General features: G+C 69.9%; 42 protein-coding genes (1 of these 42 running past the window's edge). 22 read left to right on the forward strand and 20 right to left on the reverse strand.

The features are described from left to right. Positions 1 to 14 precede the first annotated feature (14 nt). Complete coding sequence (locus FMP39_RS13735) at positions 15 to 4499, forward strand: PilC/PilY family type IV pilus protein (protein ID WP_141590336.1); 4485 nt, start codon at positions 15 to 17, stop codon at positions 4497 to 4499. Between the two features lie 61 nt (positions 4500 to 4560). Beyond that, the gene (locus FMP39_RS13740) at positions 4561 to 4983 is read left to right on the forward strand and encodes an HD domain-containing protein (RefSeq protein ID WP_140788353.1); all 423 of its coding nucleotides are present in this window, start codon (positions 4561 to 4563) and stop codon (positions 4981 to 4983) included. A gap of 98 nt (positions 4984 to 5081) precedes the next feature. Here FMP39_RS13740 and acnA read toward each other — a convergent pair whose 3' ends face one another. From acnA to FMP39_RS13765, 5 genes are all read right to left on the reverse strand, one after another. Next, positions 5082 to 7808, reverse strand: a complete 2727-nt coding sequence (gene acnA, locus FMP39_RS13745; protein WP_141590337.1) for an aconitate hydratase AcnA — start codon at positions 7806 to 7808, stop codon at positions 5082 to 5084. 167 nt (positions 7809 to 7975) lie between these two features. Then, positions 7976 to 9238 (reverse strand): cardiolipin synthase ClsB, encoded by a 1263-nt coding sequence (gene clsB, locus FMP39_RS13750; protein WP_141590338.1) that lies wholly within the window; start codon positions 9236 to 9238, stop codon positions 7976 to 7978. A gap of 139 nt (positions 9239 to 9377) precedes the next feature. Further along, positions 9378 to 10949 carry an FHA domain-containing protein gene (locus FMP39_RS13755; protein ID WP_141590339.1) on the reverse strand — a complete coding sequence of 524 codons (1572 nt, stop codon included), beginning with the start codon at positions 10947 to 10949 and terminating at the stop codon, positions 9378 to 9380. Positions 10950 to 10955: 6 nt separating this feature from the next. Then, positions 10956 to 11885, reverse strand: a complete 930-nt coding sequence (locus FMP39_RS13760) for a YafY family protein (RefSeq protein ID WP_141590340.1) — start codon at positions 11883 to 11885, stop codon at positions 10956 to 10958. Continuing rightward, entirely contained in the window at positions 11882 to 12904 is a 1023-nt protein-coding gene (locus FMP39_RS13765) for a YafY family protein (RefSeq protein ID WP_141590341.1), read from the reverse strand. The genes FMP39_RS13760 and FMP39_RS13765 overlap by 4 nt, the downstream gene beginning before the upstream one ends. A gap of 312 nt (positions 12905 to 13216) precedes the next feature. On the opposite strand from FMP39_RS13765, the gene FMP39_RS13770 reads away from it, so the two are divergent. Further along, complete coding sequence (locus FMP39_RS13770) at positions 13217 to 13687, forward strand: hypothetical protein (RefSeq protein WP_228557963.1); 471 nt, start codon at positions 13217 to 13219, stop codon at positions 13685 to 13687. Between the two features lie 4 nt (positions 13688 to 13691). On the opposite strand, the gene proB is transcribed toward FMP39_RS13770, so the two are convergent. Further along, positions 13692 to 14825, reverse strand: coding sequence for a glutamate 5-kinase (gene proB / locus FMP39_RS13775; RefSeq protein ID WP_141590343.1), 1134 nt, complete (start codon positions 14823 to 14825; stop codon positions 13692 to 13694). Between the two features lie 122 nt (positions 14826 to 14947). Between proB and hflX the strand changes: the two genes are divergently transcribed. Beyond that, positions 14948 to 16600 carry a GTPase HflX gene (gene hflX, locus FMP39_RS13780; RefSeq protein WP_194858388.1) on the forward strand — a complete coding sequence of 551 codons (1653 nt, stop codon included), beginning with the start codon at positions 14948 to 14950 and terminating at the stop codon, positions 16598 to 16600. Between the two features lie 47 nt (positions 16601 to 16647). Then, the gene (locus FMP39_RS13785; RefSeq protein WP_011551472.1) at positions 16648 to 17073 is read left to right on the forward strand and encodes a hypothetical protein; all 426 of its coding nucleotides are present in this window, start codon (positions 16648 to 16650) and stop codon (positions 17071 to 17073) included. A 7-nt stretch (positions 17074 to 17080) separates the two neighbouring features. On the opposite strand, the gene FMP39_RS13790 is transcribed toward FMP39_RS13785, so the two are convergent. Both FMP39_RS13790 and FMP39_RS13795 read right to left on the reverse strand, forming a co-directional pair. Further along, entirely contained in the window at positions 17081 to 18088 is a 1008-nt protein-coding gene (locus FMP39_RS13790) for an NAD(P)H-dependent glycerol-3-phosphate dehydrogenase (RefSeq protein WP_141590345.1), read from the reverse strand. Positions 18089 to 18099: 11 nt separating this feature from the next. Continuing rightward, positions 18100 to 19008 carry a hypothetical protein gene (locus FMP39_RS13795; protein WP_141590346.1) on the reverse strand — a complete coding sequence of 303 codons (909 nt, stop codon included), beginning with the start codon at positions 19006 to 19008 and terminating at the stop codon, positions 18100 to 18102. Between the two features lie 401 nt (positions 19009 to 19409). Here FMP39_RS13795 and FMP39_RS13800 point away from each other — a divergent pair, with 401 nt between their 5' ends. Next, a complete protein-coding gene (locus tag FMP39_RS13800) occupies positions 19410 to 19994 on the forward strand; it encodes a hypothetical protein (RefSeq protein ID WP_141590347.1) in 585 nt (194 codons plus the stop codon). 23 nt (positions 19995 to 20017) lie between these two features. Here FMP39_RS13800 and FMP39_RS13805 read toward each other — a convergent pair whose 3' ends face one another. After that, entirely contained in the window at positions 20018 to 22027 is a 2010-nt protein-coding gene (locus tag FMP39_RS13805) for a c-type cytochrome (RefSeq protein ID WP_141590348.1), read from the reverse strand. Positions 22028 to 22276: 249 nt separating this feature from the next. Here FMP39_RS13805 and FMP39_RS13810 point away from each other — a divergent pair, with 249 nt between their 5' ends. Both FMP39_RS13810 and FMP39_RS13815 read left to right on the forward strand, forming a co-directional pair. Next, positions 22277 to 23806 carry a cell wall metabolism sensor histidine kinase WalK gene (locus FMP39_RS13810; protein WP_141590349.1) on the forward strand — a complete coding sequence of 510 codons (1530 nt, stop codon included), beginning with the start codon at positions 22277 to 22279 and terminating at the stop codon, positions 23804 to 23806. Then, complete coding sequence (locus tag FMP39_RS13815) at positions 23803 to 24501, forward strand: response regulator transcription factor (RefSeq protein WP_011551466.1); 699 nt, start codon at positions 23803 to 23805, stop codon at positions 24499 to 24501. Before FMP39_RS13810 ends, FMP39_RS13815 begins: the two co-directional genes overlap by 4 nt. Before the next feature lie 7 nt (positions 24502 to 24508). Here FMP39_RS13815 and FMP39_RS13820 read toward each other — a convergent pair whose 3' ends face one another. After that, positions 24509 to 25207, reverse strand: coding sequence for a bifunctional 2-polyprenyl-6-hydroxyphenol methylase/3-demethylubiquinol 3-O-methyltransferase UbiG (locus FMP39_RS13820; RefSeq protein ID WP_194858389.1), 699 nt, complete (start codon positions 25205 to 25207; stop codon positions 24509 to 24511). A 152-nt stretch (positions 25208 to 25359) separates the two neighbouring features. On the opposite strand from FMP39_RS13820, the gene FMP39_RS13825 reads away from it, so the two are divergent. Further along, complete coding sequence (locus tag FMP39_RS13825; protein ID WP_141590351.1) at positions 25360 to 27057, forward strand: hypothetical protein; 1698 nt, start codon at positions 25360 to 25362, stop codon at positions 27055 to 27057. Between the two features lie 78 nt (positions 27058 to 27135). On the opposite strand, the gene FMP39_RS13830 is transcribed toward FMP39_RS13825, so the two are convergent. Beyond that, entirely contained in the window at positions 27136 to 27717 is a 582-nt protein-coding gene (locus FMP39_RS13830; RefSeq protein ID WP_141590352.1) for a hypothetical protein, read from the reverse strand. A gap of 302 nt (positions 27718 to 28019) precedes the next feature. Here FMP39_RS13830 and FMP39_RS13835 point away from each other — a divergent pair, with 302 nt between their 5' ends. Further along, complete coding sequence (locus FMP39_RS13835) at positions 28020 to 29384, forward strand: sigma 54-interacting transcriptional regulator (RefSeq protein WP_011551462.1); 1365 nt, start codon at positions 28020 to 28022, stop codon at positions 29382 to 29384. Positions 29385 to 29522: 138 nt separating this feature from the next. After that, positions 29523 to 30167 (forward strand): DUF3332 domain-containing protein, encoded by a 645-nt coding sequence (locus FMP39_RS13840; protein WP_090484655.1) that lies wholly within the window; start codon positions 29523 to 29525, stop codon positions 30165 to 30167. 106 nt (positions 30168 to 30273) lie between these two features. Here the strand turns inward: FMP39_RS13840 and FMP39_RS13845 are convergent, their stop codons facing one another. Further along, positions 30274 to 30846, reverse strand: coding sequence for a hypothetical protein (locus FMP39_RS13845; RefSeq protein WP_141590353.1), 573 nt, complete (start codon positions 30844 to 30846; stop codon positions 30274 to 30276). Continuing rightward, positions 30843 to 32189, reverse strand: coding sequence for a hypothetical protein (locus FMP39_RS13850; protein ID WP_141590354.1), 1347 nt, complete (start codon positions 32187 to 32189; stop codon positions 30843 to 30845). The genes FMP39_RS13845 and FMP39_RS13850 overlap by 4 nt, the downstream gene beginning before the upstream one ends. 134 nt (positions 32190 to 32323) lie before the next feature. On the opposite strand from FMP39_RS13850, the gene FMP39_RS13855 reads away from it, so the two are divergent. Both FMP39_RS13855 and FMP39_RS13860 read left to right on the forward strand, forming a co-directional pair. Continuing rightward, positions 32324 to 32980, forward strand: coding sequence for a gluconate 2-dehydrogenase subunit 3 family protein (locus FMP39_RS13855; RefSeq protein ID WP_011551458.1), 657 nt, complete (start codon positions 32324 to 32326; stop codon positions 32978 to 32980). Beyond that, positions 32977 to 34635, forward strand: a complete 1659-nt coding sequence (locus tag FMP39_RS13860; RefSeq protein WP_141590355.1) for a GMC family oxidoreductase — start codon at positions 32977 to 32979, stop codon at positions 34633 to 34635. Before FMP39_RS13855 ends, FMP39_RS13860 begins: the two co-directional genes overlap by 4 nt. On the opposite strand, the gene FMP39_RS13865 is transcribed toward FMP39_RS13860, so the two are convergent. Beyond that, the gene (locus FMP39_RS13865) at positions 34632 to 35138 is read right to left on the reverse strand and encodes a hypothetical protein (protein WP_225909778.1); all 507 of its coding nucleotides are present in this window, start codon (positions 35136 to 35138) and stop codon (positions 34632 to 34634) included. The two genes, FMP39_RS13860 and FMP39_RS13865, sit on opposite strands and share 4 nt — an antisense overlap. A gap of 31 nt (positions 35139 to 35169) precedes the next feature. Between FMP39_RS13865 and FMP39_RS13870 the strand changes: the two genes are divergently transcribed. Continuing rightward, the gene (locus tag FMP39_RS13870) at positions 35170 to 35601 is read left to right on the forward strand and encodes a hypothetical protein (RefSeq protein ID WP_228557965.1); all 432 of its coding nucleotides are present in this window, start codon (positions 35170 to 35172) and stop codon (positions 35599 to 35601) included. A gap of 62 nt (positions 35602 to 35663) precedes the next feature. Here FMP39_RS13870 and FMP39_RS13875 read toward each other — a convergent pair whose 3' ends face one another. From FMP39_RS13875 to FMP39_RS13900, 6 genes are all read right to left on the reverse strand, one after another. Continuing rightward, on the reverse strand, positions 35664 to 38057 hold the full coding sequence (locus FMP39_RS13875) for a hypothetical protein (RefSeq protein WP_194858390.1): 2394 nt from the start codon (positions 38055 to 38057) through the stop codon (positions 35664 to 35666). Between the two features lie 11 nt (positions 38058 to 38068). Further along, positions 38069 to 39817: a vWA domain-containing protein gene (locus tag FMP39_RS13880; protein WP_141590358.1), complete on the reverse strand. Its 1749-nt coding sequence runs from the start codon at positions 39815 to 39817 to the stop codon at positions 38069 to 38071. Next, positions 39814 to 41793, reverse strand: a complete 1980-nt coding sequence (locus FMP39_RS13885; RefSeq protein ID WP_141590359.1) for a vWA domain-containing protein — start codon at positions 41791 to 41793, stop codon at positions 39814 to 39816. The genes FMP39_RS13880 and FMP39_RS13885 overlap by 4 nt, the downstream gene beginning before the upstream one ends. A 33-nt stretch (positions 41794 to 41826) precedes the next feature. Next, on the reverse strand, positions 41827 to 43158 hold the full coding sequence (locus FMP39_RS13890) for a thrombospondin type 3 repeat-containing protein (RefSeq protein WP_194858391.1): 1332 nt from the start codon (positions 43156 to 43158) through the stop codon (positions 41827 to 41829). A 170-nt stretch (positions 43159 to 43328) separates the two neighbouring features. Further along, complete coding sequence (locus tag FMP39_RS13895; protein WP_194858392.1) at positions 43329 to 44918, reverse strand: thrombospondin type 3 repeat-containing protein; 1590 nt, start codon at positions 44916 to 44918, stop codon at positions 43329 to 43331. A 182-nt stretch (positions 44919 to 45100) separates the two neighbouring features. Beyond that, the gene (locus tag FMP39_RS13900) at positions 45101 to 47398 is read right to left on the reverse strand and encodes an MtsA protein (protein ID WP_228557966.1); all 2298 of its coding nucleotides are present in this window, start codon (positions 47396 to 47398) and stop codon (positions 45101 to 45103) included. 223 nt (positions 47399 to 47621) lie between these two features. Here FMP39_RS13900 and FMP39_RS13905 point away from each other — a divergent pair, with 223 nt between their 5' ends. The 8 genes in view from FMP39_RS13905 to FMP39_RS13940 are tightly spaced (at most 52 nt apart) and all read left to right on the forward strand, a layout consistent with a single transcriptional unit that may run on beyond the window. Beyond that, positions 47622 to 48026 carry a hypothetical protein gene (locus tag FMP39_RS13905; RefSeq protein ID WP_228557967.1) on the forward strand — a complete coding sequence of 135 codons (405 nt, stop codon included), beginning with the start codon at positions 47622 to 47624 and terminating at the stop codon, positions 48024 to 48026. A 39-nt stretch (positions 48027 to 48065) separates the two neighbouring features. Further along, the gene (locus tag FMP39_RS13910) at positions 48066 to 50336 is read left to right on the forward strand and encodes an AgmX/PglI C-terminal domain-containing protein (RefSeq protein ID WP_141590362.1); all 2271 of its coding nucleotides are present in this window, start codon (positions 48066 to 48068) and stop codon (positions 50334 to 50336) included. A gap of 52 nt (positions 50337 to 50388) precedes the next feature. Continuing rightward, positions 50389 to 51024, forward strand: coding sequence for an outer membrane beta-barrel domain-containing protein (locus FMP39_RS13915; RefSeq protein WP_141590363.1), 636 nt, complete (start codon positions 50389 to 50391; stop codon positions 51022 to 51024). Beyond that, positions 51021 to 52637 (forward strand): hypothetical protein, encoded by a 1617-nt coding sequence (locus FMP39_RS13920; protein WP_141590364.1) that lies wholly within the window; start codon positions 51021 to 51023, stop codon positions 52635 to 52637. The genes FMP39_RS13915 and FMP39_RS13920 overlap by 4 nt, the downstream gene beginning before the upstream one ends. Beyond that, positions 52634 to 55903 (forward strand): tetratricopeptide repeat protein, encoded by a 3270-nt coding sequence (locus FMP39_RS13925; RefSeq protein WP_141590365.1) that lies wholly within the window; start codon positions 52634 to 52636, stop codon positions 55901 to 55903. Before FMP39_RS13920 ends, FMP39_RS13925 begins: the two co-directional genes overlap by 4 nt. Beyond that, positions 55885 to 56394: a hypothetical protein gene (locus FMP39_RS13930; RefSeq protein WP_141590366.1), complete on the forward strand. Its 510-nt coding sequence runs from the start codon at positions 55885 to 55887 to the stop codon at positions 56392 to 56394. The genes FMP39_RS13925 and FMP39_RS13930 overlap by 19 nt, the downstream gene beginning before the upstream one ends. Further along, on the forward strand, positions 56391 to 57026 hold the full coding sequence (locus FMP39_RS13935; RefSeq protein WP_141590367.1) for a hypothetical protein: 636 nt from the start codon (positions 56391 to 56393) through the stop codon (positions 57024 to 57026). The genes FMP39_RS13930 and FMP39_RS13935 overlap by 4 nt, the downstream gene beginning before the upstream one ends. Continuing rightward, positions 57026 to 57671, forward strand: partial view of a tetratricopeptide repeat protein gene (locus FMP39_RS13940; RefSeq protein ID WP_141590368.1) — the beginning only. 1274 nt of this gene lie beyond the right edge of the window; the window shows 646 of its 1920 coding nt (coding positions 1-646); its start codon is at positions 57026 to 57028; the stop codon falls past the right edge of the window. The genes FMP39_RS13935 and FMP39_RS13940 overlap by 1 nt, the downstream gene beginning before the upstream one ends.

A 57671-nucleotide genomic window follows, 5' to 3' on the forward strand; every position in this document is an offset into this window, starting at 1 on the left:
TCCCCGAGCCCCCCATGAAGGCACTCTTCTCCACCCTGACGGCCCTGTCCGTGCTGCTGGCCGCCCCTGGCGCGCTCGCGCAGGACCCGGCGTCTTGCAGCCTGCAGTCCACCTCTCGCCTGGACGCGCTGCTCAACCCCGCGCGCGGCAGCGACGAGCGCTTCTTCACCAGCCCCAGCGGCCCGCCCAACATCCTGCTCATCCTGGATACGTCGGGCTCCATGGCGTACTGGCCCATCGCCTGGAGCAACAACGACTACCAGAGCTATTCCAAAAACAGCTCCGGCACCTTCCCCGGCTGCCGTCAGGCCAACATCGACGAGCTGAACTACGACGCCAACGTCGAGTACCCGCGGATGTGGCTGTCGCTGACCAACCAGGACTCGCCCTGGTTCGTGCCCACCAACTACTACCGCTTCGATGGCAACGGCAGCACCACGCAGTCCAGCTTCGGGATGACCCGCAACCCGGTGAAATTCAACGAGCCGCCGCCCAACACGGTCATCAGTGGCACCGCGGCAGAGGCGTGCGCCCAGGTGGTGGACTCCGGCAACAACACCACCCAGGCCGCCGCGCGCGCCGCGTGCGCGCAGTGCCTCGCGACGAAGGGCTACTTCCAATACACGCAAGAGAAGCGCGTGGCTTCCGGCAACTTCCTCAACTTCTATTCGCCGCGCGGCCACTCCGCCGTCAACGTCATCAGCCAGGTGCTCAAGGACTCGGAGCGCACGCGCTTCGGCGTGGTGACGTTCTCCGCGAGCAGCGAAGCCACCGACACGGCGAAGTGGAGCGGCCAGGACGTGGTGCGCTTCGAGCGCTTCGGTCCCAGCTGCGGCGACTCGCTCAGCGGCGCGAAGCGTGAAGATCACCGCAACAACCTGCTCATCAAGATGCGGAACGGGCTGCGCTTCAACACGGGCACGCCCCTGACACAGGCCATGTGGGGGGCCAGCACCTACTTCCGCTCCGCCGGCAGCGACCCGTTCCCCGGCTGGTTCGGCAGCGGATACCTGCTCGACTCGGGCTTCAACGACGAGGCTGCGCCCGGACGAGCCGCCACCTGCTTCACCTGCGGCTTCAACGCCATGATTCTGCTCACGGACGGGGAGCCCAACGAGCCCGGCGGTGACTCCGCCCAGGTCCCGGCCAAGGTGCGCAACCTGGAAGTCCCCTGCACCAACTGCGCCGCGGCCGGCCAGGGCAGCAACAGCGGCGGCTCCAGCAGCCACATCCACCGCATCGCCAAGTGGATGTGGACGAACGACCTGCGGCCGGAACTGGATGGGACGCAGCAGGTGGCCACCTACACCGTGGGCTTCGCGCTGACGAACACGCAGGCCATCAACCTGCTGCGCGTCACCGCGGACGCGGGCGGCGGGCGCTTCTACGCGGCCACCAACTCCAGCCAGCTGAAGACGGCGCTCCAGGCCATCGTCGACGACGTGCAGAACCGGAACATCGCGTTCGCCGCCGCGGCCATCTCCTCGTTCCAGACGGGCAGCTCCACGCTCAGCGCGCTGATGCCGCGCATGTCGCCCGCCTCCGGTGACAGCGCCTGGCGCGGCGACTTGTGGCGCTTCAACCAGTTCAACGAGTTCGTGGAAGGTGTCGACAAGAACGGCGACGGCGACATGGACGACATCTTCGTCGTGGACCGGGACGGGGACATCGTCGTCGAGGACACATCCGGCAACTTCATCAAGGACGGAGGCAGCACCCCGGCCAACCAGTTCTGGGAGGCGCGCCGCGCGCTGCTGGCCCGGGCGCTGAACAGCCGGAAGATCTACACGGTGACGGACAGCAACCAGGACGGGCGCATCACCGCCGCGGACAACACGGCGACGCCCATCGAGTTCACCGTGGAGAACCGCGAGGTGCTGAAGAGCTACTTCGGCATCCTCGGCACCCCGGTCTGCCCGAAGGTGCTGTCGCTCAGCCCCCTGGAGATCGACCCGGGCACGTTGATGACGGGCCTCCGGCTGACGCCCCAGCAGGCCGCCGCGGCCATGAGCGTCGCGGTACCCGGCTTCGGCAACCTGACGCAGGCGCAGACCTGGGTGAACGACATCTGCGTGCGCACGCTCATCCAATACGTGCGCGGCCAGGACCTGGCGGACGAGGACGGCAACGGCAACCGCACCGAGGTGCGCCGCTCCGTGCTGGGCGACATCTTCCACTCCGCGCCGGTGCTGGTGGACCCGCCCATGGACAAGTTCCTGTGCAACCTGGGCATGAGCAACCAGTGCACGCGCACCCTCTACAGCCAGCAACTGGGCGTGTCGCCCACACCGCTCGCCACGGAGAGCATCAGCCGCTGCGGCAACACCGTGGAGGTGGACGCGTATGACGCGTACCTGCACCGCTACCGCCGCCGCGACAAGCTGGTGCTGGTGGGCGCCAACGACGGCATGCTGCACGCCTTCCGCGACAGCACCGCGAGCAACGACAACTGCGAGGGCGGCCTGCCCATGATTGAGTACTCGCCCAGCAACGGCGAGGAGGAGTGGGCCTTCATCCCGCCCGACCTGCTGTCGCGCCTGCACGAGATGGCGGGCGGCCACCAGTACTACGTGGACGGCGACATCATGGTGCGCGACGTGTGGGCGGACGGCTCGGACGGCTCGCAGCCGGACGGCATCAAGCAGTCCACCGAGTACCACACGATGGCGGTGATTTCGGAGGGACGCGGCGGCGTGCACTACCTGGCGCTGGAGCTGCGCGCGGACTCGGGCACCGGCCGCTTCGGCGCGCCCCGGATGCAGTGGATGTACCCGCAGCCGGACTCCCCGGAGGCCGCCCTCTTCGGCAAGACGCTCTTCTCGCTCAGCCCCAAGCCGCCGCCCATTGGCCCCGTGCTGGTGGAGGCGGGCACCTCGGCCGGTCCCGTGTCCCGCTACAACGTGGAGACCCAGGAGCGGTGGATGGTGGCCCTGTCGGGCGGCTGGTCCCCCGGCCAGGAGAAGGGCCGCGGCATCTACATGGTGGACGCGTGGTCCCCCGAGGTGAATGGCCGCACCGACAACCTGTGGTGGAAGTTCGAATACGACCCGAACGCCACCGGCGAACAGCACGGGCCCGCGCGGCACCTCACGCACAGCGTGGCGGCGCCCGTGGCGCTGGTGGACTACGGCGTGGCGGGCAACGTGCAACAGGACGGCTTCTTCGACACGGCCGTCTTCGGTGACATGCGCGGCCAGCTGTGGGTGGCGCGCATGTCCGTGCCCGGTGCGCTGGACCCGAGCACCCGGCTCATCCGCAACTGGAGCGCCGCGCGCGCCTTCCAGATGGACCGGGACGCAGTGGGTCCGTCGGGCGGCCAGGGCGACAGCCTCACGCGCACGTGGCCCTTCTATTACGTGCCCTCCATTGGCATCCAGCCGGGCACGGGCGCCATGCGCGCGCTCGTCGGCACGGGTGACCGCTACGCGCTGCTGGATGACCAGGCCGGCATCTGCCGCTTCGACAACCCGCAGGCCTGCGCGCGCTACGGGTGCGGCAACGTGGAGGTGGACTACCGCGTGGACCGCATCGGCGAGAACGTCACCCAGTCGCGGCACCAGTGGACGCAGCGGGGACTGGCACAGTCCACGCTGACGCGTGGGACGGCCTCGCAGCCCGCCTGTGGCGACCCGGGCCAGACGGTGGTGTCGGCCCGGTTCACCCGGCACGAGGCCCGCTCCTGCCCGGGAGCGCCCCAGGACTACACCTCCATGAGCCCCGCGCGCGTGGAGTGCGGCAAGGACGCCGACGGCCACTTCCGCTGCCTCGACGTGAGCAACGTGGCGCCCAACTTCGCGGACCTGGAGCTGACCCGCACCGTCAACGCCATTGGGAAGAATCGCTTCTACGGCGTGCGCGTATACGGCGTGGCCGGGCAGACGTTCGCCGAGGATGCCACCGCTGTTTCCGCGGAGGGCCCCATGACGGCGAGCCAGTTCGACGCGAAACGCCTGAGCGACCGCACCAGCGACAACGACACCAGCGGTGACCTGGTGGACGTGACGAACATCACCTGCGACGCGTCCGGGGCCTGCTCCGCGACGGGCGCCACGCCCGAAGGCAATGGGTGGATGCTGGAGTACACGGACAACCACACCCACAAGACGGCGGGCGGCGCGGCCACGGTGGCCAGCTGCACGCTGTGGAACGTCATCTACCCGTCGCAGGACGGCGAGGTGTGCAGCAGCACCGCCGCCCGGGCCCGCTTCTACCAGGCGGACTTCCTCAGCGGTCTGCCCAACTGCGCCGCGTCCTTCGAGAACGCGCGCTACCAGGAGCGCGCGGTGCTGTCACCGCCGCCCGAGCCCGCCACCGCGGTGATGATTTCGCCCACGGGCAGCGTGAAATACAGCGCCGTCATGCAGGAGCCCGGACAGCGCCAGGCCACCTCGGTGGACGTGTCGGAGAACAGCGAGGTGCTCCAGAACGTGTACGAGCTGCCCCTCACCCAGGAACAGCACGCCTGCCGCCACGAGAACGCGGCCAGCTGCCAGCCGTGACGGCGTGAAGGCCCGCCCTCCCCGCTCGCCTGGGGAGGGCGTCTGGCGTTAGAAGACGGGCATGCCCGCACTCGAAGACGCCATCGCGCTCGCGGTGGCCGCGCATCACGGCCAGCGAGACAAGGCCGGCCAGACGTACATCCTCCACCCGCTGCGGGTGATGATGCGGCTGGACACGGATGAAGAGCGCACCGTGGCCATCCTCCACGACGTGGTGGAGGACACGCCCTACACGCTCGAGCGACTGCGCGAGCTGGGCTACCCGGAAAACGTCCTGGGCGCGCTGGACGCCCTCACCCGCCGCCAGGACGAAACATACGAGGCCTTCATCGAACGGCTGCGCCCGCTGGCGCTCGCCCGCCGCGTGAAGCTGGCGGACCTGGAAGACAACATGGACGTGCGGCGGCTGGCCGCGGTGACGCCCAAGGACGCCGAGCGCCTGGCCCGCTACCGCGCCGCCTGGGCCCGCCTGCGCGAACCCTAGAAGACACGACGGCCCGGAGCGCCACGGGGGCGACTCCGGGCCGTAGTGCTACCAGCGCCCGCCGAGGAAAGCAGGGCGCCGGTTCCTTCCTCTCCGCGCTAGCCCTTGGCGAGCTGGCGGAGCACGTACTGCAAGATGCCGCCGTGACGGTAGTAGTCGAGCTCGTTCGGCGTGTCGATGCGGCACACCACCGTGAACTCCTTGGTGCCGCTCTCGCCCGTGGCCTTCACGGTGAGCTTCTTCTGCGGCGCCAGGTCCTGCGCCACGCCGGTGATGTCGAACTTCTCGTGGCCGGTGAGGCCCAGCGACTGCGCGTCCTGGCCCGCCTCGAACTGGAGCGGCAGCACGCCCATGCCCACCAGGTTGGAGCGGTGGATGCGCTCGAAGCTCTTGGCGATGACGGCCTTCACGCCCAGCAGCATGGTGCCCTTGGCCGCCCAGTCACGGCTGGAGCCGGTGCCGTACTCCGCACCCGCCAGCACCACCAGCGGCGTGCCCTCCGCCTGGTACTTCATGGACGCGTCGTAGATGCTCATCCGCTCGCGCGTGGGGATGTGGACGGTGACGCCGCCCTCCACGCCCGGGACCAGCAGGTTCTTCAGGCGGATGTTGGCGAAGGTGCCGCGCACCATCACCTCGTGGTTGCCGCGGCGCGCGCCGTAGGAGTTGAAGTCCTTGGGCTCCACGCCGTTGGCCATGAGGTACTTGGCCGCCGGGCTCGTCTTGGCGATGTTGCCCGCGGGGGAGATGTGGTCCGTGGTGACGGAGTCACCCAGCAGCGCCATCACGTGCGCGCCATGGATGTCCTGCGTCGCCTTGGGCTCCTTCGGCAGGTTGTCGAAGAAGGGCGGCTTGCGCACGTAGGTGGACGCGTCGTCCCACTGGAACGTGGAGCCCTTGCCCACCGGCAGCTGCTGCCAGAGCGCGTCGCCGTCCATGGCGTTGGCGTACTGGCTGCGGAACTGCTCCGGCTTCACGGAGGTGCGGATGACCTCCTGAATCTCCTCGTTGGTGGGCCAGATGTCCTTGAGGAACACGGGACGCCCGTTGGGGTCGTTGCCCAGCGGCTCGTTGTCCAGGTCCATGCCCACTTCACCCGCCAGCGCGTAGGCCACCACCAACGGCGGGCTGGCCAGGTAGTTCATGCGCACGTGCGGGTTGATGCGGCCTTCGAAGTTGCGGTTGCCGGACAGCACCGCGGCGACAACCAAGTCACCCTCGGTGACGGCGTTGGCCACGGGCTCCGTCAGCGGACCGGAGTTGCCGATGCACGTCGTGCAGCCGTAGCCCACGATGTGGAAGCCCACGGCCTCCAGGTACGGCAGCAGGCCGGCGTCGCGCAGGTACTCGCTGACGACGCGGCTGCCCGGGGCCAGGGACGTCTTCACCCACGGCTTCGGGTTGAGGCCGCGCTCCACGGCCTTCTTGGCCAGGATGCCCGCGCCCACCAGAACCGCCGGGTTGGAGGTGTTGGTGCAGGACGTAATCGACGCAATCACCACCGCGCCGTGGCCCATCTGGTAGCTCTGGCGGCCGTTCTTCACCGTGACAGTCTGCGCCAGACGCTCGGGAGGCACCGCGGCGGCGGCCTTGCCCTTGCCACCCTCCTCGTCCTCGCCCTTGCTCTTGCCGGCCGACAGCATCTCCACCAGCGACTTCTCGTAGCCGGACTTCATGTCCTTGAGGGGCACGCGGTCCTGCGGGCGCTTGGGGCCGGCGAGGCTGGGCACCACGGTGGACAGGTCCAGCTCCAGCGTGTCACTGAAGATGGGGTCCTCGGCGTCGTCACGCCGCCACAGGCCCTGCTCCTTGGCGTAGGCCTCGGTGAGGGCCACCAGGTCGTCCGGACGGCCGGTGAAGCGCAGGTAGTTGAGGCTCTCCTCGTCCACCGGGAAGAAGCCGATGGTGGCACCGTACTCGGGCGCCATGTTCGCGATGGTGGCTCGGTCCGGCAGGGACAGGTTCTTCAGGCCGCTGCCGTAGAACTCCACGAACTTGCCCACCACGCCCTTCTTGCGAAGCATCTGCGTGACGGTGAGCACCAGGTCCGTGGCGGTGGCGCCCGCGGGCAGCTTGCCGGAGAGCTTGAAGCCCACCACCTGCGGAATCAGCATCGTAATCGGCTGGCCCAGCAGCGCGGCCTCGGCCTCGATGCCGCCCACGCCCCAGCCCACCACGCCCAGGCCGTTGATCATCGTGGTGTGGCTGTCGGTGCCCACCAGCGTGTCCGGGTACACGGTGCTGCCCTGGCGGAACGTCACGTGCGCCAGGAACTCCAGGTTGACCTGGTGGCAGATGCCGATGTCCGGCGGAACCACGCCAAAGCCCTTGAACGCGCTCTGGCCCCAGCGGAGGAACGCGTACCGCTCACGGTTGCGCTCGAACTCCAGCTCGGCGTTCTCCTTGAACGCGGCGGACGTCGCGAAGGAGTCAATCTGCACCGAGTGGTCGATGACCAGGTCGGCCGGGTTGCGCGGGTTGATCTTGTCCGGGTTGCCGCCCATGGAGGCCAGCGCCTCACGCATGGCCGCCAGGTCCACCACCGCGGGCACGCCCGTGAAGTCCTGGAGAAGCACGCGGGCGGGGTGGAAGGAGATTTCCACGTCCGGGGTGGCCTTGGGGTCCCACGCCAGCATCTTCTCCACGTGCTCGCGCTTCACCACACGACCGTCCTCGTGGCGCAGCAGGTTCTCCAGCAGGACCTTCAGCGAGAACGGCAGGCGGTTCACCGCCGGGTGGGTTTTCGCCAGCTTGCCCAGGCTGAAGAGGTCATAGGTGGCAGAGCCCACCTTGAGCTGGGACTTCGTGCCGAAACTGTCGGTCATGTGTGTTGCCGTCCTTCCTTGCGCGGGATGCGGGAACTTCTAGGCCCCCCGTTGACGCGTTGCAAAGGGTTCCTGCGAGCGCATTGAGGGCCGGACGCTTCGAGCCGCGGATGTGCAGCCCCGCTCATCGGAACCATGCGGCCCGCTGAGGGGCGGACAGGTGTGGCTCAAATGATTTTGCGAAGCAGAGACAGGGCCCGCTCCAGCAGCTTCTGCCACAGGGGCCGGCGACGGAACTCCGCCAGCGTCACCTCGCGGCAGTCCCCGCAGTCACCGCGGAAGGAGTCCTCCAGTTGCTGTCCCAAGCGACGGTCGGCAAAGACTGCGTTCACCTCATGATTGAAGGCCAGGCTGAGGCGCTCCAGGTTGAAAGAGCCGATGGTGCCCCACACCCCGTCCACCACGGCCGTCTTGGCGTGCAGCACGCCGCGCTGCCACTCGAAGATGCGGACGCCCGCGCTCAGCAGCCGCTCGTAGAAGGCCCGGGCCATGAACTCCAGGATGGGGTGGTCACTGCGAGCGTTGAGCAGCAGATGGACCTCCACCCCGCGCCGGGCCGCCTCGCGCAGCGCCATCACCATGCGCCGATCTGGAATGAAGTAGGCGGCGGCCACCAGCACGCTGCGCCGGGCCCGGCGGATGGCGTGCAGGTAGGCCCGGTGGATGCTTCGCCGACTGGACAACACCGCCAGCCCTACCGTGCCGCGCCGGGGCGGTGGGTTGCGCAGGCGCTCCAGCCGCCGGGTCAGCCGGTGGAAGCGGCCCTGGAACATCATCCGCCACGTGGCGGAGAAACACCGCTCCAGCTCGTGGACGGCCGGCCCTTCGATGCGCAGCACGTCATCCCGCCACGCCGCGCCAATCTCCGCGGGCGCCCAATGGGCGGAGATGTTCACCCCACCGGTGAAGGCCACCTCGCCGTCCACCACCAGGATTTTGCGGTGGTCCCTCCGCAGCAGGTGCCGCAGCCCGCGTGACAGGCTGAAGGGCTTGAAGGCGCGGATGTCCACGCCCCGCGCGCGCAGCCCGGCGAAGAAGCTCCGGCGGCTCGTCCAGGAGCCCACCGCGTCGTACAACACCTTCACGTGCACACCGCGCTCGGCCGCCTCCGCCAGCGCCTCGCCGAACAGCTCGCCGACGGCGTCGGAGACGAACATGTACGTCTCCATGCGGACATAACGGCGCGCCCCGCGGATGGCCTCCAGCATCGCCGGGTAGGCCTCCACGCCGTCGCGTAGCAGCTGGCATGCGTTGCCCTGCACCACCCCGTGGCGGCGCGGCAGGTAGTAGCGCGACAGGAGCGGCCCGGAGACGTTGGGGCTCCACACCGGCCCATGCTCCGGCACGGGCCCTGGGGGCGTGGGCGCACGCCGCGGCGCGCCCGTGTCCACGTCCCCCGACTGCTCGGTCAACGCCTCCTGGTCACGCATGGCCTCCCATACGGTGCGGATGCCCGCGCGCCCCGGCAACCCGAGCCGCATCGCAGCCTGCCTTCCAGTGCCAGCCGGTGTCCGGAAGCCGACGGGACAACCCCGCGACTTCACGGACACCGGAAAGCCGTGGCGCGGCCTAGAGGCCGTACTCCGCGCGCTTGGCGTCCGCGCGGGTGGCGCACGGCTGGTCGAACTCCGGGAAGTACTCCTTCACGTGGTCCAGGGTGGCGGAGGCGCTCTTGTAGTTGCCCTGGTTGTAGTAGCCCTCCACCTCAAGCAGCAGCTTGGAGCAGGTGCGGTCCAGCTCCTGCTGCGCCGCCTTCATGCGCTCCTGGGCGTCGTAGTAGAGGTCGGGCTTCGGCTCCGGGTGGGCCTCCAGCATCAGCCACGACACGCGGAAGGACTTCCAGGCCTCGTAGCGGTTGCGAGCGCCGATGTCCGGCGTCTGGAAGTGCTTCAAGCCACGCTTGTGGTACTCGGTGGCCTCGCGCACCAGCTCCTCCGGCAGCAGGTCCGGCAGCAGCGCGCGCTCCACCCAGATATTCCAGATGACCCACGGGTCTTCGCCCGGCGGATTCTTCACGTTGTCGAAGATGATGCGGTTGGGCTCGCCCTTCTTCAGGTGCTGCGCCGGAATCATCAGTTCGATGGAGCGGTCCTGGCTGGCCAGCGTGTCGGGCGGCACCTTGCCCACGTCCACGCCGTTGACGCTCACCACGACCTCGTCCTTGGAGATGCCCTGGGCCTGGTAGTGGAGGATGACCACCGCGCGCGTGGCGGCGGTGTACTCCCACTCGAAGACCTTCATGTCCGGGCGCTCCCACGTCACACCCGGCCCCAGGCCGAACGAGTCGCGGATGGGCGCGCCGGTCAACATCGAGGGCTCCTCGCCCACCGGCTGACCATCCTCGCCGCTCAGCACCAGCCAGTAGAGGACGCCGAACAGCGCGAGCACCATGGCCACGCCGCCACCGATGATGCCGGTGCGCACGCCCTGGCTGGCGTCCGCCCAGAAGAGCTTCGCGCTGGACACCACGCCGGGGGACTCACGCCGGATGCGCGCGCGCTCCGCCGCGGACAGGCCACCACCGCCCGACGCGGACGGCGACGGACGGGCCCGGGCCGGCGGGGGCGAACTGGACGGCCGCTTCGCGGGCGGTGCCGCTGGCGCCGAGCGCTCCATGGCCGCCTGCCGTGAGCCGCTCTGCCCCTGGGACACGGGGCGCAGGGCCTGCAGGTTGGAGCGGGTGGCGCCCTCGCGGATTTCGTTCAGCGCCTCCTGGTCCGCACCTTCCGGGGCCAGCGCGACGCCCTTGTTGCGCTGCCGCTTCAGGGAATCCAGGGAGACGATGCGCGTGCTGCCATCGCCGTCCTGGGCGCCGGCGGGGAGCTCTTCTTCACCCGTGGCCGGCTCGTCCGTCAGCATGGCGAAGATGAACGTCACCGGCCCCAGGGTCAGCTTGTCGCCGTCCTCAAGCACCTGCGTCTTCACCGGACTGCCGTTGACGAGCGACCCGTTGGCGCTGCCCTGGTCCTCGACGGCGTAGACATCACCGTCGAGGAAGATGCGGCAGTGGCGCCGGGACACACCCGGGTCGAACAGCGCGACGTCGCAATCCGTCGAACGGCCGATGAGAACGGAGTCCTGGTCGAAGACGAACTCCTTACCGGCTTCTCTACCCTCGGAGATCGTCAGCTGGAAAGGCATGGGGGGTTACAATCCTACAGAGGCCCGCGCCGCTCGGGCAACGGCCGCGCGCGCGGAGGCCGGTTCCATGACCTGCGCCTCGCCACCGAAGGACAGGACCCACTGGGTGAGCCAGCGTTCGCTGTCCCCCGCCACCAGCACCTCCACGCCCCCGTCGGCAAGCGGGCGGGCGTCCTGGCCGAAGCGCTCCTTCACGTAGGGTGCGGCCACGGGGGAGAAGCGCACGCGCACCGAGGAATCCGTCAGCCCCCGCGCCGGGTTGGGCACGTCCGCCCGGGCGTCCGCGGGCGGCTGGAAGGCCACGTCCGTGACGAGGATGTCCTCCATCCGGTCCAGGCGGAACAGGCGCGCGTCCTGCCGGGTGTGACAGTAGCCCTGCAGATACCACTGCCCCCGGTGGCTGAGCAGCTCGTAGGGGCGCACGGTGCGCGGCTCCGGCGACCGGCCGGGGCTGGCATAGCCGAACGTCACCTCCAAGCGCTCGATGATGGCCCGGGTGAGCGGCCCCAGGGCCTGGGGCGCCTCGGTGGACGCATCAATCTTCCGGTACATCTCCCGGTAGCGCTCGCGGGTGGCGGGCGGCAGCACGCGCTCCAGCTTCTGGAGGGCGCTCTGCAACGCGTCCCCCGTGGCCGGCCGCAGCAGCTCCGCAGACGCGGCCAGCGCCGCGGCCTCGCCCGGCGTCAACCGGGGCGGCGCGAAGAGGCGCTGATCCAGGTCCACGTAGACGCGGTCGTTGTCCACGTAGATGTCGATGTAGTCGTCCGGGTTGAAGGGCGGCCGGCCCACGCAGGTGAGCAGGTCCAGCTCCTCCAGCAGGTCCTCGCGGCTGATGTTGAGGGCGCGCGCGAGCGCGTCCACCGTGACGCCGGGGTGCTTGGAGACGTAGGGAACCAGGAACAGCAGGCGGCGGAGCCGCTCGTGGACGTTGCTCATGCGCTCACCTTGTCCAGCGAATCGTCGTGGCACGACACGATGCGCGAGGCCATCTCGCGCAGACGCGCCTGCGCCCGTTCGGGGCCCTCCACGCGGCAGTCCGGCCCCAGCGCCAGGCAGAAGCGCATCAGGCCGTCCACGAACGTGACCGGCAGCCGCGCCCGCACCGCCCCCTCCTCCGCCGGCTCCAGCGTGGCGCCGGGCAACAGGCTCGCGGCCCGCGAGGCGAGCGTGCCCGACAGGTGGAGCACCACCTCCACCTGCTCATGGAAGCGGTGCTGCCACGGGAAGTACGGCACGTGGGCCTCCAGCGAGAAGTCCGCCGGCACCTGGAAGTCCGGCGTGCGCGGGCGCGCCGTGTTCACCTTGAGTTCGCGAATCCGGTGGACGTGGAAGGTCCGCAAGTCCTTGCGCAGGTGGCAGTACCCCACCAGCGTCCAGGCGCCGCGGCGCAGCGCCAGGCCATACGGGTCCACCCGCCGCTGCGTGGTGCCGGCCTGCTTGGGGCTGGCATACGTCAGGTCCACCCACTTGCGGGCCGCGCACGCATCCCAGAGCTGCTCCAGGCGCGCGGAAATCTCCTTCTCCTGGCCCTCATGCACGGAGCCCAGCTCCATGCGCACCCGGGGTGTGGGTAGGGATTGACCGGCGAAGAAGCCTATCTTCCGCAGCGCGTGCGCCAGGTCATCCCGGCCCGGGAAGGCCCCCGACGCCAGCGCCGCGGAGCCGGCGGCGTAGAGCACGGCCAGCTCCTCCTTGGAGAGGTCCGCCTCCGGGAGGTAGTAGGCGTCCCGGTCGACGATGTAGCCGTCCCGGCGCTCGTCGTCTCCCTGCACGTACGTCAGCGGAAAGCCCAGCTCCACCAGCTCCGCCTTGTCGCGCTCGAACTTGCGCTCGGCGGCATCATCGGAGCCGCCGTAGTCACCAGGGAAGTGCTCGCGCAGCTCGGCCCAGGAGATGGGCTCGCGTGCGTCGAGCAGAAGGGCCACGAGGTCGAGGATGCGTTCAGTGCGGTCCATTGGAAAGGTCGGCGACGATGCCGGGCGGCCCCGAGAGGGTCAAGAAGTGGACGTGTGGGTGGGAAACAGGTGAGAGGGCCGCTCGCGTCCGGCGAGATAGCCGGACACGCCTGAACAAACAAGCAGGTAATCACCTGTGCGCATGGTTGTACTCATTGCGGCTGGCAAGGACTTGGGCGGGGGGCTCGCACTGCGGGCATGATCTGGGTTATTGCTGCTCCATTCCGTGGAAGTGGAAGCGACGTGGACGGGCCTGCCTGTCCGGATGCCGCACGGCCGAAGCGGCGAGCGGAGCCTCCGAAGGGACTCACGATGAGCGGCATCACCCTCGTCCGTAATGTGGTGGCCGGGTTGGCGATGTTCGTGGGCTTCACGAGCATGGCCGCGCCTGCGCCCGTGCGCGCGGAGCCCCTCTACTTCGCCGTCGAGGTCCGTCGTGACGGGCGGCTGGTGGCCCAGCCCAAGCTGCTGGGCGAGACGGGCCGCACCCTTCGCGCCGAGCGCCGCCGTCCGGGAGCGCCCCTGCCCGACTACCGGCTGGTCCTCACGCCCAAGGCCGAAGGCCAGTCCTTCCTCCTCCAGCTCGACCTGCTCCTGCCCGAGGCGAAGGGCCACTCCGAGCTGGCGCTCCTCCACGGCCAGGAGCGCAAGCTCCAGCTTGGCCGCGTCCCCGGAGAGCTCGAGGTCTCCCTGCTGCTGATGAAGGTGGACTCGCCGGAGTTCCGCGCGCTCATGCAACTGGGCGAAAGCGGCCGCAAGTCGCTGTCCACCTCGTCCATCTGACCGGCTACAGCACGGCCAGGTCGTCGCGGTGCACGGCCTCGTCGAGGTAGCGGTAGCCCAACACCGCTTCGATGTCCGCCGTGCGATGTCCGGCGATGCGGCGCAGTTCGTTGGCGTCGTAGGCCGCCAGCCCGCGCGCGAACACGGCTCCCCCCGCGTCCACCAGGTCCACCGGGTCTCCGCGCCCGAAGTCACCCTCCACGCCGCGCACGCCGCTGGGCAGCAGGCTGCGCTTGCCGGTGACAATGGCCTCGCGCGCGCCGGCATCCACCGTGAGCGTCCCGCGTGCGCGCAGGGCATGGGCAATCCACGCGGCGCGGGCACTGCGGCGGCTGCCGGCGGGCTCGAAGTGGGTCCCCACGTCCGCGCCTTCCAGGACGGCGCGCAGGCGGCCGGGCACGGCGCCGGACGTAATCACGCAGTGGATGCCGGAATCGGACGCGCGCGCGGCCGCCCGCACCTTGGTGCTCATGCCGCCCGTCCCCACCCCGCTGCTCGTGCCGGTGGCGAGCGCCAGGACCTCGGGCGTCACCTGCATCACCGTGGCCAGCAGCTCCGCGCCCGCGTCGCGCCGGGGGTCTCCGGTGTAGAGGCCCTCCACATCCGACAGCAGGACGAGCGCGTCGGCATCCACCACGCCGGCCACCAGCCCCGCCAGCGTGTCGTTGTCACCGAACTTCAGCTCGTCCACGGAGACGGTGTCGTTCTCGTTGATGACGGGGACGACGCCCGCCGTCAGCAACCGCTCCAGGGTGTGCTTCACGTTGAGGTAGCGGCGGCGCTCCTGCACGTCCTCGTGGGTGAGCAGCACCTGGGCCACCGCCTTCCCATGCGCGGCGAAGGCCTCTTCGTAGGCCTGCATCAGCCGGCTCTGCCCCACCGCCGCGCACGCCTGCTTGCCTGGGATGTCGCGAGGGCGCGAGGGCAGGCCCAGCCGCTCGACCCCCAGGGCAATGGCCCCGCTGGACACCACCAGCAGCTCGCGGCCCTGCGCGGCCCACAACAAATCCTGGCCCAGCGCATCGAAGTGCTGACGGTTGAAACGTCCGGTGGCGTTCGTCAGCGCGTTGGTGCCGATTTTCACCACCACCCGTCGGGCGGAGCGTAGGGCGGTGCGTCCCGTGGAAATCGAACTCACGGGGCGTCAGCGTAGGTCAGAAATGGAAGACGCGCGCGTCCGGCGTGTTTTCCCCACAGCGGCAGTCATAAAGTCGTACCAAAAAGGTGGGGGCCCCAATGCCTCCGCCAGGAGAGCACGGTTTGAAGGAAATCTACGGCAACACCCTGGGCCTCAAGTCGAGCGAACAGCACCGGTTGCGCAACACCTTCCGCCGGCGCGTCCCACCGCACGAAATCGTGTCGCCCGAGCTTGCCCGGCATCTCACCGAGCTGTCGCGTGAGCTGAACCGGCAGGTGGGTGTGCTCATCAACCGGAAGGGAGAAATCGAGCACGTCATCGTGGGCAACGCCCACAAGCTCGAGCTGCCGGACATCGGCCGCGCCCGCGCGGGCCAGGTGCGTCTGCGTGGCCTCCGCCTGATCCACACCCACTTGAAGAGCGAGCCGCTCACCAAGGACGACCTCACGGACCTCGCGCTGCTGCGCCTGGACTGCGTGGCGGCCGTTGGCGTGGGCCACGAGGGCCTGCCAGGCGTCCTGCACTACGCCTACCTCATCCCGGAGAACGGCTCCGGCGACTTCTGGCACGTCGAGACGCTGCCCTCCGTCCACGTGGCGCAGCCGGACCTCATGGACACGCTGGGCGCGCTGGAGGAGGAGTTCAACCGCAAAGCGGCGTCGCGCAAGGTGGGCGGCCGGGAGAAGGCCATCCTCGTGGCGGTGTGCCTGGACGGCAACCGCGCCCTGGCCGAGTCCAGCCTGGCGGAGCTGAAGGAGCTGGCGCGCACCGCGGGCGTGGAGGTCATCGACTCCGTGCTCCAGGTGAAGCGCGAGGCGGACCCGCGCTACCTCATCGGCCGCGGAAAGCTGGAGGATCTCAACCTGCGCTCCATGCAGTCCATGGTGGACCTGCTCATCTTCGACAAGGACCTCACCCCGTCCCAGGGCCGCCACATCGGCGAGGCCACCAGTCTCAAGGTGCTGGACCGCTCACAGCTCATCCTCGACATCTTCGCGCAGCGCGCGCAGAGCGCCGAGGGCAAGCTCCAGGTGGAGCTGGCACAGCTGAAGTACCGGCTGCCGCGGCTGGTGCAGAGTGACGATTCGCTCAGCCGGCTCATGGGCGGCATTGGCGGACGTGGCCCAGGCGAGACGAAGCTGGAGATCGACCGCCGCCGCGTGCGCGAGCGAATCACCCACCTGGAGAAGCGCATCGACGCGATTGGCCGGGAGCGCAGCGTGCGCCGGGCCCAGCGCAACCGGCGCGAGCTGCCCGTCATCTCCATTGTCGGCTACACCAACGCCGGCAAGTCCACGCTCCTCAACGCGATTACGAACGCCGAGGTGCTGGCAGAGAACAAGCTGTTCGCCACGCTGGACCCCACCAGCCGGCGGCTGCGCTTCCCGCAGGAGCGGGAGGTCATCATCACCGACACGGTGGGCTTCATCCGGGACCTGCCCAAGGACCTGGTCGCCGCCTTCCGCGCCACGCTGGAGGAGCTGTACGACGCCAGCCTGCTGCTCCACGTCGTGGACGCGGCAGACCCCGCCCGCGACGAGCAGGTGGAGGCCGTGGAGAACATCCTCGAGTCGCTCGACTTGATGGAGAAGCCGCGCCTCATGGTGTGGAACAAGGCGGACCTGCTTCCGCCGGACGAAGTGGCGGCGCTGCTGCGCACCCGGGGCGGCGTGGCCATCAGCGCCGCGACGCGCGAGGGCCTGGCGACGCTGCTGGCCAAGGCGGACACCACGCTGTTCGCCGAAGGCGCCACCGAGGCCATCGGCGCCGTCTGAGCCCGCGGTTGCCGCGCAGGCACGGCTCCCCGTAGAGTCGGGGAGCCGTGTCGACTCCATCGCTCACACCCCTGCTGCTGGCCCAGGCTGACTACGCGAAGCCTGTGTCCTCTCTGTCTCCGAAGTACTTCGAGCTGCTGGAGCAGAACAGCCACATCATCTACCCCGTCCTGGCGATTCTGACGCTGGTCATCATCGCCGCGGGCGTCCTCCAGGCGTGGCGCACGCAGGACCTGGACGGCCTCCAAAAGAACGAGTTCAAGCGCGCCATCGTCAACGAGCTGCGCCGCAACATCAGCGGCATGCCCGGTGACTTGCTGGCGAAGTCCGTGGGACTGGACCGGCTCAAGACGAACCGCCTGCTGGAGCAGATGCAGCAGGAGGGCCTGGTGGTGAGCCACACCAACTCCCAGCGGCTCACCGTGTGGCGCGTCCGCGGCGCCACGCCGGACGCCGCGCCGCGCCGCTACTGAAGGCCGCTCAGACGCCCGCCAGCTCCGACTTCGGCTGGCGCGTCATCAGGTCCACCACCGCCGTGCGCGCGCTCTTGCCCTCGTGGGCAATCAGGTACACTTGGTGGCAGATGGGCAGCTCCACGCCCGTCTTGAGCTCCAGTTCGTGCGCGCTGCGGGCCGTCTTCACGCCTTCGGCCACTTCCTTCATGTCCGCGAGGATGTCCGGCAGCTTGCGGCCCTTGCCCAGCTCCATCCCCACGTGCCGGTTGCGGCTCAGCTCGCCGGTGCACGTCAGCACCAGGTCGCCCATGCCGGACAGACCGGAGAGCGTCAGCGGGTTGGCGCCCTTGCGCACCGCCAGGCGCGTAATCTCCGCCAGGCCGCGGGTGATGATGGCCGCGCGCGCGTTGTGGCCCATGCCCAGGCCGTCCGCCATGCCGGCGGCAATCGCGATGACATTCTTCAGCGCGCCGCCGTACTGCACGCCCACCACGTCCGTGGAGGTGTAGCTGCGGAACGTCTCCGTCTGAAGCGCCTTCTGGCAGCGCAGCGCCACCTTGTCCCAGTGGGAGGCGATGGTCACCACCGTGGGCATGCGCCGCGCCAGCTCCTTGGCGAAGCTGGGGCCGGACAGCACCGCGAGGTACGGGTGGAACTCCTCCGGCAGGCAGTCCTCCAGGAGCTCCGTCATCGTCAGCAACGTCCCGTTCTCGATGCCCTTCGACACCGTGACGATGGGGACATGGCGCGGCAGGTACGCCTGGGCCTTCGCCACCACCTCGCGCGTGGCGTGGCTGGGCGTGGCCAGCACCACCAACTCCGAGCCCGCGAGCGCTTCCTGGAGGTCATTCGTGGCGCGCACGCGCTCCGAGATGGGGATGCCCTTCAGGTAGGTGGGGTTCTCGTGCTGCGTGTTGATGGCCTCCACGACGGAGGACTCACGACCCCACAGACGAACCTCCTCGCAATTGACCGCGAGCACGTTCGCCAGGGCGGTACCGAAGGAGCCGGAGCCGATGACACTGCCACGCATGAAAGACCTCGCTAGAAACCAGTCACGACGCCAAAGGTGATGACGGGCATGAAGTCCGTCTCGTCAGGCCGGGTCCGGATGTCCCCGCCAATCGTCAGAGCGTAGGACGTTTTCTCACTCACGGGGATTTCCGCGCCCAGCCGCACCGGGAAGGCTCCGGACAGCTCGACGTCAGGGGGCAGGCCGCCCAGCGGCACCCCTTGAATGGGCTCGGTGTCCAGCGCCATCAGGTAGCGGACGTCCAGGAACAGTCGCGGCGAGCGGGCGCCCGGGAGCTGGAGATTGCCGACGATGCCGGGCAGCACGTTCCAGTTGCGGCGCCCGCTGTAGTAGCGCGCGCCCCGGTCCTCCACGCTCGCGGGCCGCAAGAAGAAGGCGTGGCTGCCCTCCACCGCCACGCCCACGCTCCACCGGGGCCCGCCGTCGAGCACCATCCACCGCGCGCCCACGCGCAGCTCGTTCATCAACCCATAGGCGCTGTCCACGCCGGCCAGCACGTCCACGCGGCGATGGACGCCCACGGCGACTCGCGCGGACACGATGGGAAAGCCTAGGGCCAGGCCCACGGCCATGCCCCCTGCCCCCACCGTCTGGGCGCCGAGCAGGCTCACGCGGTTGGGGACGAGCGGCGGCCTGATGGGAGCCGGCGGCGGCCGGGGCGCGGGAATGGCGGCCTCGTCGATGGGCACCAGCGGCGGAACTTCAGGCAACCGGGGCAGCGTGGCCGCCTCCTCTGCCTCGGGGACGGCGGTGGCGCCCGGGAAGGACTCCCAGGCCGCGTCGTCCGGAGCTTCGTTGTGAGCAGGCGCGGGGACCTGCCCGGGTTGCGCCCAGGAGGTGTCCGGCGCCGGGTTGCGCGGAGGCGCCCCAGGAGACTCCGCTGGCGCAGAAGCCGCCGCGGGCGCGGTTCCCGAGGACACACCTGCCGGTGCCCCACCTCCAGACGCAGGCGGTCCTGGCTGGGACGGCGCGGATGCTTTCGACGAGCCCGCCGATGGGACACGCGCCTTCGAAGCCTCGGCGCCCGACACCCTCGACTGAGACGGCACGACCGCTGGGGGAGCGCCCTCCGCCGGACGAGCCTGGACGTCTCCCACCAGGGCAAACACGAGCAAGGGCAAAGAGGGGGCGGAGCGCATGGTGGGAAGCCTCAGCTTAGTCCGACGGGCGTATAAGGCACGAGGCATGCCCGCTCGCTCGGAGGCCAGACCGGGCCGGCGTCCGGAAGCGGTCAGCGACATGCGGGAAACGTCGCCGCGCGAGGCATCCTCCGGTCTACCATCCGCGCCGCTTCGGCAGGCGCACACGGGAGTCACACGGGATGAGGGCTGGAGGGCGCGCGGCATTGTTCATGGCACTGGCACTGGCGGCATGCCGGAGCCGACCTTCCGACACCCCCGCGGTGGACGCGGGCACCCCAGCGCCCCCCGCCGAGCGCGCGGCGCTCCCCGACTGCGAGGTGCTGCTGCCCGCGGACGACCGCGAGCTGATGCTCCCCGGCTTCACCATGAAGCAGGAGCGCGCCTGTCCGACGTGTGGCCCGCTGTGCAGCTTCCGCTCGGACGCGGAGCCCGGCCTCGCCGTCTCCATCACCTGGGACTGCAACGCCCGCTACGCCCAGTCGGACATCCACGAGTTGATGGCCCCCACCCTCCAGGCCGGCGGCGTGGAGGTGCCCGCGCTCGGCCGTGCCGCGGTGCGGCGCGCGCCCGCCCAGGGCATGTCCCAGGTGCTGGCCTGGGATGACGACACGGACTGCGCGGTCGTCGTCACCTGGCTGGGCGGTGAGACGGAGCGGGCCGTGGAGGTGGCGCGCTCGGCGCTCACCGCCACCAGGCCCGCCGTGCTCGACGCAGGGACACCTAGTGCCCCCAAAGAGGACGCGGGGGACTCCGGCGAGCCCTGAGGCCCACCGGACAGCCCCGGCCCCTACAGCGTGAGCAGGTACTCCACCAGGTCGTCGACCTCGGCGTCGGTGAGCTGCGCCGTCATGCCGTGCCGGTTCGACTCGCGGCCCTGCATCAGCCGGTCCTTCAGCGACACGGCGCTGCCGTCATGCAGGTACGGCGCGGTACGGGCCAGCCCCAACAGCGACGGCGTGTTGAGCCCCTGCTTGCGCACCACCGGGTCATCCTGGAGCGCCCCCGAGGTGACGAAGGTGCCCACGTCGGCCTGCGTGTTGAGGGTGAAGTGCGCCCCTCCGTGGCAGGTGTCACACGCGGCCTTGCGGAACACGGCCTCGCCGCGTGTCTGCGCGTCGGTGAGGACATCGGCCCTGTGCGGGTTGTCCGGCGCGGGCAGCACGTCGATGAAGTCGGACAGTTGCGCCACCATGACGCCGTCCAGCACCGTCCCACCCATGCGGTGGCGCACCGTCGCGTCGAGGAAGTCCCGCATGGTGGAGAACTCGCCGCTCCAGTGGAACGGCCCCGTCTTCGTCATGCTCCGGCCCGCGAGGCTGGGCGTCTGACGAGGCCCGTCCGGGAAGCCCCAGACGTGGCCGTCCTCGCGGCCATCGGGATGGCAGCTCGCGCACGACGCGCCCACCGACGTACTGGCCATGCGCGAGTCCAGCGCGCTGAAGAACAGCTTGCGGCCCGCCACCTCGTTGGGCGCCAGCACGTCCCCGGCGATGGGCAGCGGCGCGCCGTCCGTGCGGATGTTGGCGGTGCCACCCGCGCCGTCGCTCACCAGCGTCGTCACCGTGTGGTCGAACGCGTTGTAGACGTAGGCCTTGCGCCCATCCCGCGTCATCGCGATGCCGGTGGGGCCGGAGCCCACGCGCACCAACTGGCGCACCGTGCTGCCCAGACCCGACCTCAGGTCCGAGCCCGAACGGCGCCCCGTGGGGATGATGGCGACGTTGTCCGTCTCCCGGTTCACCACGAAGGCCCACAGGCCCGTCGGGTCCACCACCGCCGCCACCGGCCCCTGGATGGGGTGCGTCGACTCCGGGCTGATGATGGTGGAGGGCGGGAAGTCCGGTGACAGGTCCGGCGGCGGACGGCACCGGTCCATGTCATCCACCCGGGGCGAGCCCGTGTCCGTGTCGAAGGTAACCAGCCCTGGCGCCACCACGCCGCCCGTGTTGCAGGGCCCACCACCGCCGTAGAGCGAGCCCCCGCTCGGCTGAGTGGGCGTCCCATCTGGAGACAGCGGGTCCTCCCGCGCCCACATCACCGTCGCCAGCGCGCGCTCTCCATCCGGCGTCACCGCGACGCTCGACATGCTGCGCGGCTGGAAGCGGATGTCCGCGGGCGGAAGCCGCGGCGACAGCCCGTCCGGGGACACGGCCACGTTGTCCCGGACGTTGGCGCGCGCGTACAGGTCCGTCTGCTCACGCACCACGCGGGGCCGGTCCACGTCCGTCAGGTCCACGGAGACCAGGTCGCCCTGGCGGAAGCGGGTGATGAGCGCGCGCTTGCCGCCCTGCGCCAGCGCGATGCCCCGGGGCTCATCCCCCACCGGCAATTCCCAGCGCACCGACAGCGAGCGCGTGTCCACCGCCATCAACGAGCCGTGGCTCGACGTCGCCAGCGCGGTGCTGTTCACCACGTACAGCGTGTCCCCGGCGGGCGACACCGACAGGCCCACGGGCTCCACCCCCACCGCGATGCGGGCCGCCTCGTTCCAGTCCCCCCGGTGGATGACGGACACGCTGCGCGAGCCGCGATTGGAGACGTAGACGGTGTCGTCCGGCCCCACCGCCACGCGCTCGGGGAGGAGGCCCACCTTCACCTCGCCCACCTTTTCACGACGCGCCGTGTCCACCACGGCGAGGACGCCATTGTCCGAGTCCACCACGTAGAGAAAGGCGTCATCCCGGCTGAGCGCCACCGAGCCCGACGCCTGGGTCCAGGTCGCCTGGGCGTCGCGGTCTTCACACGCCGGAAGCGCGAGCATCGAGGCCAGCACCGTGGCCAGGACCGTCCGTCTCATGGAGGGGTTCCCTTCCTCGCGGCGGCCCGTCCCACCCACCAGACACCGGGCGGCCGCATCCTGAGCGGGGAAGAAGGCGGCCGGCCCACGTCGCACGCCTGCCCCGCGGCCGCCCATGCTTGCACCAGAACACCCCCGAAGTCGATGACGTCCGCACACACTCCGGGTGAGTGGTGGACACTCCCTGTCGCGGGCGCGGATGAAACGCCACGAGCGTGTAGCGCCGGGTAGGGGTAAAGGAGAGGGGCCGTGTCCCGCACTCCGCCCCGATTCCTCAACTTCCGGCGCACGTTCGCGCTGCTCATCGTCCTGGTGGTGGTGCCATCCGCCGGCCTGTCCGGCTTCGGGGTGGTGGCCATCATCAACGAGCGCGCGGCCGTGGAGAAACGGCTGGAGGCCGCCTGGCGCGGCACGCTGGAGTCGCTGTCGGAGGAACTGCCGGGCATCCTCGCCTCGGCGAGCCTGGAGCCGGTGAATGGCCAACTCCAGTTCATCCTCCCCGACGGGCAGCCCGTGTCGGAGCCGGACGGCGCCTTCCAGTTGGAGGACGGACAGGTCCGCACCCGGGACCCCCAACTGGCGGAGGCGCTCACCACCGTGGTGCCCGAGGCGGGCGGACTGCCCACCGAGCCCACCGTCTTCTCGCTCACCGCGGGCGGGCGCGCGGTGCTGGTGGCCGCCGAGCGACGCGGCAGCGTGGTGCACGGCGTGCGGCTGTCGGTGCAGCAGTTGGAGGCCCTGCTGGCCGAGCGCGTGGACCCCCGGGCCGTATCCAGCGAACCGGTGCGCTTCGCCCTGCTGCCCGTGCCCCGGGAGCCCTCCGATGGCGGACTGATGGGGCGGCTGGTGTCCGAGGTGGCGCAGGCGCGCGCCAGCGCCCTGGGGCCCACGGGGCTCGCTGAGCGCGTGCTGTCCTCGCCCCTCCAGGACTTCCGGCTGGTGGTGCTGCCCACCGGCGAGGACCCGGTGGCGCGCGCGTCCACGCGCAACCGCGTGCTGTACGGCGTGCTGCTGGGCGTGTTCTACCTGACGCTCACCTTCGGCGTCGTCTACACCGGCCGCGCGCTCTACCGTGAGGCGCAGCTGTCGCGGATGAAGACGGACTTCGTGTCGCTGGTGAGCCACGAGCTGCGCACGCCCCTCACGTCCATCCGCATGTTCATCGAGACCCTGGCCCTGGGGCGGCTGAAGGACCCGGCGCAGATGCAGGAGGTGCTCACCCTGCTGATGCGCGAAACGGAACGCCTGTCCATCTTCGTCGAGCGCGTGCTGGACTGGGCGCGCATCGAAGGCGGGCGCAAGGTGTACCAGCGCGAAATCGTGCCGGTGTCGGAGCTCGTGAACGCGGCGGTGGAGGCCTTCCGCACCCAGCGCATGGAGGACGGCGTGGACCTGACGGTGGAGGTGTCAGACGGCTTGCCCGCGCTGGACGTGGACCGGGCCGCGGTGGCCGGCGCGCTGCTCAACCTGCTGCAGAATGCCTACAAGTACAGTGGGCCGGACAACCGCCGCATCACCCTCCAGGTCCGGGGCAGCGGCAAGGGCGTGGACCTGACGGTGGAGGACAACGGCGTGGGCATCGCTCCGCAGGAGCGCACTCGCATCTTCGAGCGCTTCTATCGCGTGGACAACCTGCTGACGCGCAGGACGGAAGGCAGCGGGCTGGGGCTGGCCATTACCCGGCGCATCATCGAAACCCACGGAGGCCGCATCTCCGTGCAGAGCGAGCCAGGCAAGGGAAGCCGGTTCACCATCCACCTGCCGGCGGGGAAGGCATGAGCGACAAGACGCGGAGCATCCTGGTCGTGGAGGACGACCTGTCCATCCTCACGGGCCTGTCCATGAACCTGCGCTTCGAGGGCTACGAGGTGCTCCAGGCCCAGGATGGCCGCACCGGCCTGGCGCGCGCGCTGGACGAGTCGCCGGACCTGGTGGTGCTGGACGTCATGCTGCCGGAGCTCAATGGCTTCGAGGTCCTCAAGGAGCTGCGCCAGCGCGGCCGGGACACACCCGTCGTCGTGCTCTCCGCCAAGGGAATGGAGACGGACAAGATTGTCGGCCTCAACCTGGGCGCGGACGACTACGTGGTGAAGCCGTTCGGCCTCCAGGAGCTGCTGGCCCGTATCAAGGCCGTGCTGCGCCGGCGCTACCCGTCCGCGGGGGCGGGCTCGCCGCCGCCGGTGACCTTCGGCGACGTGAGCGTGGACATGGCCGCCCGCACGGTGGCACGCGCGAGGACGCCGGTGGAGCTCACCGCGCAGGAGTTCAAGCTGCTGGCGCACTTCCTCGCGCACCCGGGACGCACCTTCACCCGCGAGGAGCTGCTGTCCGGCGCGTGGGGCTACCACTACGAAGGCAGCGCCCGCACCGTGGACAACTTCATGCGCCAGCTGCGCTTGAAGTTCGAGCCCGACCCGGAAGCCCCCCGCCACTTCCTCACCGTGCGCGGACTGGGCTACCGCTTCGAGCGCTGACGGGCGCTCACGGTCCGGCGATGCCGATGTGGCGCGAGTCCTCCAGGTCGAAGGGCTTGCCGTCGAAGCGGCCGTAGCGCTCGCGCGGCACCAACCCCGCCGCGATGAGCGCCGCGTCCAGCTCCTCCGGCGTGAAGTGCCGCAGCCTGAGGCGGCGGATGGGGCTGGGCCCACCGGGAGCACGCCGCTCGCGCAGGTGGAGGGTGAAGAGCGGGCGGCGAGGCTCCAGGCCGGCGCTGGGCGCCTCGTCGTCTCGGGGGAGCACGGGCTCGCGGGGCGTGTTGAGCACGTCGTAGACGAAGGAGCCACCCGGCGTGAGGTGGTGACGCACCGTGGCCAGCAACGCCTCCAGGTCGTCCTTTCCCGGCATCAGCCCCAATGCGTGCTGGGGTGCGAGCACCAGTGGGAAGCGCTCGTCCAGGCGCAGCGAGCGGAGGTCCGCCACCAGGAAGCGCGCCCTGCGTGAGACGTCCTCGGGTTCCGAGTGCCGCCGTTCCTCCGCGGAGCGAATCATCACCCCCGAGGGGTCCACGCCCACGGCGTCATAGCCATCCCCCGCCAGCGCCCACACCACCCGGCCATTGGCGGCGCCCAACACCAGCACGGGCCCGCCATGCTCGGCCGCCTGGCGTGTGTAGAACAGGAGGTCCGGCTCCTGAGCGACAAGAGAAAGTGGCATCCGGCCCCGCGCGTCATGACCACGCATTCGATGAAGGAAGTAGCACGAATCCGGCCTCGCCCGGGACAGGCACGTACACACGCTGGGAAGCGGATTACCCACATCGTGTCCGGCGCCCGACGGACACATCACGCTTCAAGGCTGCTCGTGCTGGCACCGTCCTTGCGAATGAACGGGGATTGAACACGACGACCCACTTCGGGCCGGTCGGCTTTTCAGCGGGGAACGGTGACGAGATGAAGCGCGGATGGGGATGGGCGGGCGCGCTCTTCGTGGCGGGTTGGGTGTGGACGGGCTGTGGCTCGGGGGGTGACACGAGAGGCACCGAGGGCTTGGACGTCCCGCCCTCGGAATTCCCCCAAGCCCCGGAAGGCGATGCAGGCACGCCGGACGCGGGCACGCTGGACTCCGGAACACCGGACGAGCCCGACGCGGGAGAACCGGATTCGGGCACGCCCGATGACGACGGTGGCACGCCGGATTCGGGTACGCCGGACGACGACGGTGGCACGCCGGACGGGGGCCCCGAGGAAGTGCCCCTGCCCACGCCTTCCGCGGCGAACTGGGAGTTCTTCGGCCGCGAGGCGGGCGGCCCCCGCGTCGTCCACGGCGTGAGCGCGGACGCCTCCGGCAACATCTGGGTGGCGGGCGGCGAAGAAGGGCTCTTCCTGATGAAGAAGGGTGAGCGCACCTTCCGGCGTTACACGATGGCGGAAGGCCTGCGCCCGTACGGCTACATGCCGGACGGCAGCGCGCCGCCGGGACCGAAGTTCCTCAAGGTCATCTCTGTCGCGGGCGCTTGGAACGACACCGTCTTCGTCGGCTACGAGGGCATGCCGGGCGACGGCGCGCTCCACTGCGAGAACAACTGGGACAGCAACGTGCCGGACCCCGCGCGATACAAGAGCGGTGACGCCGACCGTGTCTCACTGCGCGCGGACGGCACGCTCGACGTCGTGCACTACGACATCTTCTCGGGGCCGAACGTCGTCGACGCCGAGCTGCGAGGCCGCGAGAAGCTCTGCAACATCTGGCGCATCGCCTATGACGCGAAAACCAACAGCGTCTGGTTTGGCGCCAACCACGGCTTCGCCCGCGGTGATGCGGACTACCGGGGCGACCCGACGTGCAACGGGCAGTTCCACTGCTGGGGCGTGGAGGAGCACTCGCACCCGGGCATCAACGCGTACATCTACTCGAACCCCACGGAGGACCGGGCCCAGTACGGAGAGGACCGGAGCCGGTGGAGGGTTCAGCCCGCGCTGCTCACGGATGCGTACTGGGGCCTGGGCGTGCGTCCGGACGGGGACGTCTGGGTCGGCGGCGCCAACCGGACGACGCGCTACTTCTACGGCACCGTCGCGAACGACTTCTGGGAGGGCCAGACGCGGACGGAGTCCCGGGCCTACGCATGGAACCGCATCGACATTTGGAAGGACGCGGTGGGCGAGGAGCGCTATTCCCGTCCGGAGCAGCGCACGGATGACCTGGTCTCCGGCATCGCCGTCGTGGGCACCTCCGCGTGGGTGGGCTCCTTCGGCCACGGCCTCGCGGAGCTGAACGACAGCGGCCAGGTGGTGCGCACGCTGAAGAACGAGCTGGCCGCGCCGCACGTGGCCAGCGTGGCGGCGGACCCGGCCAACGGCAGCATCTGGGCCGGTCACAGCTGGGGCGGCGGCCTCTCCCGTGTCCGGGGCGGCTCCGTCTCCCACTACGGCCTCTCCGTGCTCGGGCGGGAGCTGTCCAGCATGCGCGTGCCGGACATCCAGGTGGACCGCTCCGGCCCGCGGCGCCGCATGCTGGTGGCCTTCCAGGGTGCCACGCTGAGCGACGGCACCGTGATGCCGGGCACCATCGGCATCTACTCCGGGGAGTGAGCGGTCCTTCGAATGGAACGTGGGCGGCGGCCGGGCTTCTTCACCGGAGCCCGGTCGTCGCCTGTTCGCGGTTCTTGGCTACTTGTACCAGGGGTACGTCAGGTTGGCCGGGAGCAGGAAGCCCCACCCCGCATCGATGACGATGGGCGCGTGGCCGGGCTTGCCATACACCTGCACCGGTACCTGGGTGACACCGTCCTTGTATGGGTACTGCAGCGGTTTGTCCCCCTGGCGGAAATGCACGTTCCGGAGCACCACGCGCTGTTGCTCCGGGCTGTACAGGGTGGCGACGAACAGGAAGTGCTCGTCATCTCCTGGCACTCGCTTGCGCTCCACCGTCATCAGCAACGACGTCCGTTCATCCGACTCCACGCTTCTCACCAACCTCCGCGTGTAGCGGGGCGCCAGCCAGAAGGCGGCCAGACCGATGACAATCAAGAGACTCCCCCAGATGGGGAGCTGGGCGCTGAACGGCCATCGGAACCTTCCGGAATCGAGCGCCCGCTGGAACGATGACGCGCCGTAAAGCACCGCCAACGTCCCCAACGCCACGCCCACGCTGGCCCAGCGGAAGGAGCCCGCGAGGCGCTGTCGCAGCGCATCAATCAATTCGTCACGATTCCCCTGCACGGGCTTCACCTTGGGACGCGCATCCGTCACCACAGAGGACCTCCAGGTTCACTGCCCCGTGTCCTAAACCGCTCCGCTTCGTGCCGATAGCCTCCGTCGACCGCGCACCGGCCCTGCCGGGCGTGCAAATTCCGCCCGTCGCGGGCCAGCGGACTTCCATGAGCCGCCGTGCGGCGACGCCGGGCTGCCCCGCTCGCCTTCGTCACGCCCCGGGAGCCCGCCCCGCCCACCTCACGACCGGTCCCCGCCTGGCCGGCTGCTGGGCGGGCATCATCCTGAGGGACAGGAAGTCACCACGAGGCGCGAAGCCGTCCTAGAATCCCGGCCCGTCCATGCCCGCCCTGCCCCCCGCACCCATCCCCTCTCACACCGTCATTGGCGCACGGACTCAAGGGGAGCGGCTCTCCGCCCAGCTCTTCCACCTCGTCCTGCTGGACACCGAGCGCGCCGGCACCGTCTTCCCCCTGGCCAATGAAGCCCTCCGCGTGGGCAAGGCCCCGGACAATGACGTCGTCATCGACCACCCCACCGTGAGCCGCAACCACCTGGTGGTTCGCCGCCAGGGAGACCGCTTCCTCGTGCAGGACCTGGGCTCCACCAACGGCACCTTCCTCGACGGTGCCCAGGTGCGTGAGGCCTTCCTCCGCCCCGGCGCCCTGCTGGAGGTCGGCGACGTGCGCCTGCGCTTCAGTCCCCAGGTCTCCCCGGTCCAGGTGGAGCCCATCCTGGAGGACCGGCTGGGCGACCTGGTGGGCCGCAGCCTGCCCATGCGGCAGATTTTCGCGCTGCTCCAGCGCATCGCGCCCACCGACTCCACCGTGCTGCTGGTGGGTGAGACGGGCTCCGGCAAGGGCGCCGCCGCCAAGGCCACCCACAAGCTCAGTCCCCGCGCGGGCGGGCCGCTCGTCGTCTTCGACTGCGCCAGCGTGTCCGACTCCCTCATCGAGAGCGAGCTGTTCGGCCATGAGAAGGGCGCCTTCACCGGCGCGGTGAGCCAGCGCATCGGCTGCCTGGAGCGCGCCAACGGCGGCACCCTCTTCCTGGACGAAATCGACGACCTCGCCCTGGACCTGCAGCCCAAGCTGCTGCGCGCCATTGAAGACCGGGAGTTCCGCCGGCTCGGCGCCTCCTCCCCCATCTCCTTCGACGCGCGCATCATCGTCGCCAGCAAGAAGGACTTGTGGGCGGAGACTCAGGCGGGCCGCTTCCGCGAGGACCTCTACTTCCGCCTCTCCGTGTTCACCGTCAGCCTTCCTTCACTGCGCGACCGCAAGGAGGACATCCCCCTGCTGGTGGATGCCTTCGCGGGCGAAGGCCTGTGGCCCCGGCTGCCGGAGAAGATTCGCGAGCAGTTCACCGGGCACACTTGGCCGGGCAACGTGCGCGAATTGCGCAACGCCCTGGAGCGCGCCCGGCACATGGTGGACATTCCGGAGCTGGCCGGGGACACCCTGCTGCGCGAATTCACCCGCGAGGCCCCCGCCGCCGCCGGGGACTCCCTGCCGGTGGAGTTCACCGGCCCCTTCAAGGTCTGCAAGGACGAGCTCATCCGCGCCTTCGAGCGCGAGTACCTCACCCGGCTGTTGGGCCGCGCCAAAGGCAACATCGCCCGCGCCGCCCGCGAGGCCGAGCTGGACCGGAAGCACCTGTACTCGCTGCTCCACAAGTACGGACTCGTTCAGAGCGAGACGGACTGAGGCCCCCGCAGGCGTCTGGCGCGTCGGACTGGCAAACAGCGGACGGAGTGTGGAAGGGACTCGTGACACCCGTGCGAGCCGTGGCATGTTCGCGGCGCACTGGGAGTCAAGCCTCCCCCCTCTAGGAGACGTCAAAGAATGAAGCGTCCGTCCCCCTGGCTCGCCATGATGTTCGCCGGTTTCATGTCCATGCACGCCACCGGCTGCTTCGGCCAGTTCCAGCTCACGCAGAAGATCTGGAACTTCAACAAGAACATCTCCGGCAACAAGTTCGTGCAGTGGCTGATGTTCCTCGTGCTCACCATCATCCCCGTCTACGGGCTGGGCGCGTTCATCGACGCCATCGTCATCAACAGCATCGAGTTCTGGACGGGAAGCAACCCCGTCGCCAGCGTCGACGGCGCGCCGGAGACCACCCGCATCGTCAAGCTGAGCCCCACCGACACGCTGCGCCTGTCGCGTGACGTGGAGACGGGCGTCATGCGCATGGAGCTGGCGCGCGAGGGCCAGGAGACGATGGTCCGCTACTTCGAGCCGCTCGAGGACGGCATGGTGGTCCGCGACGACGCCGGCGCCATGCTCATCCAGGCCCAGGAGGCGACGGACGGCGCGGTGGCGGTGACGGATGCCGCCGGCACCACGCTGACGGTCCACGCCCGTGACGCGCTGGCCGTGGCCCGCCGCGTGTACGAAGAGGGTGGCGCGCAGGCGCTCGCGCAGCACGCCGTGGCCCAGGCCTCCGTGTCCCAGGGCCTGGCCAGCAACACCTGCGTGGCCCAGTAGTCAGCACGTCCGCAGCTCACTGTTCGGAAATGTCGGGACATTCGCGGCACCCAAACCCCCGACATTTCCGAACAGCAGCCTGCCCGACGCGCTCCGGCCCCTCCCGCTATTCGGGAGGCGTGCCCGCGTCGGGAGGAACGCCGCCGTCAAGCAACTGGCCCGGGTCCGGGCCGAAGCTCGCATCCTGCGCCACCACGGAGAACGTCCCCTCCAGGTTGCGGCCAGCGCCAAAGCCATCCCCCCGGCTGAAGGACATGGAGAAGTCTCCGCGCGTGGGCTCGCCCGGGTTGCCTCCAGACTCCAACTGCAAGTCGCCCTTGTTCACCGGCCCGAAGACGCGCGCGGGCTCGCCCGCGTTGAGGTGCACCACCGTGGCCCGCGCCTGTCCCGACGGCGTGGTGCCAGCGAGGTTCACCTTTGTCCCGGGACGCAGGTCCAGCCCTTCCGTGGACACGGTGAGGCGGACGACCAGGTCCACGTCCAAATCATTGTTCCGGTAGTAGCTGACCTGGAACGCCTCCGCGTTGCGCAGCACCTCCACGCGGGACACCTCCAGCGGGAAGAGCTCGGACACGCTGCCGCCCAGCGAGTTGTCCGCGAGGCCGCACGCGGCCAGCCCCGCCCCGGCCATCAGGGCCGACAAGCTCACGGCAGCGAGCGTGCGGGCCGCGCGCGTCATCGCTCCACCGCGAGCTTCAGCACGCCCTTGTCCTGCGCCACCACCGGCGCCCGGTACAGGACGACGCGCTTGCCACTGGAGAGGTACGCCAGCTTCGGCGACCAGCCACCGCCGGCGTCCACCAGCGTCTCCCGCCAGATGCCCTGGATGCGCGTGGAGATGACCAGCGCGTCGTCGTTCGGGTTGCAGCTCGTGTCATTGCGGCCGGACTCGGCGGCGCAGATGTAGAAGGCGATGGACGGCTCGTGGTGGACCGGGTCGAAGGCCAGTGACGGATACCAGCCGCCCGTGCCGCTGTTGAACACGGGGTCCGGCATGGACCAGTCCCGCTCAGACGTGCAGGACGTCGCGGAGGCGTCAGCGCATTCCGTGTACGTCAGCGCGTTCGAGCTCCTGTTCAAGACCGCAATGCCAAACCCCTCGACCGAGTCATGCGCCAGCGAGGCTCCGAGCTGAGTGTTGGGAACGGCCTGCACGCGTACCGGCGGCGTCCAGGTGAGACCATCCGCGTTGCGCCGCTGGAAGTGCACATCCGTGCCGGTGGCCTGCGCTGCCTCTGGCGCCTTGTCGTGCACCAGTGCCGGTTGGGCCCCCGCCATCACCAGGGAGATGTGGCCACCGTAGCCCAACTTGTTGTCACCGGAAGACACCGCGACTCGGCGCTGCCAGTTCGTGGGACCACCGCTGGCAATCTCCAGGTCACTGGCCCCGAAGTCCTGGTTCTGGAACTGCCCGTTCTGCCCATCCCGGTAGGCGACGATCGCCTCGCTCCCATTGAACACGGTGGCGGGGTTGAGGCCGACGAGGTAGCCCTTGTCCGTCGTGGGGTTGACGGGCTGCGCCTCATCGGAACGCCGCACGACGATGCGCTCCGTCCACGCGCCGGAGGCGCTGCGATACGACACCGCCAGGTCGCTCTGGAACCAGAACGACGAGGGATCTTCCCGGTCGCCGCCCAGGTACGTCACCACCGGCTGACCGTCCGGCCCGAAGGCCACGGACACACCGTACACGCGCTGCACGGTGGCGATGCGCTCGGCCGCGCCGAGCTGCCCGCCGTCGAACTCGCGGTACATCAGGTCCATGTTCTCCACGTTCTCCCGCATCGTCCCGTTGCGGACGAAGTACGCCATGCCGATGCGGTCCTGCGGACCCACAGCCATGGCGATGGAGGAGATGGGGTCGAACTGGCCCTCGCTCGAATCCACCACGAACTTCGCGAAGGGCGAGGTGTCGATCGGACCGCCGTCGGGGTTACCACCCGCGTCAGGGGGCGTCGGGTTGCTGTCCTTGCCACACCCCAGCGAGAGCACCAGGCCCAGAGCCCAGGCATGCCGTTTCATGTGCCACTCCTCGTGTGTTGTCGGCCCTGCACGTCGTGGCGGCATCCTACGCCAGCGCCGCGCGGCGGGGAGCCACCGCGCATGTTTCATGAAGCCAGCGCGAAGCGCCTGCGTGCGCTAGGCTCGCGCGCCGTATGACACGTGCGCATTCCAATCGGGGGCGCCTGTCCCGGCGCTCCCTCATCCAGCGGCTGACCTTCCTGGGCGGAGGCGTGGTGTTGCTCGGCCCCGCCTGCAAGCGCTCCTCCGAATCCCAAGAGAAGACGCCCCCCGCGGACACAGGTCCCCTGGCGGCGAAGCAGGACGGCCAGGCCCCGCGCACCTTCTCCTCCTTCGAATACGCGGTGGTGGCCGCCGCCACCGAGCGCATCCTCCCGCGAGACGAAGACCCGGGCGCGCTCGACGCGAATGTCCCCGTCTACATCGACCGCATCCTCCAGACACCCGAGCTGGAGCCGGTGCGCGAGGACTTCCTCTCCGGCGTGGCGGCCCTGGAGCGCCGCGCCCAGCGCATGCACCAGAAGGGCTTCGCCGCCCTGACGGCCGAGCAGCAGGACGAACTGCTCACCCTCTTCAAGGACAGCCCGCCCCGCAGCGGCGAGGCGCACTTCTTCGAGCTGCTGACGGTGATGACGCTGGAGGGCTTCCTCGGGGACCCGTCCTACGGCGGCAACCAGGGCAAGGTGGGCTGGCGGCTGATGGGCTTCGACACAGTGGGCACCGTCGCCTCCGCGCCGCCAGAAGGCTACGACGGGCCCAAGTGCCTACGTGAATGTGGGGTCCACCGATGAGCCTGCCCGAGGTGGACGTCTGCATCATCGGCAGCGGCGCGGGCGGCGCGCCCATGGCGCTGGAGCTGGGCCGCGCGGGCTTCAAGGTGGTGGTCCTGGAGAAGGGCCCGCACTACCAGCCCAAGGACTTCATCCACGACGAAATCCTGAACAGCCGCCGGAACTTCTTCATGCCGGTGCCGTGGGAGGAGCCGCACCTGGTGCGCCAGGGCGCGAAGGGCCGCTACGAGAAGACGAGCGCGGCGTGGACGGCCAACTGCGTGGGCGGTGGCACCGTCCACATGAGCGGCTTCTTCTACCGGCTCAAGCCGGTGGACTTCCGGCTGCGCTCCACGCTGGGCGCCGTGCCCGGCAGCACCGTGGCGGACTGGCCCATCTCCTACGAGGAGCTGGCGCCCTTCTACGACAAGGCCGAGGCGGAGCTGGGCGTGTCCGGCGAGTCCGTCCCCCACCCCTTCGCCGAGCCGCGCAGTGGCCCCTACCCGCTGCCGCCGCTGGACGTGCATCCGGTGGCGAAGGAAATCGACAAGGCGTGCGGCGCCATGGGCTGGCATTCCCTGCCCACCGCGCGCGGCATCCTCAGCAAACCCTACCGGGGCCGGGCGCCGTGCTCGTACTGCGCGCTGTGCGGCAGCTACGGCTGCGAGACGGGCGCGAAGAGTGGCACCAACGCCAGCCTCATCCCCGCCGCCGTGGCCACCGGCAATGTGGACCTGCGTCCCGGCTGCATGGCGCGCACGGTGGAGGTGGACAAGCAGGGCCACGCGCGGAGTGTCGTCTACCTCGACGCGGACGGCGTGACGCGCGAGCAGCCGGCGAAGGTCATCGTCGTGTCCTGCACCGCCGTGGAGAGCGCGCGCCTGCTGCTCAACTCCACCTCCAGCCGCTTCCCGAAAGGCCTGGCCAACGGCAACGGACTGGTGGGGCGCAACCTCACCTTCAGCTCGTTCGGCGAATCCCACGCCACCTTCCGCCTGTCGAAGCAGTCCGCCGCGCGGCCGTGGCTGAAGGACCCATCTCCCTTCGTCAACCGCAGCCTCCAGGACTTCTACCTGATGCCCGACGCCCGATTCGGCTTCCGCAAGGGCGGCACGCTGGGCTTCATGTGGGCCCACCCCAATCCCATCCATGCGGCGGTGGGGCTGGCGGGCAAGGGCGAGAAGGCCCTCTTCGGCAAGGCGTTGAAGGACAAGATGCGCGAGTACCGCGACTCACGCATCCTCCAGTTCGAGGTCTACGCCGAGTTCCTCCCCACCGCCGGCACCTACGTCAGCGTGGAGGACAGCGTGAAGGACCGCTACGGAATCCCCGTGGCGGCCATCACCGTGGACCGGCACCCCATGGACCTGGCGGCCACGCGCTTCCTGGTGGAGCGCGGAGAGGAGGTCCTCCTGCGCCTGGACCCGGATGACGTCCGCCGCGGCACCACCAGCGGGGAGACGTCCATCCTCCAGCACGGCACCTGCCGCTTCGGCGACGACGCAGCGACGTCCGTGCTGGACCGCGACTGCCGCGCCCACGAGGTGCCCAACCTCTACGTGGTGGACGGCAGCTTCATGCCCACCGGCGGCAGCGTGCCGTCCACGCTCACCATCAGCGCCAACAGCTTCCGCGTGGCGGACCACCTGGTGCGCAAGCTCAAGGGCGGACGCTAGCGATTGCGCAGCGGCGTCACGTCCACCTTGATGATGTAGCGCGCCTGCATGTCGGACTCGAACTCGATGAGGTGGTCGCCCACGCCGGTGAGCTCCGCCTCCTCGGTGAAGGAGCCCTGTCGCTCCATCACATCCAACACCGCGCGCCCTTCCGTGGCCCGGCGGATGCGCGCCCGGCAGCCCTCTTCATGGAAGAGCATCACGGTTTCACTTCCCGCCGCGGTGACGTCCTCCAGGAAGAGGCTCACCTTCACGGTGGAGGCTTCCTTCAACTGGACGATGAGCTGCTGCCGGCCAGGGAAGCGGCCTTCCGAATAACTTTCCGAACCGAGAATACAGCCCGCCACGCGGTCGCACACAGGCCAGGCCGCGCCGCAGGTGTCCTTCACACGCGCGCCGATGAAGTCCTCGCGCGTGCCGTCGCAGGCACCCCAAAGCGACGCAAAAAGCAGCACCGCTGCTGCCTGGGCCTTGCGGCCAAACACTGTTACAACCGGCGTCATCTTCAGACCCTCATGCGAGGCGTGTATGTCCATGCGACTGCGTACCCGTTGGCTCCCCATCATCCTCTTCGCCCTGGCTGGCTGTGGGGAGGAGACGGAGCTTCCCCAGGCGCCCACACTCTTCATCGACCGCGCGGCGCTGACGTTCAACCGCGAGTTCAACCACGGCACCTACGTCGGGCAGACGGCCTACAACTCGCTGGCCATCCAGAACCGCGGCCTGGACCCGCTGGACATCACCGCCATCACCCTGTCGGCGCCGAGCGTCTTCACCCTCCAGCTTCCCGAAGGCTTCACCCCAGGCACGCCGCTGCAGTTGGAGACGTATGACCGCGCCTACCTGACGGTGGCGTTCATGCCCACCGATGACGTGGAATACGACGGCACGATTACCATCGAATCCAATGCCGCCAACGCCGCCCAGCAGGTCATCACCCTCAACGGGCTGGGCGTCGCGCCCTGAAGTCCTCGCGGACCACCGCGTGACGGGCGGGAGCCAGCGCTCCCGCCCTGACGCCACCCGCCTCATGGCTGGTAGGTGAAGTTGCAGCCCCCGGCGTAGTTCTGGATGACGCCGCCATCTCCGTCCGGCGTCGTCCCACCGTCGGTGACGACCGGGCACGACACCGTCGTCCCGCCGTCCACCGGATAGCTCTGCGGATAGTCCCCGTGGCCGGTGCGCAGCGTGTAGTTCACCCGCTCGTAGTCCAGCCGCTCCGACGCCGTCACGTCCACGCGCAGGGTGCCGCCGCGGATGAAGCGCCGCTCCAGGCAGCCGCAGGCATAGGGCGCCAGGGTGACGACGGTGGAATTGGGACGGTCCTCCAACTGGTAGAGCGACTGCAGGCTGCTGGTGCCCGCGTTGGACGGCGTGTGCCAGGCGCGCAGCGCGTCCGAGCGGTAGCCCAGCGTCAGCGGCCCCCGGTTGCCCGTGCGCACCGGCGTGCAGGTGCCGACACCGGCGTCCGTCGCATCGCCGTCACAGAAGGTGAGGTCCAGCGCCAGGCCGTGCGGCGTGCCACCGTCGGCCAGCTTCGCCACCTCCCACTGGAGCAGCCACGTCCGGTCCTCCGGCGGAGGCACCGAGGGCAGGTCGAACACGTACGAGTCCACGTCGGAAGGCACGGCGTCGTAGTCCAGCGGGCCACGCACCCCGAGCCCGTTGACGCGGTCCGTGCCGCTGCGCAGCCGGCCGTGGCCGTGCGACAACTGGCCCGTGACGGAGAACTCCGCCGTGTCGGGCGGCGACGGGAAGGCCGTGGTGGACGCGAGCGTCCGCGCCACCGGCGCCTCCGCGCCATTGACGTAGCGAGACAGCTCGTCCGCGTCCTCCACATCCCAGCTCACCTCCAGGCGGTAGTCCTTGTCGTCCACCCACGAGCCGTTGTCCTGCACCAGGAAGTAGTACATCAGCGCGGCGTCATGCGCCGGAACCGGGATGACACCCCGGAAGTTGCTCAGGGCGGTGAAGCGCGAGTTGCCCACGGCCTCCTCGCGAGACGAGTGCAGACACATGGGCGCGGGCAAATCCGTGCGCCGGCAGAAGCGATCCACCAGGGTCCGGGCGTCGGGATTCTCCGAGAAGTCGCGCGGGCAGACGGCGGCGTCGGTGGCGCAGCGCTCCCGCGACTCGTTCAAGGGGCCCCCGGTGGCGATCAGGGTGAACACGTGCACCACGCGCGAGGCCGTCACCGGCATCGCGGGGAAGCGGCCACCCGTCTCCAGCGGCACCAGCCGGTAGCGCAGCAGCGTGGGGGTGCTGGAGGCCGGCAGCCGCACCGAGTACCAATCCCGGTCGGAGATGTAGCCCAGGCGGCCGGTGAAGGAGACAGACGAGCCGGCGCCGCCGGGCGTGGCGGCGCTCAGATTGCGCGTGGTGGCACGCTGCGCCCGGTCGTTATCGGGCACCTCCGGGCGCTGCGGGTCCGGCCGGTCCTGCGGGTCCTCCTCCTCCAGCACGCGCACCTCCACCTCGTAGGGCTGCGTGAGGTCGCCCTGGGCCGTGTCCCGGTCATTGGTGCCGCGGTAGCCCTTCACCACCAGCGTCCACCGCCCCGCGTGCTCCACCTTGACTTTGCGCGCGGTGGCCAGCTCGCCGCCGCGCACCTGGGGCAGCACCACGCCTTCGTCCTCCTTCTCCGTGAAGCCCGGGCGCCACAGCTCGTAGGACAGGCGCCAGTTGGGCACGGCGTCCAGGTCGGGCGCGGTGATGTGCACGTAGGCAATCTTCCCCTCGGCCAGGTCGAAGGCGTAGTGGTCCACGTCGTTGTCCGTGGCCAGGTAGCCGGTGGAGGCGCCCATCAGCATCTCCCCGGACTGCGTCAGCACCAGCGGCGTGGCCGTCTCGTGCGTGTCGTTGGGCTCCTGCGCGTCCGGGTTCTGGTCGATGCGCACCGTCAACCGGTACTTGTTGCGCGCGTCGAAGTTGGGCCGGGACGGCACGTCTGGCGCGTCCTGCACCAGCACCAGCAGCGTCTGGTTCTCCAGCCCGTCGCGCAGCGGCAACACGATGTCCACCGGACGGGGCGCGCCCTGGGCGTGCTTGTCCTCTTTCCTCGCCAGCGAGCCCTCCTTCCCGTCCGGCAGCGGCCCCAGGATGGTGACGGACAGATTCACCGCGGTGCTGGACGCCAGGTATGTCCCGTTGACGTTCAGCAGCGTGCGGGCGTTGGTGCCGGGCGGCAGGACGACGCGGTACCAGTCCTGGTCACCGGCGCGCGGCTCGCTGTCCAGCGCCAGGAAGCGCTCCAGCGGCTCGCCCGGCTTGAGCTCGCACTCGGGCCGCGTTAGCGCCTCTTCGCGCGAATTGCACAGGTCCTCCACCACGGGAGTCCCCGCGTCGGGTGTCTCGCCTCCTCCAGACGAACAGGCGGCGAGGACGAGCAACGCGAACGGCAACAGACGAACAGAGGTGGGCATGGCGTCGGTTCTCAAGGCGTCGGGGGCACGTCGTCGGGGCGGCCAGGGCAGCCGTCGACGAGTTGCTCGGGTTCCACGCGGATGACGCCGTCGGCGGGCGACTTGATGCCGCCCACCGGGTAGCGCACGTCATTCACGCGGAAGGTGCGGACCAGCGTCCGGGCGGTGGGGTCGTCTCCGGGCACCATGGCCACGGACAGCGCGATGTCGTTGAAGCCCGCCCCGCGCTGCACCACGCCCGCGTCATCCGCGGACGCCATCGTGGGGGCCAGCAGGACGTTCTCCACGCGGAAGCGGTAGCACTGGCGGCCCAGGTTGTCCGGCGGGCCGTCCGCCTCGAAGGCGTAGCGATAGCCGTTCACCGACAGGTCCGCGGTGTCCACCACCAGCGGCCGGGTGTGCATCCGCAGCTCCATGCGGTTCGTCAGCCCGTCGTTGTCCGGGTCCTCGTCCAAATCGTTGCTGGCGCCCTGCGTGCCGCCCAGCCACTCCATGCCGTCCGGCACGCCGTCCCGGTCACTGTCCGCCAGCGTCGCGTTGGTGCCCACGAACTGCTCGTCGCAGTCCAGCAGGCCGTCGCAGTCCGAGTCCACGCCGCGCAGCGCCGGCGGACACCCACGGTCCAGCCCGCCGCCGTCCGGCAGGGCCTCCTGCGTGGGGTTGAAGTCCACGCCGCGGTCGCGGAAGTACACCTCCACGCCGTCGCTGAAGCCGTCCCCGTCCGTGTCCACCTTGTGCGGGTCCGTGCCCAGCTCCAGCTCGCGCGCGTCCGTCAGGCCGTCACCGTCCGAGTCCGCCTCGCCCACGGGGCTGCCCGGCGGCGCGGAGAAGTTGAAGGCCACCATCTCCTTCACGATGAAGGCGCGGCGCACCTGGCCGAAGGTGAAGTCCAGGAAGTTGATGGGCTCGTTGTTGCGGAAGTCGCGGAAGTTGCCGCCGCCCAACGTCGCCATCTGCTCCAACCGGTCCGCGTTCTGGTTGATGATGAGCAGCGGGCAGCCCCCGTCACCAGACAGGTCACACACCGAGGACACCGGCTGCGTGGGGTTGAAGACGTGCACGGTGTTGACGCGCACGTCCTCCACCAAATCCCGCAACTGGCGGATGCGCACCACCGCGTCACCCCGGAGCAGCTCGTCGTCCTGGTCGTTGGTGGGCTTGCCGTCCGACAGGAAGATGACGGAGTAGCGCGCCTGCGCCAGCGCCTGCGCACCGCCCGGGTCCAGCCGGCTGCGCGCGATGTCCGTGTTGATGAGCGAGTAGATGTCCGACAGCGGCTTGACGAAGTCCGTCGAGTCCCGGTTCGGCGAGGTGTCGGGGTTGCGGAAGGTGAGCAGCTGCTCCGTCAGACGCCGCAGCGTGGCGTCATCCATGGAGGACACCTGGACGAAGCCGTCCTGGGGCGGGTTGCCCGGCTGCTGCGTGAGGAAGGCCGTGGTGCTGCCCGCGAAGAGCATCACCGCCAGGTGCACCTCGGGGTCCCTGGGCAGGTTCTGGATGAGCTCCACCAGCGCGGTGGCGCGCGCGCCGTCCGGGTCGCTCACCCGCATGGACTGCGAGGCGTCCATGGCGACCACCAGCTTGATGGGCCGCACCACCTCATTGCTGCCCACGCTGCAGAAGCGGCCTTCCAATGTCACCGCCCGGTCCACCGGCACTTCCGTGTCACGGCGAGGGTCGTACAGATAGGAATCCGTACACGCCATCACCATCGCCACGGCCACCAGGACGCCCGCCAGGACTCGGACAACGCGGCTCACGGATTGGCGCTCCCCGAGGGCGGGATTCCGACGCAGTCGTTCTGATTGTTCCACGGGTTGCTCAAGGTATCGGGCCGGCGGAAGTCAGCATCCTCGAAGGCCAGCTCGGGCCCCACCGGGACCCGCACGCTGGGCGGCGCATACTGCGCCCAGGCGCAGGCGGTGCGCCACACGCCGTAGTCCGTGCTCACGCCACTCTCCGGCGCCTCGGCGAACCACACCTTGAAGAGGTTGTAGCCCTGCTTCACGCCCGAGCGGTCCGGCGGCGTGACGAGCTGCAGGTTGGACACGGTGAAGTCGTAGCAGAGGCTGCCGTCAGGACGGACCTCCGCGATGCGCGTCTCGTACTGGTAGCCGAAGCGCTCGTGGAAGGCCTTGTCGCGGCGCGTGGGGTCACTGCCCGCACGCAGCTCCTGGGCGTCGGGGATGCCGTCACCGTCCGTGTCCAGGCCCGACACGCTGTTCTCCAGCGGGTTGAGCCCCCAGCGCGCCTCCAGGCCGTCCGGCACGCCGTCTCCGTCGCTGTCCACGATGCCGGTGCGCGTGCGCAGGTAGTCCTCGGCGAACTGGGACAGGCCGTCACCGTCCGTGTCGCGGCAGACGCAGTTGGGCGTCAGCGGCGAGGCCGGGTTGCACCCGCGAGCGTCCAAATCATTGGCGGCGCGGAAGCCCTGGTCCTCGCGGCGGTACTCGAAGCCGTCATCCAGGCAGTCGCCGTCGCTGTCCGCCACGAAGGTGTTGGTCTTCAGCGTGAAGCTGTTGTCGATGGAATCCGGCACCCCGTCCCCATCACTGTCCAGCACGCGGCCGGTATCTCCCGGCGCGGAGCTGAGCGACTCCACCATCAACGTCTTCATCACGTTGCGCGAGGCGAACGACGAGTAGTCCAGTGCGCCCAGGCCCAGGTTGGAGATTTCGCCCGTGTCGTTGAACTCCTGGTACACGCCGTTGCCGATGTCCGCGAAGCGCCGCAGCAGCCAAGCGGCGATCTTCTTCGCGGCCTCCGGGTAGCGCGCCGGCTCCACGCCCGGGTACACGCCGTAGATGTCCTGGCAGATGGGACCACACGCCCGCACCGCTTCCTGGTTGAAGAGCAGCACCGTGTGCATGCGCAAATCGCCCACGTTGTACTGGTCCTTCAACTCCATCAGCCGCCGCACGTAGCTGAACAACTGGTAGTTCTGGTTGCGGTCCGTCCCCACCTCGAACCCGTCAATCTGGTCCGTGGTGTTGGTGAGGTTGCAGAAGTCGCTCAGTGAGTCCGCCCACGTCAGGTCCGGGTTGTCCGGGTCGGCGTAGACGCTGAGGTTGTCGGTGGCCGAGCAGCGTGGATATGGCGTGCCGTCCGTGAGGAAGACGACGACGTAGCGCGTGCGCGGCAGCAGCTCCGGGTTGGACTGCGCCACCGCGTTGATGTCGCTGGAGATGAGGCTGTAGGCGTAGGACAGGGCGCCCTGGTAGTCGGTGCCCTTGCCCAACTGGCTCTGCAGGCCCTCGATGTAGCTGTCGATGTTGTTGTCCGGCCGGGCGAAGCGGTCCCCCGTCGTGGTGGGCGGCCAGACGTTGCGCACGTTCGTTTCAAAGGGAGCAACGGACACCTGCACGTTGCCGCCCTGCGCATTCACTTCCCGGAACTGCTGCACCAGCCGCTTGAGGGCGCGCACGCGCGCGGGCTCGGTGACGCCCTCCGGGATGATGTCCAGAATTTCCCGGCGCTGGCAGAAGCCGTTGTCGAGCTGCGCGCCCGGCGGGTCGGAGACGCACATGCTGCCCGACTCGTCGATGACCACCACCACCTTCACCGGGAAGCCAGAGGGGCTGGGCGGGCGCGTGCACACCCGCCCCTCGAGCGTCAGCCGGTCATCGAGGTTGGAGAGCGCATCCACCCTCGATTCGAGCATGGCGTCCGAACAGGACCACAGGCCCGAAGCCAGGAGGCCCGCCGCGAGCAGCGAGGTACGAACGAAGCGGCGCATGCGGAAAGGACCTCCTGGAGGGGGACGGCGAGGTTACTGCTGGGGACGGCGGCGGCGCATCAGCACGCTGAGCAGCGCGGCGCCCAGGGCGGTGGCGCTGAAGCCGGCGGGCACTGAGCTGCAGTTGGTGCCCTCCTTCGGGTCATCCCCCACGAGCACCGTGAGGGTGGAGGTGGACACGCGCTGGTCCGGGAAGACGCGGTCGGAGAAGGCCAGGCGCGCGGTCAGCTGGAGCTGGTACTCGCCCTTCTTGTCCGGGACGAAGGTGGGCACGCTGCCGTCGACGTACATGTACTGCCAGTCGCGGCTGAGCGTCACGGCACCCTGCGGACGCTCCACCACCGAGATGGAACCCGAGGGACGCTTCACCACCACCCACTCGTACTCCATGGCCGCGCCGTTGCGGTTGGCGAACAGCGGCGGACGGATGGTGACGCCGGCCTTGTCCGTGCGGAACAGGCCACCGGCGCTGACGGTGAACGGCGACTTCGGGTCCAGGCAGTCGTCGGGGCGCTCGGGGTTCGTCACCAGGCAGTAGCGCGTGTCGCACGCGTCGCCAATGCCGTCGCGGTCGTCGTCGCGCTGGTCGCGGTTTTCGACGGCGGGGCAGTTGTCCTGCGTGTTGAGCACGCTGTCGCCGTCGATGTCGGGGTCGCACGCGTCGCCCACGCCGTCACCGTCCGTGTCCCGCTGGTCGGGGTTGGGCACACCCGGGCAGTTGTCGCTGCTGTCGGAGATGTTGTCGTTGTCCGCATCCACGCGGCACAAGTGAGCCTCTTCGTCCTTGACGATCTGGTCGGGGTTGTAGACGCGGGGGCAGTTGTCGTCGCCGTCCAGTTCACCGTCACCGTCGTCGTCCAGGTCGCAGACGTCGCCCAGGCCATCACTGTCCAGGTCCTCCTGGCCGGGGTTGGGCACCAGCGGGCAGTTGTCTTCCGCGTTGTCGCGGCCGTCGTTGTCCTGGTCCGGGTCGCAGTCGTCGCCGATGCCGTCGCCGTCCGCGTCGCGCTGCTGGAAGTTGGAGAGCGACGCGCAGTTGTCGCAGGCATTGCCCACGTCGTCGCCGTCGTCGTCCGCCTGGTCGCGGTTGGAGACGAAGGGACAGTTGTCGCGGTCATCCGCGCGGCCGTCGCCGTCCGCGTCGTCCGTGTACGACAGCGTGTCGCCGTCGTCCGTGTAGTTGACCCACACGCTGCCGCCCGCGCCGCAGCCACAGCCACCGCCGACTTCCAGCGGCATGCCGCACCGGTCGCCCAGACACTCCGGGTTGTCGGGGTTGTTGTTGGACTGCGCCAGCGCCCCCGTGGGGCCGAGGACGAGGAAAGCCCCCAGCGTGAGGGCTGAAGCGAAACGAGCGCGTGTCATGGTGACTCCTTTCAACGCCGGACGCCTAGCAAGGAACGATCCGTACCAGACACTTGGGGGAAGCCCTGGAATGTCAGTGAGTTGGGCACGAGCAGGGACGCGTCGAACAAAAGGTGTGGGGGGCACTCCCCAGTGAAGGCGAGGGGTCAACCCCACATCCAAGGAGGGCTTCAGGTCCCCGGGATGAAGGTGTCGGGCTCCAGGGGGATGATGCCCGCCGGCAGGCGGCCCCCCTCTTCGCTGTATTGGATTTCCTGGATGAGGAGCGAGCCGATGCCCGCGCCCCGTGGATCATTGTCCCGGCCAGCCTGGAGGTAGAGGTACACCTCGTTGGTGCCCGCCTTGATGACTTCGCCCGGGATGAAGGGATGTGGCCGCTCGCGGGTGGGGACGACGGTGACGTTCTCCACGCGCACCTGGTAGCAGCTGCGGCCGTCCGCGGTGGGCGTGGTCTCCACCAGCTCGTAGCCGTAGCCGCGCTCGCGGTGGAAGTCGAGGTCGGCGCTGAGCGGGTCTCCGTGCGCCTCCACCTCCGACACGTTGGTGATGCCGTCGCGGTCCGTGTCGAGCAGGTCCTCGGGGATGAGCGGGTTCGTCATCACCAGCGCCTCCACCAGGTCCGGAAGCGCGTCCCCGTCCGTGTCACCGATGCAGGCGTTGGTGCCCAGCACGCGCTCCTCGCAGGTGTTGAGCCGGTCACCGTCCTCGTCCAGGGACACGTTGCAGCCGTTGATGACGTCCGGCTGGAGCGGGTCCAGGCCCATGCGGACCTCGACGCCGTCCATCAACCCGTCCTGGTCCGTGTCCTGGCGCCCAGGGTCGGTGCCCATCAACGCCTCATCCTCGTCGGGAAGGCCGTCCCCATCGCTGTCGACGAGCACCTGCCCGGCGCGCACCACCACGTTGCGGTTGTAGGCGAAGAAGCGCTTGAGCTTGAGGGTGTTGGTCCGCGCGGCGTACTGGATGTTGGTGAGGGTGCCTGACAGGCCCGCCGCGTCCGTCTCCAGCGGCTCGGTGCCGCCAGCGTTGGCGATGGCGGCCACGTGCTGGCGGGTGATGGGGTCTGGCGTCTCGCCGCGCACGTAGATGGGCTGCACCACCACTTCGCCCGCGCTGAACTGCGAGGCCAGCGCCTTGATTTCGCCGGTGACGGCGGTGAGCTCACACTGGCTGCACGCCGACGTGTTGCCCAGCGCGCTGCAACGCGAGTCGAGCCCCACGTTGAAGGCCGGGTTGGCGCAGCTGGTGTCCTGGCTGCGCACCACGACGACGATGACGTAGCGCGTGCGGGCGACCTCGCCGCGGCAGGACGTCTGCATGTCGCCCGACAGCAGCGTCTTGGCCAGCCGCAGGGCGGCGCGGACGCTCACGGGGCCGGACTCCTGGTAGGTGGCGTAGCGCGGCAGCGCGGCCTGGAAGTCGGACGCGTCCGAGAAGCGGCCCAGCAGGCCCGTCGCCACCGTGTGGTACGCGACGAGGCCGAACTGGACGAAGGGACCGGAGAAGCGGCTGGAGAGCGTGGACAGCGCATCGGTGGCGTAACCCACCACCTCCCGCTCGACGCCTTCGCCGCCCTGGAGCGCGAAAATCACCTTCGTGGGAAAGGCCTCGCCGCCCGCGAGCGGCACGCAGACGGTGCCGGCGAAGCTGGCGCGGTCCTTCCCGCCAGGGCCACGGCCATTGAGCGCGTAGAGGCCCGCGTCGGAACACGACAGCAAGAGCACGGGAATGAGCCAGACGGACCGCGTGAGGGCGCGCATCAGTCCGATTCTACACCTTAGGCCCCGGTGACAACGCAAGCGCTGGTGACACGAAGCCTGCAAGCACCGCGCAAGTGACACAGCACGGACCGACAATTCGGCCCCCCGTGGAACGGGCGCTGAGCCCCCCGGAGGCGCCGTGACTCCCCGTGTCCTCCGAGCATGGACAGCCAGGTGACGGCCTACAGCGTGAGCAGGAACGCCAGCAGGTCATCGCGCTCCTCGGACGTCAGCGCACTGGCGTGGCCGTGCTGGGGCCCGGACGTCTCCAGCAGCGCGCGCAGCGCGAAGCGCGTCTCCACCACGAGCCGGTTGTCCTTCACTCCATAGCCCGCGGTGGCGCTCGTCAGCAGGGGCCACACATCCCACGCCCCCACCAGGGACGGCGTCGCCGCGCCGGGCACCAGGTCCTGTTGCTCCAGTCTCAGCGGCAGCGCCACCGGCGTGCCCACCTCGAGGTACCGGCCCCGCGTGGCCAGGTCCTGGTCCAACGTGTAGAGGGGCGCCGGGTGACACGTCACACAGGCGCCCTTGCCCTCGAACAGCGCGCGTCCTCGCGCCGGGCGCCCCACCCTCCCGTCCGGCAACGCCACCGTCTCCAACGGTGCGCCGTCCTCGCCGCGATGGGGATTGGGCGGCGTGACGATGAGCGCGTTGAAGAGGGCCAGCGCCTCCACCTCCGACGGCGACAGGTCCGGGTTGCGGAAGCGGTTGCGCGCGCCCACGAAGCGCACCGTGTCCACGAGGCTGACGTGGCTGGCGGGCGTGAAGTACGGCGGCGTGTCGCGGCTGCCTCGCAGCGTCGTGGAGCGGTAGATGCGGTTGGGCTGCGTCTTCTCGTAGAAGATGCCTCCCGTGTGGCCCTCGATGTGGCAGCCGTCACAGGTGATGCCCGTGCGTCCCAGGTCCGCGTAGTAGAGGACCTGCCCCAGCCGGCGTTTGGCCTGCGCGCGAGACGTCTCCACCGGAAGCTGACGCACCACCCGCGCCTTGCCCGCCTTCGCCTCGCGCACGTCCACCACCGCCACCGTCCGGGTGAACCGGTTGAGCACGTACAGCGTGCGCGCGTCGGGTGACAGCGCCAGCGCGCTGGGGCCCGAATGGAGTTCCTCGCCCGCCCTGCCCCGGACCCCGAAGTCCTCGGGCGGCCGGATGCGCGGCGTACCGTCGGGCGGCGCCACCGCCACCTCCTGGAGCACCGCGCGCCGGGCGGGCGCGTCCCCCGACACCAGCGCTCGCGCATCCAACACCCGCACGAGCCCCAGTCCCACGTCCGCCGCGTAGAGGAGTCCCGCGCCGTCGTCCAGCGCCAGCCCCTCCGTGCCGCCCGCGCCGAAGCCCCGGTGCCGCACGTAGCCGCCCCGCGAGGGCTCCACCACCGACACACCGCTGTTCGCGCTCACCTCCATGCGCTGGGGATTGGGCCCCACGTTCGGCCCCAGGCTCGACATGAAGACGTGCCCCAGCCGCTCGCTCGCCACCAGGAAGCGCGGCGCCTTGCCGCCCATCACCTGCTCGCGGAAGCGCTCGGTGTTGCCTCCGACGATGGACACCCCCGGCCCCGGCGCCACCGTGGAGACGAGCGTCCCGTCCTCCTGCCGCAGCAGCTCCAACTGCCCTGTCTGGAGACTGCCCACCGCCAGCAGGTCCTTCCACCGCGCCAGCGCCCGAGGGTTGGGGTCCACCGGCGCCGACCAGCGCACGCGCCCGTCCGCCAGCGACAGCGCCTGCACCTGGTCCCGCACACGCTCGGCCACGAAGGCCACGCCGGCTCGGCCATCCACGGTCAGCCCCTCCGCCCCCAGCGGCGCGGGCAGCACCCGAGGCGCGGCGTCCAGCGCGTCCAGCGCATACAGCCACAGCTCCGGCTGATACCGGTGCGCCACACCCAGCCAGGGCCGGCCGTCCGAATCCGTCCAGGCCGCCAGCGCGGCGGGACCGTCTCCCGTGGCCAGCCGCGACACACGCCCGGTCTCGACCTCCAGCGCGAACACCGTGTCGGTGGGGGGCGAAGTAATGAAGAGCGTGCGCCCATCCGGCGCGGGCACCATCGCCGTCAGGTCAGTGAAGGCCGCGTCGTTCACCACCGTGAGCCGCGCCGCGCCGTCCGACTCGGCGCCGTCCGCCCCGACGAGCCGCGCCTCCACCACCGCCTGCGGCGCATCCTCTGGCAGACGGAGCCCCGCGGGCAGCCGCGCATAGGCGTGCGTGGCGTCCACCACCGTCAACGGCAGGCGCAGCGACAGCGGAGGGCCCAGCGACAGCGACAGCCCCGGCACCAGCCGTTCCCCCTGGATGGAGAGCGGCTGGGATGTCTCATTGCTCGTGAGCCGAGGCCCCACGGATGACAACACAGGGCGCGCCGCGGCGGATACCGGAGCGGGTGCGGCTGTTTCACGGAGCCGATGCACCACCACGCCCGTGGCGACCATCGACACGCTCAGCACCGCCAGCACCGCACGCCTGCGATTCCTGCTCATCCGCGCCCGTAGCATCCGCGCGAGAGCATCCCCCATCCTCCGGCGAACTCGAAACGCAGCACCGCACGCCATCTTTCCAGCGTCCCGGCAACATCTCCGCGTCACCGTGGTGGACGCGCCCCACATGGGGTGGAGTGCCCTCTACACCTGGGTGCGCACGGCGTCACATGCGCGCGCCGGAGTGTGCGTTGACAGCTCGGTACACGCATCGCTTAACCTGTTGATGATGCGACGCTTCCTCTTCTGCATGGCTGTCGCCCAGCTTCTCGGCGTCGGCTCGCTGGTGGCTCCGGCCGAAGCCTGGGCCCAGAGCCGCGGCCGTACCTCGCGCCAGGCGAAGTCCAAGGCCGCCAAGAAGGCGGCCTCCAAGACACCGCCGAAAATCGAGACCAAGGGCTCGTCCGTAGTGGACCCCGTGACGGGCGACGCGGCCACGGCCTCCTCCAACAACGCGCTGCCGCAGCGAGGCCCGGCGCGCATCGACTTCGATGACCGGCTCATCCAGGGACAGACGAACAAGTCCGGAGCCGTGTACCTCTATGACCGCAAGGAACTGAAGACGCGGTCGATGATCCGCGAGCGCGAGAGCTTCCGCTCCGAAACGCTCTCCACGGTGTACGACCACTAGGGCAGCACCGCCCCCCAGCCCTTGAATGGAGCGTCACCGTTGAGCGGCCAGCCCAGCGTCTTGCAAGTCGTCATCCTCCGCGACGGTCTCCTCGTGGGCACCGAGGTGTTCGTCCCGGGCACCTATGCGCTCGGCTCGGATCCATCCTCCGACCTGCGCCTGGATGACCCGTCCGTGGAGCCGCGGCACGCGCTGCTCTACTTCCAGAACGGCCGCGCGGCGGTGCAGGACGCGAGCTCCAGCACGGGGCTCTTCGTCAATGGCCACCGCGTCTCCGCCTGTGAAATCCGGCCGGTGGATGAGGTCCTCTGTGGCCCCTTCATCCTGAAGACGCGCGTGCTGTCTCAGAAGCCGCAGGAGGCCAAGCCGCAGCCGCCGCCCGAGGTCGCCGCGCTGCTCGGCGCGGCCCAGGCGCCCACGCCGTTCGCGGCGCCACCGCAGGTCGCCGCGCCCGCGGCCCCGCTGCCCTCCGCCGCGCCCGCGCGGCAGCTCCGTCCGGCCACGGCGGTCCCGCCCGTGTCCACCGCCACCATGCCCGCCGCGCGCGTGCCACAGCAGGTGGCCGCGGTTCCTCCCGTCCACGTGGCGACGCAGCTGGCCTACCCCACGCCCGCGCAGCCCGTGCCCGCGGTGGCCGTGGTTCCGCCCGTGGCGCAGCAGGCCGCCGTCCACGCCGCTGGCGGCCACGCGCATGGGCTCCCGCAGGCGCAGCCCGCCGTCATCCCCGTGCCTGGAGCGCAGCAGGCTCCCGCGGGCGTACCGGCGAGCACCGTGCCCTCGGCCCGCCGCCGGGCCGCGCCGGAGCCGGCCCCCGCGGCCAACTCGGGCATGCAGTTCGCGGACGAGCTGATGGCGGACCTCGCCCTCGACCCGCTCCCGGAGCCCACGGGGCCGCTGCTGCAGGAGCAGCGCACGCTGGCGCGGCCCACGCATGCGCCGCGCATCGCGCCCGGCAAGGGCACAGCGCAGCTCTACCTGGAGCTGTACTGGGGCGCCATCCGCCGCGACGCGCGCCGCTTCGCGCCGGACAAGAAGAAGCCGGTGCAGGCCTCGCTGGACCTCGAGGGGGCCATGCCCCTGTGGGGCTTCACGCTGCCGGAGGGCGCGCCCTTCACGCTGGCCGAGCCGCTCAACAACGCCTTCCGCCTCTTCGTACCGCCGGGCACCGACGTGGAGAAGAGCGGCGGTGACGGCCGCTTCACCCCCGTCACCGGCGCGGCCCTGGAGTCCGACGGCAGTCGCCGCTTCCTCACGCTGCGCGAGGGCACCGCCGCGCGCCTGACGCAGGGACAGATGTCCCTGGTGGCCTACGCGGCGCCCAAGCCCGCGCGCGTCTTCGTCAACCCGCTCAAGGGCCTGCCCTGGCTGACGCTGACGTGCCTGGGCCTCTTCGCCTCCGCCATGGCCGCGTTCCTGGTCATGAAGCCAGACCAGCCGGAGGTGGCAGACTTCCAGCACAAGAGCCTTCCGCCCGTGGCGCTGCGCCTCATCGCGCCCGAGCCGAAGAAGAAGGAAGAGGTGAAGAAGAAGCTGGAGGCCCTCCAGGAGAAGGTGAAGAAGCCCGCCAAGGAGAAGGTGGCGGAGAAGGCCCCGCCCAAGCCGGCGGAGAAGACGCCACCGCCGCCGAAGCAGCCCGAGAAAGCGGTGGCCGCCGCCACGCCGCCGCAGAACAAGGCGCTCAAGGCGCTGGCCAAGCTGTCCGCCGCGGGCCCCGCTACCAACGACTTGCTCGCCGCCGTGGACAAGCTCGGCAGTGGCCCCGGCAGCAAGAACGCGAAGAACTCCAACTACAAGCTGTCCGGCCTCATCGGGAAGGCCCCCATCGCCAACGCGGGCCTGGGCACCTTCGGGCTGGGCGGCGGCGGCAAGGGCGGCGGCGCCACGCTGGGCGCGGAGCTCTTGCGCGGCAAGGGCGGCGGCGGCATCGGCGCGCTGGGCGCGGGCGGCGTGGGCAAGGGCAAGGTGGGCGGCACCGTCACCCGCGCCACGGCCCGCAGCATCGCCTCCACGCAGGGCACGGTGGACCGTGAGGCGGTGGCGCGCGTCATCAACAGCAACCTGCACGAGGTGCACGGCTGCTATGAGCGCGCGCTGCTCAAGGACCCGGGTCTTGCGGGCAAGGTGGTGCTGGAGTGGACCATCGGCGCGAACGGCCGCGTGGTGGCCGCCAAGACGAAGTCCTCCACGCTGCGCAATGCCTCCGTCGAGTCCTGCATCCTCTCCAAGCTGAAGTCGTGGACGTTCCCTTCCCCCAAGGGTGGCGTCGTCATCATCACCTATCCGTTCCTCTTCAACTCGGTCGGCTACTGACGTGGCCTCAGTCCGCGCGTCCGTTCCCGTCCTCCCCCAGGAAGCCCCCACCGTGCGATACGCCCTGCTCATCCTCTTGCTGCTGACGCCCGGACTCGTCCGCGCGCAGGCCGAGGCGCTGGAGAATCCCGGCGCAGTGTCCGCCATCCAGGAGCGGCGATTCCGGATGCACCACGAGCTGCTGCTCGGCGTCGGCGTGCTGCCGGCCAACGCCTATTACAAGGGCCTGGTGGGCACCGTCGGATACACGTACCACTTCACTGACACCTTCGCGTGGCAGGTCGGGCGCGGCACGTACAGCTACAACCTCCAGACGAGCCTGCGCCGCCAGCTCGAGCGCGACTTCAACACGTCCCCCAACGCCGCGGCCTTCCAGGACCAGGTGCAGTGGATGGTGGGCTCGGACCTCATCTGGAGCCCGCTCTACGGGAAGATGGCCTTCCTCAATGAGTCGGTGCTGCACATCGAGGCCTTCCTGCTGGGCGGCGGCACGGTGGTGAAGCTCGACCGCGACGGCGGCTTCCGGCCCGCCGTCAACGTGGGGCTCGGCCTGCGCCTCTTCACGGGCAAGACGCTGTCGCTGCGCCTGGACGTGACGAACAACACCGTCTTCACGGGCGCCACGCGCGTCATCCAGGTGCCCCTCATCCAGCTCGGAACCGCGTTCAACTTCGGCGCCACGGAATGACCTCCCGCTCGCTCATCGCCGCGCTCACCAGCGCCGCGCTCCTCGTGTCTCCAGCGCCCGCCGACGCGCAGTCTCCGGCCGCCGCGCAGCCCACGTCCACCGCCCCCGCGGCCGCGCCCACCCAGGGCACGCCTCCGGCGGGAGCAAAGGCCCCCGGTGACGCCAAGGCCGACGCGCCCGACGCCGGCAAGCCCGCCGCGAACGCTCCAACGGCGGGCGCGGAAGCCCCGCCGCCCGCGCCGCAGAAGGTGGACCCGGGCGTCTTCGACAAGGCGCTCAAGGACTACTTCGACGGCAAGCCGCGCGACGCCGCCGGGCCGCTCCACGCCTGGCTGCAGGCCGCGCCCAAGACGGACGAGAACTACGCCTGGGGCCAGTACTTCCTCGCGCGCAGCCTCATCGACCTGGGGCTGACGCACGCGGGCGCCTCGTACCTGGCCCGCATCGCCCGCGAGCGCTCCAACCCCAACGTGCTGCCTCGCGCCCTGGACACGCTCAAGGCGCTGACAGACCGGCCGCACGACGAGGTGATGATTGACCAGCAGGTGTTCGGCGCGCTGGACCTGGGCTTCCTCCCGGAAGACACGGGCGCGTATGCGCACTATCAGCAGGGTCTGGTGGACCTGCGCGTGGGCAACGAGCGCTGGGCCAACACCCACTTCGCCAAGCTGTCGGAGACCAGCCCCGAGGCCAGCCGCGCGAAGTTCGCGCTGCTCGTCACCCGGCTGAAGCAGGTGAAGGAGCCGTCGGACGAAATCATCTCCGACTTCCTGGCGCTGTCCGAGGACGAGAAGCTCACCCGCGAGGCCCGCAACGAGGCGGCGCTGGCGGTGGCGCGCCTGCGCTACGAGCGCAAGGACTTCCAGGGCGCGTTGGAGGCGTATGACCGCGTGAAGCTGCCCGAGCTGGACCCGGGCCGCGCCAGCCTCTACCTGGAGGAGGCGTGGACCCGCTACAAGCTGGGCGAGCTGCGCGCGTCGCTGGGCATCCTCACCACACTGGACGCGCCGTCCTTCCGCGACGAGTTCCTGCCGGACAAGTACCTGCTGCGCGCGCTCATCTACCGCGACTTGTGCCACTACCTGCCGGCCAAGCGCGCCGCCAAGGAGCTGACGCGGCGCTTCGCGGACTCGCTGGAGGCGGTGCGCAACCGCGAGGACCTCACCCAGGACGTGCGCCTGCGCCGCGCCGCCAACGCCCGGGGAAGCACCCAGCGCGCCGCGCGCTTCCTGGAGACGTTGGAGCTGGAGGGCGAGCGGCTGGGCCGCTACGCCGGCAGCTTCGGCGACCGGCTCTTCTCGCACCTGACGAAGCTCTATGACTTGTCCCGCGCCGAGGCGGTCCGCGTCCATGACGCGCGGCTGGCCGAGGCCGTCCGCCAGGAAGCGGACACGCTGCTGCGCGCCGCCGAGCAGGTGCGCCTGATGGAGTACGAAGTGGGCCTGAAGCTGTACGAGCGCGTGAAGAAGGGCGCGCGGATTGTCGCGCCGGAGGACGAGCAGATTCTGTCGCCCACGCAAACGGCCTACCGTTTCGACGGCGAGTACTGGAACGACGAGCTGCGCTCCTACCGGGTCCGCATCGACAGCCGCTGCATCGAGGAGACGCCATGACCGGCCACCTGACGGGCCTGATTGCCGCCGCGATGCTCGCGGCCGCCCCGGGTGGCGCTGGACGTCCCGGCCCGGGCATCAACCCGATTGTCTCCAAGGCCAAGGAGCGCGACGAGCTCATCGCCAAGCTCAAGCGCGACATCTTCAAGGTGGACCGCGCCATCGGCGAGACGGAGCGCCTCATCTCCAAGAGCCGCAACGCGCCCTACCTGCCGGACCTCCAGTTCCGGCTGGCCGAGCTCTACGTGGAGAAGAGCCGCTACGTGTACTACCTCCAGGCCGAGTCGCGGCCGGAGGGGGCCAGCGGCGCCATCGTCTCCCCTGAGACGCGGCTGCTGAAGCAGAAGGCCGTGCAGATGTACTACCGGCTGCTGCGCGAGTATCCGGACTTCAAGGACGGCGACCAGGTGACGTTCTACCTGGCGCACGAGCAGCGCGAACTGGGCCAGTTCGACGAGATGCTCAAGACGCTCGGCGACCTGACGCGCAAGTTCCCTGGCAGCCCGCTGCGCCTGGAGGCGGAGCAGATTCTGGGCGACCACTTCTTCGACAAGGCCGACCTGGGCGAGGCGGAGAAGCACTACCAGGCCATCCTGGAGGCCCCGCCTTCGCCCGTGCACGACCTGGCCCGCTACAAGATGGGCTGGATTCGCGTGAATCAGGCCAAGCACGCGGAGGCCGTCACCTTCTTCGAGGCCGCGGCCGCCAGCGCGCCGCTGCCCGGCGTGGACGTGAAGAAGGCGCTCAACGTCAAGCGCGAGGCCCTGCTGGACCTCGTGTACAGCTACACCGAGGCCAAGCCCCCCAAGGGCGCGCTCAACTACTTCGAGAAGCTCAGCGACAGCCGCGCCACGTACGCGCTCGCGCTGGACAAGCTGGGCAACCGCTACTTCATCAAGCAGCAGTACGAGTGGGCCATCCCCGCGCTGCGCAAGCTGATGGAGATTCAGCACGACCCGGAGCTGGACCTGGAGCGCGGCCAGAAGCTCTACGACGCCATCAAGGCCTCCAAGGGCAAGGTGCTGCCGGACCCCGAGGACCTGAGAATCCTCGTGCGCGCCGCGGTTCAGAGCAAGACGGACCCCGAGTTGGCGGAGGCCGAGCGCAAGAAGCACCTGGTGGAGCTGGAGGAGATGGCGCGCGACCTCTCCACCCTGCTCCACGTGGAGGCGCAGAAGAAGAACGACAAGGCGCTCTACGTGAGCGCGGCGGAGGCCTATCAGGCGTACCTGGGCCTCTTCCGGCCCGAGCAGCACGTGCGCACGATGATGAAGAACCGCGCGGACGCGCTGTTCTCCGCCAACGCGTACCCCGAGGCCGCGCGCCAGTTCGAGGAGCTGGCCCGCTACCAGGTGAAGGCCAAGGACGCGAAGGGTGAGGAGGAAGCGCTCAACGCCGCGCTGCTGGCGCACTTCTCCACGCTCAAGCCGGAGGAGGCGCAGACGCGCAACGCCTTCGAGGTGGCGGACGCGCGTCAGGCCATGAAGCTGCTGGGCGCCGACTTCGTGTCGCGCTACCCCCGCAGTGAGAATGCCCTGGTGGTGAAGTTCAACATCGCCCGCGCCTACTACGAGGACGGCGAGTACCCAAAGGCCGCGGAGCTGTTCACCGCCTTCGCGCTGAGCCACCCGCAGCACAAGGAAGCCCCCATCGCGGGCAACCTGGCGCTGGACAGCCTGCGGCAGCTCAACGACTTCAAGGGCCTGGATGAGACGGGAAAGAAGCTGCTGGGCGCGCCGCTGCCGGCCAGCTTCCGCGCGGACGTGCAGAAGATTCTCACGCAGAGCCGCGCCGAGGCGCTGGATGAGCTGGCCCTGCAGAGCGCCCAGGAGACGGGCGACGTCATCCAGGGCCTGGTGAAGGTCGCCGACGAGAACAAGAACTCCGACATCGGCGAGAAGGCGCTCTACGGCGCGTTCACCGCGGCGCGCGAGAAGCGTGACATGCAGGCCCAGCGCGAGCTGGGCACGAAGCTGGTGCAGGACTACCCGAAGAGCCAGTACCTGTCGGACGTGCTGCTGACGCTGGGCCGGCACGCGGCGGAGGCCGCGGCGTTCGGCGAGGCGGCGGGCTGGTTCGAACAGGTGGGCCAGAAGCTGGGTGGCGACTTCGCCGCCGTGGACGGCTGGCTGGCCGGCGCGCGGCTGCGCATGGCGCTGGGCGAGCACAAGGAGGCGGCGCGTGACCTGGAGGCCGCCGCCGACATCGCTGGCGCGCGCAAGGCGGACATCCTGGTGATGCTGGCGGAGACCCGGCTGAAGCAGAAGGACTACGCCCGCGCGAAGACGGCGGCCGAGGCCGCGCTGAAGCTGGACCGCCACAGCGCCGCCGCGGCGGCGGTACTGGCCGAGGTGCAGGCCACCACGGCGCCCAACGCGCCCGCCGACGCGCTCATCGCCACCCTCACCACCGCGGTCCAGGGCCCCAACGGCGGCACCGAGGAGGCGGCGAAGGGCCTGTGGTACCTGGGCGAAATCCTCTACCGCGGCTACAAGGACCTGCCGGCGGACCAGGTGGAGGAGAAGGTCGCCGCGCTCCAGAGCATGGAGGGCATCTACACGCAGGCCGCGTCGCTGGGCTACGCCGAGTGGGCGGTGGCCTCGCTGTGGAAGCTGGCTCTCGCATACGGCCACATCGCGGACGTGGTGGAGGGCACGGCCGTTCCCGCGGGCCTCTCCGCCGCGGAGGCACAGCAGTTCCGGGCCGCGGTGAAGGAGCAGGTGACGCCGCTGAAGGCGCGCTCCGACGAAGCGTTCAAGGCCTGCTTGTCCCGCGCCGAGTCCCTGGAGGTCTTCAGCGCCGCGGTGGTGGGCTGCCGCGCTCGCACGGAGACGGCGGCGCTGCCGGTGCCGCAGCCGGGCACGCCCACGCAGCCGGCGTCGCTGGAGGAGCTGCGCAAGAAGGCCGAGCGCACGCTCAACGCGGAGGCGCTGGAGGCACTGGGTCTGGCCTACCTGGACGCGCGCCAGTACGGCATGGCGCAGCTCACCCTGGGCCGCGTCACGGAGCTGCAGGACACGCGGGCCTCGGCGCACTCCGCGCTGGGTCTGGCGCTGCTCCACATGGGTGACGCCATGGGCGCGCGCGAGGCCTACGGCCGCGCCATGGACTCCGACCCCACCTTCGGCAAGGCGCGCCTCAACCTGGCCGCGCTGCGCTGCCGCTTCGGTGACGTCGACGGCGCACGCCGCGAGCTGGCCGTGCTCAAGGACGTGGCCTCGCTGGGCGGCAACGACGTGGATGGCGGGTGGAAGGCATGCAAGTGAGGCCCTCGCGTGCATCGTGGCTCGGCGCCCTGCTCACCGCCCTCCTCTGCGCTTGTGGCGAAGAGGGCGGGCGGCTGGAGGGCAGCGTGACGTCGCTGCTCGACCTGCGCTACGACCGCGCGGAGGCGCAGCTGGCCGAAGGTGAGCTGGCGGTGAGCTTCGTCACCCAGCAGGGCACGGGCACCAACACGGTGCTGAAGGTCAGCGCCCAGGTGCAGGACATGCTCCCGGAGGGCTACACCGGCTCGCTGGACGTCAACCTGGCGGAAGTCCTGGCCAACGGCGCGCAGCGCGGCGCCATTGGCCGCAACGTGCTGGATGAGCCGGCGCGGACCTTCCCGGAGCTGCGGGTGGGTGGGCTGAAGGTGAAGGCCCTCCCCAGCCAGCAAGGCCAGCGCATCTCCGGCGAGTTCCACGTCACGTTCGTCAACGGCACCCACACCTATTCCGGGCGCACCATCTTCGGAAGCTTCGAGGCGACGGTTCCATGAAGCGCTTTGTCCTGCTCACCCTCCCCCTGCTCTCCGCGTGCGGCGCCAGCTACAACATGCGCGTGCCCGACTCGATGGAGAAGAAGCTCCCGTACGAGGCGCGCATCGAGCTGCTGGAGGCGGAGAACAACCTCGCGCTCGCCATCGACAGGGTGGACGAGGCCGACAACGAGATTGGCCGCGCCCGCGACAACATCCGCCGCGCCCGCTCCCGCCAGGAAGCCGCGGAGGATGAAGTGGACCGCGCGTCGGACGAGGTGTCTCGCGAGGTGGCGAAGCTGGCCATCGCCGAGGCCGAGGCCCGCGTGGAGTACCTGCGCGCCCGGCAGCGGCTCAGCGTGGGCCTGCGGGACGTGGAGCGGCTGGCGCTGCGCTGCGCCTTCGCCGAGTTCGAGCTGGCCCGGCTGCAGGCCGCCCGGAAGGCGAAGGTCGAGGGCAGCGAGCGGCTGGACCCGAAGGAGTTCGAGGAGCAGGTCTCCGAGTGCAAGGCGGAGGTGAAGGAGGAACGCGCCGAGCTTGCTGGAGACGAGAAGGAAGAGAAGACGGCGCGGGAGGCGTGGGAGGCGAAGAAGGCGGCGCTCGCAAAGAAGACCTTCGACGCCCGCGCGAGTCCCTACGTGGAGAACCTATAATGAAGACTGCCAGCTTCCTGGTGCTCCAGCTCCTCACCGCGCAGACCGCCGAGCCCGACACGGCAACGCTCGAGCGCACCGCCGCCGTGGAGAGCGCGCGGTTGGCCGAGTCCCCCGACGACGCGGATGCCCTGTACCGCCTGGGCACCGCCTTCCTCGCGCTCAACACGCCGAAGAAGGCCGTGGCGCCCCTGAAGAAGCTGGTGGCCCAGGAGCCGGACCTCATCCCGCCGAAGCTGGCCCTGGCCCGCGCGCTGCGGCTGTCCGGTGAGCCGGAGCAGGCGCGCATGGTGCTGGACACGGCCATCGCCGCCTTCCCCGAGGAGTCCACGCTCCGGGCCGAGCGAGGCCTGCTGGCGCGCGTGCTGGACGAGCGCGACGTGGCCATCAGCCAGTACGCGGTGGCAGTGGAGCTGGCCCCCCAGGACGCGGAGCTGCGCTTCAACCTGGGCGAGGCCCTGCAGCGCGCCAGCCGCACGGACGACGCCATCGACGCCTACCGCGAGGCGCTGAAGCTGGACGCGAAGCTCAACGTGGCCCGCGTGAATCTGGGCAAGGCCCTGGCGGAGAAGGGCCTCAACGGCGAGGCCAAGGAGACGCTGCGCGAGGCCACCCGGCAGAAGCTGGGTGACACCGAGGCGCACT

The organism is Myxococcus sp. AB056 (assembly GCF_006547365.1).
In the GTDB taxonomy this organism is placed as follows: Bacteria; Myxococcota; Myxococcia; order Myxococcales; family Myxococcaceae; genus Myxococcus; species Myxococcus virescens.

Excerpts from the sequence above, each read along its gene's own strand:
- FMP39_RS13735 (WP_141590336.1), top strand. The coding sequence starts at position 15 with ATGAAGGCACTCTTCTCCACCCTGACGGCCCTGTCCGTGCTGCTGGCC.
- FMP39_RS13740 (WP_140788353.1), top strand. The coding sequence starts at position 4,561 with ATGCCCGCACTCGAAGACGCCATCGCGCTCGCGGTGGCCGCGCATCAC.
- acnA (WP_141590337.1), bottom strand. The coding sequence starts at position 7,808 with ATGACCGACAGTTTCGGCACGAAGTCCCAGCTCAAGGTGGGCTCTGCC.
- clsB (WP_141590338.1), bottom strand. The coding sequence starts at position 9,238 with ATGCGTGACCAGGAGGCGTTGACCGAGCAGTCGGGGGACGTGGACACG.
- FMP39_RS13755 (WP_141590339.1), bottom strand. The coding sequence starts at position 10,949 with ATGCCTTTCCAGCTGACGATCTCCGAGGGTAGAGAAGCCGGTAAGGAG.
- FMP39_RS13760 (WP_141590340.1), bottom strand. The coding sequence starts at position 11,885 with ATGAGCAACGTCCACGAGCGGCTCCGCCGCCTGCTGTTCCTGGTTCCC.
- FMP39_RS13765 (WP_141590341.1), bottom strand. The coding sequence starts at position 12,904 with ATGGACCGCACTGAACGCATCCTCGACCTCGTGGCCCTTCTGCTCGAC.
- FMP39_RS13770 (WP_228557963.1), top strand. The coding sequence starts at position 13,217 with ATGAGCGGCATCACCCTCGTCCGTAATGTGGTGGCCGGGTTGGCGATG.
- FMP39_RS13790 (WP_141590345.1), bottom strand. The coding sequence starts at position 18,088 with ATGCGTGGCAGTGTCATCGGCTCCGGCTCCTTCGGTACCGCCCTGGCG.
- FMP39_RS13800 (WP_141590347.1), top strand. The coding sequence starts at position 19,410 with ATGAGGGCTGGAGGGCGCGCGGCATTGTTCATGGCACTGGCACTGGCG.
- FMP39_RS13805 (WP_141590348.1), bottom strand. The coding sequence starts at position 22,027 with ATGAGACGGACGGTCCTGGCCACGGTGCTGGCCTCGATGCTCGCGCTT.
- FMP39_RS13815 (WP_011551466.1), top strand. The coding sequence starts at position 23,803 with ATGAGCGACAAGACGCGGAGCATCCTGGTCGTGGAGGACGACCTGTCC.
- FMP39_RS13820 (WP_194858389.1), bottom strand. The coding sequence starts at position 25,207 with ATGCGTGGTCATGACGCGCGGGGCCGGATGCCACTTTCTCTTGTCGCT.
- FMP39_RS13835 (WP_011551462.1), top strand. The coding sequence starts at position 28,020 with ATGCCCGCCCTGCCCCCCGCACCCATCCCCTCTCACACCGTCATTGGC.
- FMP39_RS13840 (WP_090484655.1), top strand. The coding sequence starts at position 29,523 with ATGAAGCGTCCGTCCCCCTGGCTCGCCATGATGTTCGCCGGTTTCATG.
- FMP39_RS13845 (WP_141590353.1), bottom strand. The coding sequence starts at position 30,846 with ATGACGCGCGCGGCCCGCACGCTCGCTGCCGTGAGCTTGTCGGCCCTG.
- FMP39_RS13850 (WP_141590354.1), bottom strand. The coding sequence starts at position 32,189 with ATGAAACGGCATGCCTGGGCTCTGGGCCTGGTGCTCTCGCTGGGGTGT.
- FMP39_RS13855 (WP_011551458.1), top strand. The coding sequence starts at position 32,324 with ATGACACGTGCGCATTCCAATCGGGGGCGCCTGTCCCGGCGCTCCCTC.
- FMP39_RS13860 (WP_141590355.1), top strand. The coding sequence starts at position 32,977 with ATGAGCCTGCCCGAGGTGGACGTCTGCATCATCGGCAGCGGCGCGGGC.
- FMP39_RS13865 (WP_225909778.1), bottom strand. The coding sequence starts at position 35,138 with ATGACGCCGGTTGTAACAGTGTTTGGCCGCAAGGCCCAGGCAGCAGCG.
- FMP39_RS13870 (WP_228557965.1), top strand. The coding sequence starts at position 35,170 with ATGCGACTGCGTACCCGTTGGCTCCCCATCATCCTCTTCGCCCTGGCT.
- FMP39_RS13875 (WP_194858390.1), bottom strand. The coding sequence starts at position 38,057 with ATGCCCACCTCTGTTCGTCTGTTGCCGTTCGCGTTGCTCGTCCTCGCC.
- FMP39_RS13885 (WP_141590359.1), bottom strand. The coding sequence starts at position 41,793 with ATGCGCCGCTTCGTTCGTACCTCGCTGCTCGCGGCGGGCCTCCTGGCT.
- FMP39_RS13890 (WP_194858391.1), bottom strand. The coding sequence starts at position 43,158 with ATGACACGCGCTCGTTTCGCTTCAGCCCTCACGCTGGGGGCTTTCCTC.
- FMP39_RS13895 (WP_194858392.1), bottom strand. The coding sequence starts at position 44,918 with ATGCGCGCCCTCACGCGGTCCGTCTGGCTCATTCCCGTGCTCTTGCTG.
- FMP39_RS13900 (WP_228557966.1), bottom strand. The coding sequence starts at position 47,398 with ATGAGCAGGAATCGCAGGCGTGCGGTGCTGGCGGTGCTGAGCGTGTCG.
- FMP39_RS13905 (WP_228557967.1), top strand. The coding sequence starts at position 47,622 with ATGATGCGACGCTTCCTCTTCTGCATGGCTGTCGCCCAGCTTCTCGGC.
- FMP39_RS13920 (WP_141590364.1), top strand. The coding sequence starts at position 51,021 with ATGACCTCCCGCTCGCTCATCGCCGCGCTCACCAGCGCCGCGCTCCTC.
- FMP39_RS13925 (WP_141590365.1), top strand. The coding sequence starts at position 52,634 with ATGACCGGCCACCTGACGGGCCTGATTGCCGCCGCGATGCTCGCGGCC.
- FMP39_RS13935 (WP_141590367.1), top strand. The coding sequence starts at position 56,391 with ATGAAGCGCTTTGTCCTGCTCACCCTCCCCCTGCTCTCCGCGTGCGGC.